Origin of the sequence: Actinoalloteichus sp. GBA129-24 (genome assembly GCF_001941645.1) — a bacterium.
Classification (GTDB): Bacteria; Actinomycetota; Actinomycetes; order Mycobacteriales; family Pseudonocardiaceae; genus Actinoalloteichus_A; species Actinoalloteichus_A fjordicus.
Genome location: NZ_CP016077.1, coordinates 7084709 through 7142379 on the forward strand (window position 1 = coordinate 7084709; position 57671 = coordinate 7142379).

General features: G+C 69.3%; 49 protein-coding genes and 1 tRNA gene (2 of these 50 running past the window's edge). 26 read left to right on the forward strand and 24 right to left on the reverse strand.

Annotated features, from left to right (window positions below; all coding sequences use genetic code 11):
- The 3 genes from UA75_RS30470 to UA75_RS30480 form a co-directional block, all read left to right on the forward strand.
- Positions 1-147, forward strand: the 3' portion of a protein-coding gene (locus UA75_RS30470; RefSeq protein ID WP_075744401.1) for an SDR family oxidoreductase. The gene continues 687 nt to the left of window position 1, outside the view; only the last 147 of its 834 coding nucleotides appear in the window; its start codon lies beyond the left edge, outside the window; it ends in the stop codon at positions 145-147.
- 172 nt (positions 148-319) lie between these two features.
- Positions 320-736 (forward strand): hypothetical protein, encoded by a 417-nt coding sequence (locus tag UA75_RS30475; RefSeq protein ID WP_075743154.1) that lies wholly within the window; start codon positions 320-322, stop codon positions 734-736.
- Between the two features lie 251 nt (positions 737-987).
- Positions 988-1290, forward strand: a complete 303-nt coding sequence (locus tag UA75_RS30480; protein ID WP_075743155.1) for a putative quinol monooxygenase — start codon at positions 988-990, stop codon at positions 1288-1290.
- 289 nt (positions 1291-1579) lie between these two features.
- On the opposite strand, the gene UA75_RS30485 is transcribed toward UA75_RS30480, so the two are convergent.
- The 3 genes from UA75_RS30485 to UA75_RS30490 all read right to left on the reverse strand — a co-directional run bounded on the left by UA75_RS30485 (position 1580) and on the right by UA75_RS30490 (position 3084).
- Positions 1580-2263 carry an HAD family hydrolase gene (locus tag UA75_RS30485; protein ID WP_232237564.1) on the reverse strand — a complete coding sequence of 228 codons (684 nt, stop codon included), beginning with the start codon at positions 2261-2263 and terminating at the stop codon, positions 1580-1582.
- A 12-nt stretch (positions 2264-2275) separates the two neighbouring features.
- On the reverse strand, positions 2276-2626 hold the full coding sequence (locus UA75_RS33600; protein WP_157434523.1) for a hypothetical protein: 351 nt from the start codon (positions 2624-2626) through the stop codon (positions 2276-2278).
- Positions 2627-3013: 387 nt separating this feature from the next.
- Positions 3014-3084: transfer RNA gene (locus UA75_RS30490), tRNA-Gly, on the reverse strand.
- A 66-nt stretch (positions 3085-3150) separates the two neighbouring features.
- On the opposite strand from UA75_RS30490, the gene dcd reads away from it, so the two are divergent.
- The gene (gene dcd, locus UA75_RS30495; protein ID WP_075743156.1) at positions 3151-3732 is read left to right on the forward strand and encodes a dCTP deaminase; all 582 of its coding nucleotides are present in this window, start codon (positions 3151-3153) and stop codon (positions 3730-3732) included.
- A gap of 76 nt (positions 3733-3808) precedes the next feature.
- Here dcd and UA75_RS30500 read toward each other — a convergent pair whose 3' ends face one another.
- Positions 3809-4510 (reverse strand): HAD-IA family hydrolase, encoded by a 702-nt coding sequence (locus UA75_RS30500; RefSeq protein ID WP_083683834.1) that lies wholly within the window; start codon positions 4508-4510, stop codon positions 3809-3811.
- Between the two features lie 246 nt (positions 4511-4756).
- Positions 4757-5743 (reverse strand): cation diffusion facilitator family transporter, encoded by a 987-nt coding sequence (locus tag UA75_RS30505; RefSeq protein WP_075743157.1) that lies wholly within the window; start codon positions 5741-5743, stop codon positions 4757-4759.
- A gap of 143 nt (positions 5744-5886) precedes the next feature.
- Between UA75_RS30505 and UA75_RS30510 the strand changes: the two genes are divergently transcribed.
- Positions 5887-7317: a sugar porter family MFS transporter gene (locus UA75_RS30510; RefSeq protein WP_075743158.1), complete on the forward strand. Its 1431-nt coding sequence runs from the start codon at positions 5887-5889 to the stop codon at positions 7315-7317.
- A gap of 3 nt (positions 7318-7320) precedes the next feature.
- On the opposite strand, the gene UA75_RS30515 is transcribed toward UA75_RS30510, so the two are convergent.
- Positions 7321-8460, reverse strand: a complete 1140-nt coding sequence (locus tag UA75_RS30515) for a polysaccharide pyruvyl transferase family protein (protein WP_075743159.1) — start codon at positions 8458-8460, stop codon at positions 7321-7323.
- A gap of 587 nt (positions 8461-9047) precedes the next feature.
- On the opposite strand from UA75_RS30515, the gene UA75_RS30525 reads away from it, so the two are divergent.
- From UA75_RS30525 to UA75_RS30545, 5 genes are all read left to right on the forward strand, one after another.
- Positions 9048-10892, forward strand: coding sequence for an acyl-CoA dehydrogenase (locus UA75_RS30525; RefSeq protein WP_075743161.1), 1845 nt, complete (start codon positions 9048-9050; stop codon positions 10890-10892).
- 108 nt (positions 10893-11000) lie between these two features.
- Entirely contained in the window at positions 11001-12653 is a 1653-nt protein-coding gene (locus UA75_RS30530; protein WP_075743162.1) for a dynamin family protein, read from the forward strand.
- A gap of 260 nt (positions 12654-12913) precedes the next feature.
- Positions 12914-13396 (forward strand): nucleotide exchange factor GrpE, encoded by a 483-nt coding sequence (grpE, locus tag UA75_RS30535; RefSeq protein ID WP_157434691.1) that lies wholly within the window; start codon positions 12914-12916, stop codon positions 13394-13396.
- Entirely contained in the window at positions 13393-15234 is a 1842-nt protein-coding gene (locus tag UA75_RS30540; RefSeq protein ID WP_075743163.1) for a dynamin family protein, read from the forward strand. The genes grpE and UA75_RS30540 overlap by 4 nt, the downstream gene beginning before the upstream one ends.
- A 361-nt stretch (positions 15235-15595) precedes the next feature.
- A complete protein-coding gene (locus tag UA75_RS30545; protein ID WP_075743164.1) occupies positions 15596-16468 on the forward strand; it encodes a siderophore-interacting protein in 873 nt (290 codons plus the stop codon).
- Between the two features lie 90 nt (positions 16469-16558).
- On the opposite strand, the gene UA75_RS30550 is transcribed toward UA75_RS30545, so the two are convergent.
- Complete coding sequence (locus tag UA75_RS30550; protein ID WP_075743165.1) at positions 16559-16981, reverse strand: VOC family protein; 423 nt, start codon at positions 16979-16981, stop codon at positions 16559-16561.
- 100 nt (positions 16982-17081) lie between these two features.
- On the opposite strand from UA75_RS30550, the gene UA75_RS30555 reads away from it, so the two are divergent.
- From UA75_RS30555 to UA75_RS30570, 4 genes are all read left to right on the forward strand, one after another.
- Positions 17082-17681, forward strand: coding sequence for a TetR/AcrR family transcriptional regulator (locus UA75_RS30555; protein ID WP_075743166.1), 600 nt, complete (start codon positions 17082-17084; stop codon positions 17679-17681).
- A 235-nt stretch (positions 17682-17916) separates the two neighbouring features.
- Positions 17917-18807, forward strand: a complete 891-nt coding sequence (locus UA75_RS30560) for a DUF6802 family protein (protein ID WP_075743167.1) — start codon at positions 17917-17919, stop codon at positions 18805-18807.
- Between the two features lie 311 nt (positions 18808-19118).
- Positions 19119-20939 (forward strand): phosphoenolpyruvate carboxykinase (GTP), encoded by a 1821-nt coding sequence (locus tag UA75_RS30565; RefSeq protein WP_075743168.1) that lies wholly within the window; start codon positions 19119-19121, stop codon positions 20937-20939.
- A gap of 367 nt (positions 20940-21306) precedes the next feature.
- On the forward strand, positions 21307-21498 hold the full coding sequence (locus UA75_RS30570; RefSeq protein WP_157434524.1) for a hypothetical protein: 192 nt from the start codon (positions 21307-21309) through the stop codon (positions 21496-21498).
- A 46-nt stretch (positions 21499-21544) separates the two neighbouring features.
- On the opposite strand, the gene UA75_RS30575 is transcribed toward UA75_RS30570, so the two are convergent.
- On the reverse strand, positions 21545-22462 hold the full coding sequence (locus tag UA75_RS30575) for a septum formation family protein (protein ID WP_075743170.1): 918 nt from the start codon (positions 22460-22462) through the stop codon (positions 21545-21547).
- A 382-nt stretch (positions 22463-22844) separates the two neighbouring features.
- On the opposite strand from UA75_RS30575, the gene UA75_RS30580 reads away from it, so the two are divergent.
- Together UA75_RS30580 and mctP are read left to right on the forward strand one after the other, a co-directional pair.
- Positions 22845-23120, forward strand: a complete 276-nt coding sequence (locus UA75_RS30580; protein ID WP_075743171.1) for a DUF3311 domain-containing protein — start codon at positions 22845-22847, stop codon at positions 23118-23120.
- Positions 23117-24784: a monocarboxylate uptake permease MctP gene (gene mctP, locus UA75_RS30585; protein ID WP_075743172.1), complete on the forward strand. Its 1668-nt coding sequence runs from the start codon at positions 23117-23119 to the stop codon at positions 24782-24784. The genes UA75_RS30580 and mctP overlap by 4 nt, the downstream gene beginning before the upstream one ends.
- Positions 24785-25155: 371 nt before the next feature.
- On the opposite strand, the gene UA75_RS33605 is transcribed toward mctP, so the two are convergent.
- The gene (locus tag UA75_RS33605; protein ID WP_157434525.1) at positions 25156-25317 is read right to left on the reverse strand and encodes a hypothetical protein; all 162 of its coding nucleotides are present in this window, start codon (positions 25315-25317) and stop codon (positions 25156-25158) included.
- A gap of 656 nt (positions 25318-25973) precedes the next feature.
- Between UA75_RS33605 and UA75_RS30590 the strand changes: the two genes are divergently transcribed.
- A complete protein-coding gene (locus UA75_RS30590) occupies positions 25974-26834 on the forward strand; it encodes an SDR family NAD(P)-dependent oxidoreductase (protein ID WP_075743173.1) in 861 nt (286 codons plus the stop codon).
- A gap of 271 nt (positions 26835-27105) precedes the next feature.
- On the opposite strand, the gene UA75_RS30595 is transcribed toward UA75_RS30590, so the two are convergent.
- From UA75_RS30595 to UA75_RS30625, 7 genes are all read right to left on the reverse strand, one after another.
- Positions 27106-28758: an AbgT family transporter gene (locus UA75_RS30595; RefSeq protein WP_232237566.1), complete on the reverse strand. Its 1653-nt coding sequence runs from the start codon at positions 28756-28758 to the stop codon at positions 27106-27108.
- A gap of 229 nt (positions 28759-28987) precedes the next feature.
- Positions 28988-30262: a M20 family metallopeptidase gene (locus tag UA75_RS30600; protein ID WP_075744405.1), complete on the reverse strand. Its 1275-nt coding sequence runs from the start codon at positions 30260-30262 to the stop codon at positions 28988-28990.
- 354 nt (positions 30263-30616) lie between these two features.
- Positions 30617-31435, reverse strand: a complete 819-nt coding sequence (locus tag UA75_RS30605) for an amino acid ABC transporter ATP-binding protein (protein ID WP_075744406.1) — start codon at positions 31433-31435, stop codon at positions 30617-30619.
- 1 nt (position 31436) lies between these two features.
- A complete protein-coding gene (locus tag UA75_RS30610) occupies positions 31437-32261 on the reverse strand; it encodes an amino acid ABC transporter permease (protein WP_075744407.1) in 825 nt (274 codons plus the stop codon).
- Positions 32262-32490: 229 nt separating this feature from the next.
- Positions 32491-33414, reverse strand: coding sequence for an ABC transporter substrate-binding protein (locus tag UA75_RS30615; protein ID WP_232237567.1), 924 nt, complete (start codon positions 33412-33414; stop codon positions 32491-32493).
- A gap of 96 nt (positions 33415-33510) precedes the next feature.
- Positions 33511-34341: an ABC transporter substrate-binding protein gene (locus tag UA75_RS30620; RefSeq protein ID WP_198042882.1), complete on the reverse strand. Its 831-nt coding sequence runs from the start codon at positions 34339-34341 to the stop codon at positions 33511-33513.
- 271 nt (positions 34342-34612) lie between these two features.
- Entirely contained in the window at positions 34613-36016 is a 1404-nt protein-coding gene (locus UA75_RS30625; RefSeq protein ID WP_075744409.1) for a M20/M25/M40 family metallo-hydrolase, read from the reverse strand.
- Positions 36017-36556: 540 nt separating this feature from the next.
- On the opposite strand from UA75_RS30625, the gene pdhA reads away from it, so the two are divergent.
- The 3 genes from pdhA to UA75_RS30640 are packed head-to-tail and all read left to right on the forward strand — an operon-like array spanning position 36557 to position 40289.
- Positions 36557-37798 carry a pyruvate dehydrogenase (acetyl-transferring) E1 component subunit alpha gene (gene pdhA, locus UA75_RS30630; RefSeq protein ID WP_075743176.1) on the forward strand — a complete coding sequence of 414 codons (1242 nt, stop codon included), beginning with the start codon at positions 36557-36559 and terminating at the stop codon, positions 37796-37798.
- A complete protein-coding gene (locus UA75_RS30635; RefSeq protein WP_083683841.1) occupies positions 37798-38886 on the forward strand; it encodes an alpha-ketoacid dehydrogenase subunit beta in 1089 nt (362 codons plus the stop codon). Before pdhA ends, UA75_RS30635 begins: the two co-directional genes overlap by 1 nt.
- Positions 38887-38900: 14 nt before the next feature.
- A complete protein-coding gene (locus UA75_RS30640) occupies positions 38901-40289 on the forward strand; it encodes a dihydrolipoamide acetyltransferase family protein (protein ID WP_075743177.1) in 1389 nt (462 codons plus the stop codon).
- A gap of 61 nt (positions 40290-40350) precedes the next feature.
- Here the strand turns inward: UA75_RS30640 and UA75_RS30645 are convergent, their stop codons facing one another.
- On the reverse strand, positions 40351-40980 hold the full coding sequence (locus UA75_RS30645) for an SIMPL domain-containing protein (protein WP_075744411.1): 630 nt from the start codon (positions 40978-40980) through the stop codon (positions 40351-40353).
- Between the two features lie 444 nt (positions 40981-41424).
- On the opposite strand from UA75_RS30645, the gene UA75_RS34205 reads away from it, so the two are divergent.
- Positions 41425-41580 carry a hypothetical protein gene (locus UA75_RS34205; protein ID WP_169725915.1) on the forward strand — a complete coding sequence of 52 codons (156 nt, stop codon included), beginning with the start codon at positions 41425-41427 and terminating at the stop codon, positions 41578-41580.
- 465 nt (positions 41581-42045) lie between these two features.
- Here the strand turns inward: UA75_RS34205 and UA75_RS30650 are convergent, their stop codons facing one another.
- Together UA75_RS30650 and UA75_RS30655 are read right to left on the reverse strand one after the other, a co-directional pair.
- Positions 42046-42732: an SDR family oxidoreductase gene (locus UA75_RS30650; RefSeq protein WP_075743178.1), complete on the reverse strand. Its 687-nt coding sequence runs from the start codon at positions 42730-42732 to the stop codon at positions 42046-42048.
- Between the two features lie 260 nt (positions 42733-42992).
- Positions 42993-45125, reverse strand: a complete 2133-nt coding sequence (locus UA75_RS30655) for a PhoX family protein (protein ID WP_404799956.1) — start codon at positions 45123-45125, stop codon at positions 42993-42995.
- Between the two features lie 604 nt (positions 45126-45729).
- Between UA75_RS30655 and UA75_RS34840 the strand changes: the two genes are divergently transcribed.
- Together UA75_RS34840 and UA75_RS34845 are read left to right on the forward strand one after the other, a co-directional pair.
- On the forward strand, positions 45730-46062 hold the full coding sequence (locus tag UA75_RS34840) for an erythromycin esterase family protein (RefSeq protein ID WP_075743179.1): 333 nt from the start codon (positions 45730-45732) through the stop codon (positions 46060-46062).
- The gene (locus tag UA75_RS34845; protein WP_075743180.1) at positions 45989-46327 is read left to right on the forward strand and encodes a hypothetical protein; all 339 of its coding nucleotides are present in this window, start codon (positions 45989-45991) and stop codon (positions 46325-46327) included. The genes UA75_RS34840 and UA75_RS34845 overlap by 74 nt, the downstream gene beginning before the upstream one ends.
- A 66-nt stretch (positions 46328-46393) precedes the next feature.
- On the opposite strand, the gene UA75_RS30670 is transcribed toward UA75_RS34845, so the two are convergent.
- From UA75_RS30670 to UA75_RS30680, 3 genes are all read right to left on the reverse strand, one after another.
- Positions 46394-46906, reverse strand: a complete 513-nt coding sequence (locus UA75_RS30670; protein WP_075743181.1) for a YkvA family protein — start codon at positions 46904-46906, stop codon at positions 46394-46396.
- Between the two features lie 156 nt (positions 46907-47062).
- Positions 47063-48154 carry an inositol-3-phosphate synthase gene (locus UA75_RS30675; protein WP_075743182.1) on the reverse strand — a complete coding sequence of 364 codons (1092 nt, stop codon included), beginning with the start codon at positions 48152-48154 and terminating at the stop codon, positions 47063-47065.
- A gap of 85 nt (positions 48155-48239) precedes the next feature.
- Positions 48240-48806, reverse strand: a complete 567-nt coding sequence (locus tag UA75_RS30680) for a PadR family transcriptional regulator (protein ID WP_075743183.1) — start codon at positions 48804-48806, stop codon at positions 48240-48242.
- A 187-nt stretch (positions 48807-48993) separates the two neighbouring features.
- On the opposite strand from UA75_RS30680, the gene UA75_RS30685 reads away from it, so the two are divergent.
- From UA75_RS30685 to UA75_RS30695, 3 genes are all read left to right on the forward strand, one after another.
- On the forward strand, positions 48994-49398 hold the full coding sequence (locus UA75_RS30685) for a DUF5318 domain-containing protein (RefSeq protein ID WP_075743184.1): 405 nt from the start codon (positions 48994-48996) through the stop codon (positions 49396-49398).
- 1321 nt (positions 49399-50719) lie between these two features.
- Positions 50720-53464 (forward strand): transglycosylase domain-containing protein, encoded by a 2745-nt coding sequence (locus tag UA75_RS30690; protein ID WP_157434526.1) that lies wholly within the window; start codon positions 50720-50722, stop codon positions 53462-53464.
- 360 nt (positions 53465-53824) lie between these two features.
- Positions 53825-55414, forward strand: coding sequence for a glycosyltransferase family 87 protein (locus UA75_RS30695; protein WP_075744413.1), 1590 nt, complete (start codon positions 53825-53827; stop codon positions 55412-55414).
- A 484-nt stretch (positions 55415-55898) separates the two neighbouring features.
- Here UA75_RS30695 and UA75_RS30700 read toward each other — a convergent pair whose 3' ends face one another.
- Both UA75_RS30700 and UA75_RS30705 read right to left on the reverse strand, forming a co-directional pair.
- A complete protein-coding gene (locus UA75_RS30700; protein WP_075744414.1) occupies positions 55899-57281 on the reverse strand; it encodes a glycosyltransferase family 87 protein in 1383 nt (460 codons plus the stop codon).
- A 132-nt stretch (positions 57282-57413) separates the two neighbouring features.
- Positions 57414-57671, reverse strand: partial view of a deoxyribonuclease IV gene (locus UA75_RS30705; protein ID WP_075743186.1) — the final stretch only. It continues 513 nt past the right edge of the window; only the last 258 of its 771 coding nucleotides appear in the window; its start codon lies beyond the right edge, outside the window — the gene reads right to left on this strand; the stop codon is at positions 57414-57416.

A 57671-nucleotide genomic window follows, 5' to 3' on the forward strand; every position in this document is an offset into this window, starting at 1 on the left:
GCCGCCGTGGCCTGCCGATTCCCCGGCGGCCGCTGGGGCGAGCCCGACGACCCCGCACGGCTGATCTCATGGCTGGTCACCGACGAGGCGCGCTGGATCACCGGCCAGGTCATCAACTCCGAAGGCGGGTTCCGCCGCTGGACCTGATCGGCGAGCCGCCACCGGCCGCGGATGTGTTCGTCCCGGGCACAGTCCTCCTAGGACACCTCGGATGGGCTGGCAGCGCGCAGATCCGACGGCTGACGCCCGGCCGATGACGCGTCGCGGCCGTCAACCGGATACTGAAGGTGACGGTGACCGGGAGCCGAAGGGGTCGGGCATGAGGCGATGGTGGCAGGCGCTGGCGACGGCCCTGGTGGTGACGGGCGGCGGCATCGCCGTGAACGTGGCGACGGAGTCACTGGACAACGTGCTGGCCTGGGTGGCCGTCGTCGTACTGACGCTCGCCGGTGCCGGCGTGACACTCTGGACGCAACGGGACTCCGGTCGGGACCGGGCAGCCTCGGCCGGGCAGGAAAGCCCCGACGCCGCACCGCAGGCTCCGGCGCCCGTGCAGAACTCGATCTCCGGGGAGGTCGGCGGATCGGTCGTCCAGGGTCGGGACATCGAGGGCGGCATCGTCGTCAACGACACGCCCCGGACGGTGCACCAGCACGCCGAGGCCGCAGGCAACGCGGTGGTTCAACAGGCAGGCGGCGACATCACCCACCACGACCGCAGGCGACCGCGCGGCTGACGTGTCCCGAGCAGGCTGGACCTTGCCGACGAGCAGTCGCGCAGACCCGATGAGCGTGATCACCCGAGACCGACGGCACGGCGGCGGAGCCGTCGCGGCGCCCGATCGCCGACTATGGCGTCGGGTGCTGGCTCGTGCCTGTTGTGGGCGAAACGGTTCTGACGGTATCGATCGGGATCAACGGCTGCGGCAGGTAGCGCGCCACGGTTCATCCAGCACGATCTGTACTCGCTTCAGGCTTGGAGGTGCACATGTTCTCGTTGGTGGTTCGGTTCGACCTGCGTGATGAGCAGGCAGCGGCGGGGTTCGATCAGCTGGTCTCGGAGACGGCTCCGGGGATCAGGGAGTCGGAGCCGGGGACGCTGTCGTACGTGGTGAGCGGGGTGGAAGGTGCCCCGTTGTCGCGGGTGTTCTACGAGCTGTACCGCGACAAGGCGGCGTTCGAAGCCCATGAAGCGGCTCCGCACACGCGGCGATTCCTGGCGGAGCGGGACCTGTACGTCTCGGAGACGCGCGTGGAGTTCCTGACTGATCCGCACGGCAAGGGGATCTGACCGCTGACGCGAACCCGGCCGGACGCCGTCAGGCGGCAGGTGGCGTTCTACCGGGGTCGGCGCCGGGCTGTCCCAGCGGGCACTCGGCAGGCTGATCTCACCGTCGGAGCGCTGGGTGTCCCAGGAGGTGCCGTGCGCACGACATGTCGGTGTTGAAGACCGCCTGAGGCGCTGAACGTACCGTTGATGTCGCCGCGCGGCGCGCCTTGAACCTCCTCCTAGAGCCAGCTTCGGCAAGGACGACGGTAGGTCTGCATACACAGGCCAGCACCTATGGCAGGCACCCATGTCAGCAGGAGGGCGTGAACGTCGTCAGCAGCAGCGCTGGGGCGGCTCGGACCAACCGATCATGCTTGCCGGGTTTGTCGGCATACGCGATGGCAGGGACCTCGAGTGCGTGCGCCGCCTGGACGTCGGTGGTGGAGTCGCCGATCAGGACGCAGTACGCAGCGTCCACGTCGAGCGCTTTCGCAGCTTCGGTAAGGAGATGGGCGTTGGGCTTCATCAGTGTCGGGTCGTACGGGTCACGCCCCTGGATGTGATCGACGTAGGTGCTGAGGTCGTGCGCAGCCAGGTAACCGCGAATTGCCTCTGTCGTGTTATTGCTGACGATGGCGAGCGGCCGATCGGTTGCGTGCCATGTCGCCATGAGCTCGGCGGCACCCGGTGTGGGTGTAGCGGTCTTGGCGGCTTCGATCTCACCCGCCTGTAGCGCGGCCTCGATCTGGCGGCCTAGCGCGGGTGAGAGTTCTGCGGCGTAGCCGAGGATGGTGTGCGGGTCGTTCGCGTCAGCCTCGGGTGGTGGGAGTTCTCCCGCATCGTGGATGAGGGTTCGGAGTTCGGCGGCGATGACGGGTGCGGGGTATCCCGCGAAAACGGAACAAACCGGGCCGTCGAAGTCCAACAAGAGCGCGTCGGCATCAACGAGCAGGCGTCGAAAGAGGTCGAAATCGTCTACTGGCACCTGCTTCACAGGATGTGCTCCTTACGACGGTGGTCCACCTGCTGGTGAACCAGGTGGTGGAGTTGCGGAAGAGGATGGCGTCCTTGTCTGCGAGGTCGTAGCTGGTGGTCGTCTCGCCGCCGAGGGAGAGGACGTGTTCTTGGACGGGTAGAAGCCGAAGAAGGGCGTCTTCGCCGTTGAGCCATAGAGCGTGAACAGGGGTGCGGCACGGTGCACGCGGACTTCGGCGGTGACCTCGGTGTCCAGGCCCAGCCTGCCGAGTTCGGTGACGTTGTCGATGATCGCGTAGGTGTGGCGTTCCATGATCCGGCCCATGCGGGCACGGACCTCGAGGCTGTCGGAGAGGTCGTCGGCGCGGCACGGGATGGCCATCGGTTCCGAGTGTTGATCCTGCTTGCGCGTTCTGCGCGTTGCGGTGGGGGAGGTGACCGCGTTGCGGCGGTGTGACGTCGCTTCAGACGGCTCGTGGATGCGGGTGACGCGGGCGCATACCGAGATCACCAGTCAGCGGGATCGCGGTGGGTCCGCCGAAGTCGCTGGGCCGGCGGGCCACCGACCTGGCCGAGCGGCGGATCTCAGACAACCTCAGTGCGCTCGTCGACGAGCACAGAACCACGACCTCACAAGACGAGCGGGACAGCACGGAATCCGAGGTCGAGGATCAACCGCACGTAGACAGTACGACAGACAAGTCAATCAAGAGACGACGAAGGCCCAGGACCAGAGGACACACCCCCTGACCTGGGCCTTCGTTCAACGAGCGGATGACGGGAATCGAACCCGCGTATTCAGCTTGGGAAGCTGATGTTCTACCATTGAACTACATCCGCAGCAGATCACATGCTACACGCCGCCCGCGCCGGGGTCAGCAGGTGCCCTGCCGTTAGGGTGGTCCCGTGCTCCTCAGTGATCTGGACCTGCGCAAAGAGATCGACGGAGGTCGGCTCTCGCTCGACCCCTTCGAGCCCGACATGGTGCAGCCGTCGAGCATCGACGTCCGACTGGACCGCTTCTTCCGGGTGTTCGACAACACGAAGTACACCCACATCGACCCCTCGCTTCAGCAGGACGAGCTGACCTCCCTGGTCGAGACCGAGGGCGAGGACCCGTTCGTCCTGCACCCCGGCGAGTTCGTGTTGGGCTCCACCTTCGAAACCGTGGGGCTGCCCGCGGATCTCGCGGGCCGGTTGGAGGGCAAGTCGTCGTTGGGCAGGCTGGGCCTGCTCACGCACTCCACCGCAGGCTTCATCGACCCCGGCTTCTCGGGGCACATCACGCTCGAGCTGTCCAACGTGGCCAATCTGCCGATCACCCTGTGGCCGGGGATGAAGATCGGGCAGCTCTGCATCTTCCGGCTCTCCAGCCCTGCCGAGAACCCGTACGGCTCCAGCTCGACCGGCTCCCGGTACCAGGGTCAGCGGGGTCCGACGCCGTCGCGGGCCTACCTGAACTTCCGGCGGACCGACACGAAGCGCTGATCGTGGCGGTCTGTTCGCGGCGTCCGGCCGCGCGGGCATCCGTGGGGCCGGGGCCGCCCCGGCCCACGCGCACCCGTCAGCCCCGCACGCGTACCGCGACCGCTCCGTTCTGCCTGTCCCAGCTCACCTCGTCCAGACTGCGCACCACGAGATCGGCGGCCAGCCCCGTGACGTGTGGGTTGGTCAGCACCCCCAACACCTGCATGCCCGCTGCCTTGGCCGAGGCGACTCCGGCCGCCGCGTCCTCGACCACCAGACAGTCGGCCGGGTTCACGCCGAGGCGTCGGGCGGCGGTGAGGTAGGGCTCCGGATCGGGCTTGCCGACCTGCACGTCATCGGCGGTGACCACGGTCGTGGGCGGCACCAGGCCGCCCGCCGCGAGTCTGGCCAGTGCCAGGGCTCGGACGGCCGACGTGACGATCGCCCCCTGCCCCTCGGCCAGCGAGGCCAGCGCCGTCGCCGCGCCGGGAAGAGCGGTGACCCCGTCGAGATCCGCCAGCTCCAGTTCGTCCAGCCTGCGGACGGCCTCGGCCACCTCGCTCGTGGGCAGCAGTTCGCCGATGATCTCGACGGCCCGACGCCCGTGGCTGTTCACCAGCGCCGACGGCGCGATCCCGTGCTCTTCGCACCAGCCGTGCCAGCAACGGGTCACCGCAGGCGTCGAGTCGATGAGAGTCCCGTCGAGGTCGAACAGGACGGCAGCGACGACGAAGCCGTCCTCGGCCGGTCGGGTCTCTCTCGTGGGTTCCGTCGTGGGTCCGCTCGTTCCCGTCGCCATGACCTACACCGTGCAGACCATCGGAGTGGATGTCCAGCAGGCGGACGGCATGACCTTGCGCACCCTCGGCCCGCCCGGCCCGCGCCGTCGTCGACCGCCGCCGAGTGCCAGCCTCGCCGGGGGCGCCTTCCGCCGAGGCCCAGCACGCCGTGGGATCGGCTGGTCGTCAAGCCACCGTCTCGCGCCCTGCGAATGGTCTCGGCGCTCGAACCGATGGCAGGCGAGTCCTTCCAGCCACCAACCCGGTCAGGTGATGCGGCCGTACCGCGAGAAGACCCTGGCTCGTAGCTCCTCGTCCGATCGGGGCACCGGTTCCAGGAAGATCTCGTCGAGTTCGACGAACTCGGCACGCAGCTCGCCGTCGATCCGGACGCAGGCACGCTCCAGCTCGGCCACCGACAACGCGTCGTCGAAGTCCAGCCGCACGCAGAGCAGGACTCGATCGGCGCCCGTGCTCATGGTGAGCAGGTCCACCACCACGTCGATCTCCGGCACCTCGCGCAGCCGGGCCCGAATCCGGTCGATCAGCTTGCGAGAGGCCTGTTGGCCGATCAGCAGGTCGAGGTTGCTGCGGCCGAGGACGTAGGCGACGACGGCGAGCAGCACGCCGATGGCCAGGGAGGCCGAGGCGTCCCAGACGGCCGAACCGGTGAGCTGGTGCAGGCCGACGCCGAGGAACGCCAGCATCAGCCCGATCAACGCGGCGCTGTCCTCCAACAGCACCGTCTTGGCCGTCGGATCGTCGACGGACCGCAGGTAGTGGAAGAACGGCGTCCGCTCCTCCTCGGCCTCCGAACGGATCTGGCGCACGGCCCGCAGCCACGAGACGCTCTCCAGCACGAAGGCCAGCCCGAGCACCACATAGGCCACCTCGGGGCTCGTCTGCTCCCGGCCGTCCCCGGTGAGCGCGCGGATGCCCTCGGCGATCGCGAGCACGGAACCGGACGCGAAGATGCTGACCGCCGCCATCAGCGACCAGAAATAGCGTTCCTTGCCATACCCGAACGGGTGTCTGCGATCGGCGGGTCTGCGGGACCTGCGGAGGGCGGTCAGGAGCAGGATCTCGGTGATCGTGTCCGCGACCGAGTGGGCCGCCTCCGCGAAGAGCGCGGCCGATCCCGTGACCAGGCCCGCGAAGGCCTTGAGCACCGCGATCCCCGCATTCACGAGCAGAGCGATCACCACGGTCACGCCGCTGCCGCTCTCGGGTCGCGCCGGCTCCGCAGTCGTCATGCTCTCCCCCGCCTCGGCAGCCGTTCACTCACTCTCACGGTAAAACCGATCGGCTGATCTTGCCTTTCGACGCTCATCTGACATCGAGTTCAGACCGTAGTTTCGGCCAGGAGTTCGTCTGATCCATTGGAGGTGACGTCTCGATGGTCGAAACAGGTTCATATACGACATCAAACTCAGCCGGCGCATCCCTACCCCCCTCATCTGATCGGTTGCTGTATGTCGCGCTCATCGCCGGAAGTGCGGCGCTGGGCGGTTTCCTGTTCGGATTCGACACGGCGGTGATCAACAGCGCGATCACCGGAGTTCAGGATCGATTCTCGATCGGCGCGGGCGCGACCGGACTGATCGTGTCCTCGGCGCTGATCGGCTGCGCGGTCGGCGCGTGGTTCGCGGGTTCGCTGGCCGACCGGTTCGGTCGGGTCAGGACCATGCAGTTCGCGGCGCTGCTCTACGGCATCGGCGCGTTGGCGGCGGCGATGTCCTTCTCCGCCGTCGACCTGGTGTTCTGGCGGGTGACCTGCGGTCTGGGCATCGGGCTGGCCTCGGTCACCGGGCCCGCCTACATCGCGGAGATCTCGCCTGCGGCCTATCGCGGCAGGCTCGGTTCGCTGCAACAGCTCGGGATGGTCACCGGGATCGCCAGCGCTGCGCTGCTGAACTACGGGATCGTCGCCGTCGCGGGCGGAAGCGCGAATCCCCTCGGTCCGTTCGGCGCCTGGCAATGGATGCTGGGAATCGCCGTCGTCCCCGCCGCAATCTTCGGAATCCTCGTCTCGCGAATTCCGGAGTCACCACGCCATCTGGTGTCGAAGAATCGATTCACCCAGGCACGAGAGGTACTCGATCGGATAGAACCGGGCGCCGCCGAGGAACGATTGGGTGAGATTCGTCGTTCGCTCGAGCACGAGCCGAAGCCGAGGTTACGACACCTGTTCGGCGGCCGTCGAACCCTGCTGCCGATCGTGTGGGTGGGCATCGGCCTGTCCATGCTGCAGCAGTTCGTCGGCATCAACGTGATCTTCTACTACTCGGCCACGCTATGGCAGTCGGTAGGCATCGGCGAGGACGCGGCGCTGCTGAACAGTGTGGTCAGCGCCGTGGTGAACATCCTCGGCACCTTCCTGGCCATCGCTCTGATCGACCGGGTGGGTCGCAGGCCGATCCTGTTCGCAGGCTCGATCGGGATGTCGACCTCGTTGGGCATCGCCGCCTGGTGCTTCGGCTACTCCGAGGTCATCGACGGCGCCACGGTGCTTCCCGACCCGCAGGGCCAGATCGCGTTCATCGCCGCCAACGCGTTCGTGTTCTTCTTCGCGGCGTCGTGGGGCCCGCTGGTGTGGGTACTGCTCGGCGAGATGTTCCCCAACCGGATCCGCGCCGCAGCGCTGTCGGTCGCCGCTGCCGCCCAGTGGATGTCCAACTGGGTGGTGTCGATGAGCTTCCCGAGTCTCTCGGAGTTCAGCCTGACCTTCGCCTACGGGTTGTACACGACCTTCGCACTGCTGTCGTTCTTCTTCGTGCTCAAGTTCGTGCCGGAGACGAAGGGCAAGACCTTGGAGGAGATGGGATGACGATCAGCGGGCGTACACCTGCCGAGCGATCTGGTCCTTGCGCATCCGGTACTCGCGCAGCGCCTCCGGGCTGTAGCCGCCGTCGGTGGGACGGGCGGGCGTCTCCGTGACGTCCTCCACCATCGTCCAGCCGCTGCCGAGGTCGATCAACGAGCGGTGCTTGGTGGCGTAGTAGTCCGGACTGACGCTCACCGCGACGCCACTGGCACCCACCGCCGAGGCGATCAGGTGCGGGTGGAAGCGGCTGGAGATCCACGTCTGGCCCGGCGCGGCAGGCAGGCCGGTGTCCATCAACTCGGACAACGGGTAGAAGCGGGCATCGGGCAGCTCATGCTCGATCAGGGAGAACACCTCGCGGTCGACGCGCGGAATGCACTCCACCACGCCCAGCTGCGTCGAGTCGACGCCCCAGTCGCGCAGGGTGTCCAGCACGAAGCCCGCCAGACGCGGCACGCCGAGTTCCACCAGGTCGGACTGCATGCACACCATGACCTCGCGGACGTCGTCGTCCTGCCGGTAGAGCTGCGGGCCGAGGCCGAAGAACACGTCGTCACAGGTGTGGGTGACGGAGACGGTCTTGCTGAGCATGTCTGCCGACGGGGCGTCGCGGACGTCGACGACCTCGAATCGCTGGGCGAGTTCGCGCAGCAGGGGCTCGCAGTGGGCGGGCGCGGGGTAGAGGCCGATGCCGGTCATCGCCGCCCGCCCGCCGGAACGACGCACGGCGGCGACGGCGCCCGCGAGCAGTCCGACGTGGCGGGGCCAGATGCGGTTCACGTAGCCGCCGCCGATGATGTGCACGACGTCGGCGCGAGCGAGCAGCTCGACGCCCGCCACCCAGCGAGGGGCGATGCCGGGGAAGTCCACGCAACGCTGCGCGAAGTCGGCGACGCCCCACGGCTCGTCGGTCGGCGCCTCCCAGCACAACCGCCACAGCGTGTCGGTGAAGCGGACCCTCGGGTGCAGGTCGCCGAGCATCACCTGCGCCGGGCCCGGGCTCGGGCAGTCGAGCCACACCTCGGCGTCCGGGGCCGTCTGGGCGAGATGCCGCAGCCAGGTGGCCGCGATGATCTCGTCCCCGTAGTTCGGGAAGCCGGTGGTGCCGACCAGGTAGTAGAGCGGACGCCCGCTGTCGGTGCTCATCGGAATGGATTGTCGCAGTTGATCAACGGCCCGGATAGCGTCGTTCGGGTAACGACTCCGTAGCGAGGCCGTGTCGGTCGCGGCCTCGTTGGCAGGCCTGCGGCGTCCTGACGCAGGCGAGAGCCCGACGAGCGGCCAGGTGGACGACGCCGTGAACGCCGCGATCAGCGGCCCCGCCGGAGAACCGTCCGGCGTGTTCTCGCCAGCGGGCGTCACCGGGCAGGCCGCACGCGGTGCGCCTGTCCGGCCTGCGACGACCGCCGAGGGTGGCGCCTGCCGCGATGCTCGTCGATGACGTCGACCCGCCGCCGACCGAACAGGGCCGGGACCGAGCAGGCGGCGCTGTGTGCCGCAGCGGCCTCGGCCGGTGTGAACACCCGCTTCGTCGAGGTCCGTCACCAAGAGAGCGTCGTGCCGTGACCGGCCGGACAGGCCTGCGAGCCGATGCCCGCAAGCTCCCTCGGGATCGACTCGGCGGTCTCGTCGCCGTTCATCTCTTGCCGATGGTTACCAGCGGGTAATATAGTGTTGTTACCGACTGGTAGGGGATACGTCCGCTGCACACGGCACGACGCGGGGAGCACACGATGGGCCACTACAAGAGCAACCTCCGGGACCTGGAGTTCAACCTCTTCGAGGTCCTGGGCGTGCAGGAGAACCTCGGCACCGGACCCTTCGACCAGGCCGACGAGGAGACCGCCAGAGGCGTCCTCGCCGAGCTGGAGAAGCTCGCGTCCGGCCCGCTGGCGGAGTCCTTCGCCGAGGCCGACCGCGCGGGCACGACCTTCGACCCGGCGACGCACTCGGTCACCCTTCCCGAGCCCTTCAAGCGCGCGTATCAGGCGCTGTGGGACGGCGAGTGGTACCGCCTGAGCCTGCCGGTCGAACTCGGCGGCTACGGCATTCCCCCGACCGTGCAGTGGGCGGCCTCTGAGCTGATCCTCGGCTCCAACCCCGCCACCTACATGTACCTGGCTGGCCCGAACTTCGCGACGGTCATCTGGCGCGAGGGCACCGAGGAGCAGCGGAACTGGGCTCAGGTGATGATCGACAAGGGCTGGGGCGCCACCATGGTCCTCACCGAGCCCGACGCGGGCTCGGACGTGGGCGCGGGCCGCACCAAGGCCGTCCAGCAGGACGACGGCTCCTGGCACCTGGAGGGCGTCAAGCGCTTCATCACCTCCGGCGACCACGACCTGTCCGACAACATCATGCATCTGGTGCTGGCGCGGCCAGAGGGCCCCGGCATCGAGACGCGACCCGGCACCAAGGGCCTCAGCCTGTTCCTGGTGCCGAAGTTCCACTTCGACGGCGAGACCGGCGAACTCGGCGAGCGCAACGGCGCCTTCGTCACCGGCGTCGAGCACAAGATGGGGCTCAACGCCTCCGCCACCTGCGAGTTGACCTTCGGTCAGAACGGCACCCCGGCCAAGGGCTGGCTGCTCGGCGAGGTGCACAACGGCATCGCCCAGATGTTCCAGGTCATCGAGTACGCCCGGATGATGGTCGGCACCAAGGCGATCGGCACGCTCTCCACCGGCTACCTCAACGCGTTGGACTACGCCAAGGAGCGCGTGCAGGGCGCCGACCTGCCGCAGATGACCGACAAGAACGCACCGCGCGTGCCGATCACCCGGCACGCCGACGTCCGCAGGCTGCTCATGCTGCAGAAGGCCTACGCGGAGGGGATGCGCGGCCTCTACCTCTACACGGCGAGCTTCCAGGACCGAATCCTGGCCGGTAAGGCGGCGGGCGAGGACGTCTCGCTTCCCGAGCGGATCAACGACCTTCTGCTGCCGATCGTCAAGGGCGTCGGCTCCGAGCGGGCCTACGAGATGCTGACGCTCTCGCTGCAGACGCTCGGCGGCTCCGGCTATCTCCAGGACTACCCGATCGAGCAGTACATCCGGGACGCCAAGATCGACAGCCTCTACGAGGGCACCACGGCGATCCAGTCGATGGACTTCTTCTTCCGCAAGATCATCCGCGACAATGGCCAGGGCCTGCTGCACATTGCCACCGAGATCCAGTCCTTCCTCGCGACGGAGTCGGGCAACGGCAGGCTGAAAGAGGAGCGCGAGCTGCTCAAGCAGGCGCTGGAGGACTTCCAGGGCATGCTCGGGGCGATGGTCGGCTTCCTCACCTCCGCCCAGGAGGACCAGGCCAACATCCACAAGGTCGGGCAGAACACGGTCCGACTGCTGATGAGCGCGGGCGACCTGCTCATCGGCTGGACGCTGCTGCGGCAGTCGGAGATCGCCATGGCGGCGCTCGACGGCAGCCCCGGCGAGAAGGACCGGCTGTTCTACGAGGGCAAGGTCGGCGCAGCGCGATTCTTCGCCACGACGGTGCTGCCGGAGCTGGCCGCGCGCAGGCGCAGCCTGGAGGCGACGGACAACGCGCTGATGGATCTGCCCGAAGGGGCCTTCTGAGCCGGCCGATGGGCTTCGGCGAACCCTGCGGGTCGAGACGGCACTCTCGGTCATGACACCATCTGGTCACAGTGGGTCGACGGTGCAGGACGGCGCAAGGGGTCAGGGGTGGCGGCAGCAGGTGGACGACAGCCCGTGGCCGGGCCGCTGTCCGCCGCCGTCGCCAGTCTGTGTCATCGGCTCCAGCCCCAGGTGAGTCCGCGCACCGCCGCGGGTTTCCGCGAGGTGCTGCGCAGGCTGGACGCCCCGTTGCAGCTTGCGGTGGCGGGCCGGATCAAATCGGGCAAGTCGACGCTGGTCAACGCTTTGATCGGCCGCCGGGTCGCACCCACCGACGTCGGTGAGTGCACCCGGCTGGTCACCCGGTTCCAGTACGGGACCGTGGACCGGATCGAGGTGGTGTTCGCCGACGGCGGCAAACAGGTGCTGCCCTTCGACACCGACGGGATGATCCCGGCGTCGCTGGGCGTGGACATCGACAAGGTCTCCCACATCGAGGCCTTCCTCACCAACGCCGTGCTGCGTGACCTCACGGTCATCGACACCCCCGGCCTCGGATCGCTGGACGCCGCCTCGGTGAAGCGGACCGAGGAGTTGCTCGGCGCGGGCACGGCTCGACCGGACGGGGACGCGGGCTCAGCGGACGCCGAGCAGGCAGGCGCAGGCCGAGCGGACTCCTGGACGACACCCCGGGACGCCGCTGCCTCGAGCGGATCGGACCCGGCCGCCGACGAGCTTGATCCGGTGTCCCGGAATGCTGTGGCGGGCGCGGAGGCGGTGCTCTACGTGCTCACGCAGTCGGTCCGCGCCGATGACGAGCAGGCCCTCGCGGCCTTCACGGCGGCGACGGCGAGCCGGGAGGCCGGACCGGTGAACGCCATCGCCGTGCTGAACAAGGCCGACACCATCGAGCCGGATTCCGTGGCGGGCTCGGGCGGCGATCTCTGGCGGGCCGCCACGCTGCTCTCCGAACGGCAGGCAGGCAGCCTCAAGCCGAGGGTCGCCGACGTGCTCCCCGTCATCGGGCTGCTCGCGGAGACCTCGGAAGCGGGCGGCTTCACCTCCAGCGACGCCGACGCGCTGCGCAGGCTCGCCGATCTCGACGAGGCGACCCTGGAGACGATGCTGATCTCCGCCGACCTCTTCACCACCTGGGACTGCGAGGTGCCCGCCGCCGACCGGACCCGGCTGCTGGAACGGCTCGACCTCTACGGCATCCGCTGCGGCGTGCGTGCCGTCAGCCGCAAGCCCGACATCACCGCCGGAGCGCTGCGCCGGGAACTACTGGACTCCTCCGGACTGGCCGCCGTGCGCGGCAGGCTGGAAAGTGTGTTCCGGGCCCGCGCCGACGGCATCAAGGCCGCAGCGGCGATGGCGTCGGTGAGCGCGTTGGCCCATGCCTCCGGAGATCCGGGCGAGCGGCAACGGGTGCACGACGCCATCGAGGTGCTGCTCGCGAAGCCCGAGGCACACCAGCTCCGACTGTTGGAGGCGCTGACCCTGGTGGCGGCGGGTGCCGTGTCCATGCCGGAGGACCTCGCGGAGGAGGTGCTGCGGGTGGGCAGCACCAGCTCGGTCGGGGAGCAGCTCGGCATGGTGGGCAGGCCGCCGATGGAATGGGCCGCCTACGCGTTGGAGCGTGCGGGCTGGTGGCGGTCCTTCGCCTCGTTCGGCGCCACGCCTGCGCAGAGCCGGGTCGCCCATGTCGTCCATCGGGCCTACTTCCTGATCTGGCAGCAGCTTCGCGAGGGCACTCGCTGATCGGCTGCGGCGGGCCTGCCCGCCTCGGCCCGGCGAAACCCGGCACCTCGGCATAGTGGGCGGCCGCCTCGTGATACTCCTCGGACCTACCCTGGGACGGTCGCAGGTCGCCGTCAGCAGGGAGTCGGACCGCCGTGAGTGCCGCCAGACCGCTCTCGGTCGAGCACGCCGACACGTCGGTGCCGATCGGGCAGCGGCCGCCGGGGCAGGGGCAGGCGGGGGATTCGAGCGCGTCGGACGGCCGATCATCGGCCGGTGTTCTGCCTGCTGTCGGTCCCGGCGGCACGGCGTCGCCGACCGCCGCGAACCTCGGACCCGCCGCGAAATCACCGGGAACCGGCTCCGGCTCGCATCCGTCGAAGCCCGACGTGGGCTCTCATGCTGATCCTCCGGCCGCACCGGAGTCGTCCGCAGTGTCCGGCACCGATGCCGAACTGCTCGAACAGGCGCTCCGCGAGCGGCGAGAACTGATCCGGCTCTGTCTCTACGCGCTGGATCGTGCGCGCAGCGCAGGCGTCGCGGAGCGGCTGGAGGAGGGATTGGCCTCGGTCGGTGTCCGAGCGCTGCGCCCGGACGGCGAGCAGTTCGACCCCGCCCACCACGAGGCGGGCGGCGTCGTCGCCTCGGATGCACCCGCGCTGGCAGGCACGGTGGCCGAGACGGAGATCGTCGGCTTCGCCGATCGCGGAACGCCGCTACGCCCGCCCGTGGTGATCGTCTACACCCCGCGTGCCGAGCGATGACCGCGGAGAACGCCAAGAAGCTGCCGCTGCCGAAGCTGGTCCGGCAGACCAGGGAACGGCTCGTCGAGCTGCTCAAGGACATCGACTCCGAGTCGGCCGACTGGGTGGAGAAGGTCCGGGCCGGGAAGGTCGCCACGCCGTCGGTGGTCGTCGTCGGGGAGACCAATCGGGGCAAGAGTTCGCTGGTCAACGCATTGCTGAGCAGGCAGGACCTCTCTCCCGTCGACGCCGACGTCGCGACCGCCGCCTATCTGGCCTTCGGCCATGCCGAGCAGTGGTCCGCGCGGGCCTGCTACGGAGTCGGGGTCGAGCCCGTCGACATTTCGATGGAGTCGATCCCGTCCTGGGTCTCGGCGAATCACGAGCTGCCCGCAGGCGCCCTGCCGCCCCGCTACGTCGAGGTCGACGGCCCGATTCCGTTGTTGTCCAACCTCCGGGTGGTCGACACCCCCGGGGTCGGCGGGCTCAGCGAGGTGCACGGTGAACTGGCCGCGGAGGCCGCCGCCAACGCCACCGCCCTACTCTTCGTGGTGGACGCCTCGGCGCCGTTCACCCAAAGCGAGCTGGCCTTTCTCACCACCGTGTCCGATCGGGTCGAGACGGTCCTGTTCGCGCTGACCAAGACCGATCAGTATCGGGGCTGGCGGGAGATCCTGGAGGCGAACCGGGCACTGCTCTCCGAACATGCGCCGAGGTTCGCCGACACCGAGTTCCACCCGGTGTCGGCTCGGATGTTCCAACTCGCCGCGCAGGCGTCGAACGAGGGCGCGAGCGGGATGCTGCGCGAGCGCTCCGGCGTCGGACAGCTCGCCGAGTCGCTGTCGCAGCTGGTCGGCGGGCGGGCGAACATGCTCGGCGAGGCCAACACCATGCGGGCGCTGTCGAGCTCGCTCGACGCGCTGGTGGTCCGGCTGGAGGCCGAGCAGCGGGCGCTGACCGTCGGGGAGGACGAGGCCGAGGTGCTGCGCGCCCGGCGCGACGAGCTCGCAGGCGAGCGACGGGCGAACAACCGAGGCTGGCAGCTGCGGCTGCGCGGCGAGATCAACCGGGCGAGGGTCGAATGCGCCCACGAGGTCGGCAGGCAGGTGCGCGACCTCCAGTCCTGGTTCCGCAAGGCCATCGACATCGCGGGCAAGGAGAAGCTGGTCGAACTGCCGCACCATGTGGACGCCGCATTGCAGATGCTGTCCTCCCGGATCAGCGGCATGCTCAGCGATCGGCTGGCCAAGGTGGCGGACACCTCCCTGTCCGAGCTGTTCTCCGCCGAGGAGCTCGCGGTGCTGCGGAACCAGGTCGCCAGGGCGACTCGGCCGCCGGTCGTCGTCCGGCTCCCGGAGAAACGGCCTGCGACCGCCGAGGACAAACTGCTCGTGTTCATGGGGCTCTCCGGCGGGCTGGGTGCAGGCAAGCTGGCCACCCTGCCGTTGGCGCCGTTGGCCATCGCCGCGCCGCTGCTCGCGGTGCCCGCGATCGTGCTGGGTCTCGGCGCGGGCTGGTGGATCGGCAAGACCAGGAAGCACACCGCGGACAAGCAGCATGTGAAGCAGTGGCTGACCGAGGCGATCGCCGAGTCGCGCTCGACGCTGGATCAGCTCATCTCCGAACAGCTCATCGAGGCGGAACTCCAGCTCTCGCTCGCGCTGGACGACGCGCTGGCGCGGCGGATCTCGGCGATCGAGGAGGAGCTGCGCGACGTGGAGAAGGCGCTGCGGATGGACGTCGCCGAGCGCAAGCGCGAGTTGCAGGCCACCCATCGCAGGCTCGCCGAGGTGACGGCGGGCCGTGATCGCGTGGAGGAGCTGCTGCGCCGCATCCGCGACGTCCGAGCGCGGGCCTGACTCCTCGCCCGGATATCCGACCGCGTTCCTGTCGGCTCCTCGGTGCCGCGAGAGCGGTCGCACTGCCCGCCCGCGCCGCGCTCAAGGCGGCGCGGCTGCGCCGTAACCGATCTTCTGGTCGGCCCGGACGCCGCCACGCCATGCGACCGTGAATCTACTTACATCGTAAAGTATTCTCGCGACGCGGCTGCGCACCGTGGGAGCAGGCCGAGAGCCGGCTTCCGGCAGGCCCTCGACTCCGCCCGTCGAGCGTCTCGATATCGACAGACCCGACGTCGGCGGACGTTCGGACCGCCGCGCGATGGGTCGGGCTGTCGCCGTCGGGCCCGATGGCTCGCGACCGCCGAGCGAGAGGACTTCCATGACAGAACTCCCGGTCCGATTCATCCAGGTCGTCGGCTGCCACCAGCCGACCCCGAGGACGATCCGCATCACCTTCGGCGGGTCGGAGCTCGCGGACTTCGTCTTCGCTCCCGATCAGCAGGTGAAACTGTGCTTCCCCCGGGCGGGCGACTCCGCGCCACGCCTGCCCGCCCCCACTCCGGACGGCGATCCGCTGCCCTGGTACCAGGCCTACCTCGCGCTGCCGGAGCAGGAACGGCCCTGGATGCGCAGCTACACCGTCCGCGCACATCGCGCCGAGCAGGGCGTGATCGACGTCGACTTCGCCCTCCGTCCCGACGCGGGCCCGGCGACCCGGTGGGCACGGACCGCCCGCATCGGCGCGGTGATCGGCATGGTCGGCCCGTCGCCGCTCTTCGCCAGAGCCCGCCCGATCAGCGCGTCGATCGACGTCGACGGCCTACTCCTGCTCGTGGGCGACGAGTCGGCGCTGCCCGGCATCGGCACGATGATCGAGTCGCTGCCCGCGCAGACTCGCGCGCTGGCCTTGATCGAGGTCGCCGACCCCGCCGACGAGCAGCGGCTCGCGACTCGCGGCGAGGTGACCGTGCGGTGGCTGCACCGAGCGGAGACGCGGCCGGGGACCGGCGACCTCCTGCTTCCGGCGCTACGGGCGGCCGAGTTCGCACCCGAGCGGACGGTCGCCTGGCTGGCCGCCGAGGCCGCCACCGTGCGGAGGCTGCGCCGCCATCTGGTCGCCGACCGAGGCCTGTCAGGCCGATGTGTCGAGTTCGCGGGGTATTGGCGACTCGGCCGGACGCAGGATGACGCGCCCACGGCCGGGGATCTCGCCGACGCCCGGCAGCGAGCGGCCGACATGGCGACCGCCTGACCAGGGCGGTCGGGGTCCGATCACGCGATCGGCCGCCATCCGCCGAGTGTTGCCGCACCTCCTCCCTGTCTGGCTTCCGCCCGGCCCGCCTCAGCTCGACGGCTCGCGGTACTGCGCGAGGAAGGACTCCGACGGCGGAATGGGGGTGATGACGTCGATCAGGACGCCGTCGGGACCCTCGATGATGAAGTGGCGCTGGCCGAACTCCTCGCTGCGCAACGGCAGGACCGGCACCAGACCACCCCTGGTCACCAGTCGATCATGTTCGGCATCGACGTCGGTGACCTCGAAGTTGAGCAGCACGCCGCGCACGGGTTCGCGATGGCCCGCCGGAACGCTGCCATGGCGGGGATCGAGCATCGCCAACTCCTGGTGCGGCGATTCGATCCGGCGCAGGCTCACGTACCAGTCCGACTCGAAGGTGGTCTCGAAGCCGAGCCATCGGGTGTAGAAGGCGTGCGACGTCGGAATGTCGTGCGTGCAGACGACGGGATAGAAGCTGGTCAGGGCCACGAGACACGTCCTCTCAGATACATACCTTCGGTAGGTATGCCAGCGAAAACTAGTCACGTACCCTCGGTATGTCAAGGTGTTCCAAGGAAGGGCGGCGGCGATGAGCCCCGGAGGCAGCAAGGCCCGACAGCGGGCGGAGACCCGGAGAACACTGATCTCGATCAGCCGGGACCTGTTCGCCGAGCGGGGTTATCACGCCGTCGGGCTCGCCGAGATCGCCACGACCGCCTGCCTCACCAAGGGCGCGCTCTACCACCACTTCGGCAGCAAGACAGGTCTCTTCCACGCGGTGGTCGACGACGTCGCGCACGAGGTCGCCGCCGAGGTGGCCGCCGCCGCCGATGCCGCAGACACCCCGTGGGAGCAGCTTCTCGCAGGCTGTCAAGCCTTTCTGACCGCAGGCGCCGCGCCCGCCAGAGGACGCATCCTGCTCGTCGACGGGCCCGCCGTCCTCGGCTGGCACGACTGGCGGGCGCTGGACGAGGCGGCCTCCGGGGCCCATCTCGCCGAGGCCCTGACCGGCCTCGTCGAGCAGGGAGTCATCGAGGCGCAGCCCGTCGAACCGCTCACTCGGCTGCTCTCGGGCGCGATGAACGAGGCGGCGCTGTGGCTCGCGCGCTCGGACGACCCCGAGCGCGACCTCGTGGCGGTCGGCCGATCCCTGGACCGGCTGCTGAGCGCCCTGCGCGTCGGCGGCTGAGCCCGTCGGCTCGTCCAGGCGGCCGCCGCCTCCACGAACAACCCGGCGCTGGAACCGAGGTCGCACCCGTGTCTACCCTCGCACGCCGACGGCATCCGCAGCCGCCGTACCTGCGGCGACGAAAACGATCTGCCGACGGCGCGGAACCGACCGGCCTCCCGTCGAGTCCAACCCGAGAACGTCGACACAGTTCGCAGAGCCGAGCGGTTCGCGGAACCAGGATGAGGGGGACGTTGTGTACATCGAGGACGCGGACGGCTCGGCCGACACGACCGCGACGGCCGATACCGATCTGAAGGTCACCGTGGACGGCGAGGAGTACACCGCCGAGGCCAACTACGACATGAACGGCGACGGCATCAACGACTCGGTCGTCATCGAGTCGGACGAGGGGTATGCCGTCTTCTCCGATGTCGACGGCGACGGGGACGCCGATCTGCTCGTCAAGCTCGACGAGAACGGCGATGTCACGTCGGCCGCCGGTTACGACGAGGCGGCCGGTGACTGGGTGGGCACCGACGTCGAGGACGCGATCGGCGGATCGGGGACGGGCGTCCCCACCGACGGCCAGGACGACTACAGCAGGACCGGCGACGACGTCGACGTGACCGCAGACGGTGCGCCGATGATCGTCGAGACGCCGAGCGGGGGCGTCGAAGCAGGTCCGCCCACCGAGGACCTCGACGGCGACGGAGTGCTGGACACCGCAGTGGTCACCGGTGACGACGGCACGATCCTGGTGGTCAGCGACGTGGACGGCGACGGAGAGGCCGACATGATCGGCGAGTTCGGCGCGGACGGCCGGGTGGTCGTCTCCGAGCACGTCGGCGACGGCGAGTGGATCATCACCGAGTCGGGCAGGCTCGACGCCGAGGGCAACTTCGTCCCGGACGAAGGCTTCGACACCGACGGCGGGTCCGGCATCGACCTCGGCGGCGAGCCCGACGGGAGGGGCGGCTCGTTCTCCTCGGCGGCATCCGACGACGCCGCCTGGGCAGACGACGCCTGGGCCGACGACGATGACGACGACACCGGCGCCGCGGATCGGCGCTCCTACGACGTCTCCGCAATCTTCAGCCAACCCGCAGCGGACGCGGGCGCGGACGCCCAGGCGCAGTGGGGCTGACCCGCCACTGAACCGAAAGACCCCGTATCCCGTTTGCCGGGATACGGGGTCTTTCATATTTCTGCATTGTTTCCGACACGCGTGACCCACTGGAGTGCTGAATCGATAACCTGATCGGTCGTGTGAGCGATGTGACAACGTTCTCGTAGAGCAGTGTTGGTCAAGAGCGCTAGCCTCGACGACATCCCTTTTTCCCCACGCCCGTCGATCGCACCGGGCGGACCGAGCCATTCCCGGTGAATGGCGACGACCACCCGCGGCACCGCCGAGGCGACTCCCCTAGGGCCGCCGCCCAGTCAGGAGACGAGACGATGACCGCATTGGCGATCCCCGGCCTCGATCACGCACCGACCACCCACGAGAGGCTGCTCTCGTGGGTGCACGAAGTCGCCGAGCTGACCAGCCCAGACGAGGTGGTCTGGTGTGACGGCACGCAGGAGGAGTGGGATCGCCTGACCGGGCGACTCGTCGACGCCGGAACCTTCGTGCCGCTGCCGAAGCGGCCGAACTCGTTCTGGTGCGCCTCGGACCCGGACGACGTCGCCCGCGTCGAGGAGCGGACCTTCATCTGCTCGCGAGACCCGGCCGACGCGGGCGCGACGAACAACTGGCTGGACCCCGCTGAGATGAAGTCGGTGATGACCGATTTGTACCGCGGCTCGATGCGTGGTCGGACGATGTACGTCATCCCGTTCTGCATGGGTCCGCTGGCCGCCGATAAACCCATGTTCGGCGTGGAGATCACCGACTCGGAATACGTGGTCGTCTCCATGCACATCATGACCAGGGTGGGTCGACGAGTAATCGAGCGAATGGGTTCGGACGCCGATTTCGTGCCCTGTCTGCATTCCGTGGGAGCGCCGCTGGCCGAGGGCGCCGACGACGTGCCGTGGCCGTGCAACGAGACCAAGTACATCACCCACTTCCCCGAGGAGAAGACGATCTGGAGCTTCGGCTCCGGCTACGGCGGCAACGCGCTACTCGGCAAGAAGTGCTACTCGCTGCGGATCGCATCCGCGCTGGCCAGGGAGGAGGGCTGGCTGGCCGAGCACATGCTGATCCTCAAACTCACCTCGCCTGCCGACCGGGTCCACTATGTGGCAGCCGCCTTCCCCTCGGCCTGCGGCAAGACGAACCTCGCCATGCTGGAGCCGACGATTCCCGGTTGGCGGGTGGAGACGCTCGGCGACGACATCGCATGGATGCGGTTCGGCAAGGACGGCAGGCTGTACGCCGTCAATCCGGAGAACGGCTTCTTCGGCGTGGCGCCGGGAACCAACTGGAAGACCAACCCGAACGCGATGCGCACCCTGGAACAGGGCAACTCCATCTTCACCAACGTGGCCCGCACCGCAGACGGCGACGTCTGGTGGGAGGGAATGGAGGGTTCTCCGGAGAACTTGACCTCCTGGAAGAAGCAGGCCTGGACGCCCGCCGACGGCGCGGCAGGCGAGCCCGCCGCGCATCCGAACTCGCGGTACTGCACGCCGATGAACCAGTGTCCGGTGCTGGCGCCCGAGTGGGACGACCCGCAGGGCGTGCCGATCTCGGCGATCCTCTTCGGCGGCAGGCGGGCCACCACCGTCCCGCTGGTCGCCCAGGCACGGGACTGGCAGCACGGCGTGTTCCTCGGCGCCACGCTGTCCAGCGAGAAGACCGCTGCGGCGACCGGCGCCGTCGGACAGGTGCGCCGTGATCCGATGGCGATGCTGCCCTTCATCGGATACAACGCGGGCGACTACTTCCAGCACTGGGTCGACCTCGGCAAGCAGGCCGACGCCGCCGCGCTGCCGTCGATCTTCTACGTGAACTGGTTCCGCCGTGGCGAGGACGGCCGGTTCCTGTGGCCGGGATTCGGCGAGAACTCCCGGGTGCTCAAGTGGATCGTGGAGCGACTCGACGGCGACGCGGCGGCGGCCGAGACCGCCGTGGGGCTGGTCCCCGCCGCCGATGCCCTGGATCTGAGCGGCCTGGACGTGGATCAGGCGGACGTCGAGGCCGCACTGGCGATCGACGCCGACGAGTGGCGGGCCGAGCTGCCGCTCATCGAGGAGTGGTTCGACACCATCGGCCCGGCACTGCCGAGCACGATGCGCGACGAGCTGGCGGCGCTGCGGCAGCGGCTGGGCTGACCGACGTGCCTGCCCGACGGCGGCCGATCGACAGGACGGCCGCCTGCCCCCTGGGGTGATGCGAGGGCATCACCCGGTCTGCCGCGTGAGCGCTCGCAGGCAGGGCACTGCGGGGGACCACCGACCGGCCTTCGACGAAGCAGGTCGGTCGTGGTCCTCCGTGGCGTGCAGTTCGACGCTCACGGCCACCGGAGCATTCGACGGCGGCGGTGTCGGCGATGCCTGGCGCGGCGGAGAGTCACTGGTGTGCCGGGACGCCCGATGATGAAGCCGTTGTCCCCCCGCACGCCTGCCGTCTTTCCCGGAACCGACCCGCACACCCCCGCGTCCTAGTAACGTAGATCACAGTTCCGGGGGAACGGGGGTGATGATGATGTATGCGGGAGTGGCGATGACGGCGCTCGCGATGGGGACGGTGCTGGTCGCGGTCCTCACCGGGAGACTCAATAGCACGCAGGAGAATGCGGAACAGGTCCGCGTGGAAGAACAGAACGCGCTACAGGCGCCTGCGGGTGACGGCTCATTCGATACCGAGAACCACACTCGGGTGACGCAGTGACGAACGGACGAACGAGGGACTGCCGGGGTGGGGCCGATCGGTCCGATCACTCCGGCAGTGGACGGTCTCCGATGCCCAACAGCAGTTCACCCACCGGCTCCTCGGTCGAGACATAACAGACGACCGTGTTCGAGCCGCGTCGCCAGTCGGCCAGTTCGGGAACCCGCCAGCTCAGCGCGATGTCGTCCCGTTCGGCACCACCGAGATACGCCGCCCGCGCCTGCTCACAGTGCGGCGCGGCCAGCTCCTCGATCTCCTCGGCTGAGGGCATCGGATCATTCGGGCGGCCCGGCAGCGGCAGCACACCAGGCAGCGCCTCCGCACGATGCGGCTCGTCGCACGGCACGTAGCGCAGTTCGGTCGCCTCGGTCGGGGAATCGGGCAGACAGGCCTGGAAGTCGTAGAAGGGCTCGCCGACCAGCGCGTCGCGCACCGATCCCGTTCGGCCGGTGGGCACCAGGTCGGTGCCGAGCTCGGCGAGTCCGCAGACCAGCCATCGTTCGTCCCTGGCCCAGCCGTCCTGCGAGGGCCACACCGTCCAGGGATGCAGCCGGGTGGCGTTGATGTCGCCGCTGCCCACGTAGTCGGCCACCGGCTCGGCGCACTCGACCGACGTCAACCGCAGCATCTCGTCGTCCTCGGGGCGCATCCGAGGCAGGTCGCCGGGCAGCTCGGTGATCGCGGCGACCTCCATCGTGTGCGGCTCGGCGCAGTCGACGGACCGGAAGTCGGTCAGCACCATGCAGTCCCCAGACGCGGGAAGACCTTCGGCGGGCACGATCTCGGGCTCGATCGACATCCCGTCGCCATCGGCGATGCCGGTCTCGGCCGAGGGCGGCAGCTCGATTCTGGAGGGCGGCTTCGGGGACTCGTCGTTCGTCGACTCATCACTCGACTGAGTGCAGGCGCTGAGGAGCACGGCGGCGGCAAGCAGCACGCCGATCACCGACGAGCGTCGCGACACGGCCTCCGCCTCTCGATCGGACTGTCGTCACTCGACACGGTACCGAGCATCGTCCATGCCGGACTCACGTACTCGTCGATCGATGCCCGATCGCCGCTTGGGTCACCGCGATGTCCGAGGGGCGGAGCTCATCGAGCAGGTGAACAAGCCACCGGGAGGCGGGCCGTCATGTCGGCCGATCACAGAGCGCTGATCGGCACGCTCCGTGATCACCCATTCGGCGTTCGTGTCCGCGGAGGTCGCACTGACATCCTCGTCACGCCGGTCGAACGATCGCCGAGGCGGCGGCTGTCCTGGGGGCACACCTGCCTTGATCAGCCGCCGCCCGGACCGCCGTCGCAGGCGCGAATCGGCCGATGCCGCCGCCCTACTGGGGAGAGCCATGACAGGACTGCCTCGACGACGAGGTCGGACCAGCCGTTGGAACGCCTGGAGCCTGCTGCTGCTGGTTCCCCTACTGGTCCTGGTCACGCCGTTCTTCAACCGGATGGAGCCGAGCCTGCTCGGTCTGCCGTTCTTCTACTGGTCGCAGTTCTTGTTCATCCCGCTCGGCGTGGCATGCACGGCGATCGTGGTGAACCGGACGCGGCCACGCCTCGCCGTCGGCACGGGCGAGGTCCCTGCGGACGGCGGCACGGACGGGGGCGAATCGCGATGAGCGATCTGCACTGGGTCGAGCTGTCCGTCTTCGGCGTGCTGTTCTTCGCGGTCACTGTGATGGGCTTCCTCGCCGCGAGGTGGAAGTCCGGTCACACCATGGACCATCTCGACGAGTGGGGACTGGGCGGCCGTCGGTTCGGCTCCTGGATCACCTGGTTCCTGATCGGCGGCGACCTCTACACGGCGTACACCTTCGTCGCCGTTCCGGCGCTGCTCTTCAGTGCGGGGGCGCTCGGCTTCTACGCGCTGCCGTACACGATCATCGCGTTCCCGCTGGCGCTGCTTCCCCTGGTGCGCATGTGGAGCGTGTCGAAGGTGCACGGGTTCGTGACACCGGCCGACTTCGTACGCGGTCGGTACGGCTCGCCGCTGCTGGCGCTGCTCATCGCATTGACCGGGCTGCTCGCGACCATGCCCTACATCGCGCTGCAGCTCGTCGGCCTGGAGGCGGTGCTGCGCACAATGGGTCTGAACGGCGGCGGCTTCCTCGGCCATCTCCCGCTGCTGATCGCGTTCGTGATCCTGGCCGTCTACACCTACCAGTCGGGACTGCGGGCGCCCGCGCTGATCGCGTTCGTCAAGGACAGCCTGATCTACATCGTGGTGATCGTCGCGATCATCTATCTACCGATCAAGCTGGGCGGCTGGGACACGATCTTCGACTCCGCAGGCGCCGCGCTGGCCCAGCCGGGACCCACCGGCGACGCGCGTGGCTCCCTGCTGCTCGGGCCGAGCAATCAACTGCAATACGCCACGCTCGCCCTGGGTTCGGCGCTCGCGCTGTTCCTCTATCCGCACGCGCTCACCGGCATCCTGGCGGCCAGGAGCGGAAAGGTCGTGCGGCGCAACATGGTTGCGCTGCCCGCGTACTCGCTGATGCTGGGGCTGTTGCTGCTGCTCGGCTATGCCGCCTTGGCCACGGGTGCCGAACCGGTGACGAACGCCGCGACGGGTCGACCGGACGTGAACACGGTGATCCCGGTGCTGTTCTCCGAGCAGTTCCCCAGCTGGTTCACCGGACTGGCGTTCGCCGCCATCGGCATCGGTGCACTGGTTCCTGCGGCGATCATGTCCATCGCCGCCGCGAATCTGTGGACCCGCAACGTCTACAAGGAGTACCTGCGTCGCGACGCCACCCCGGCGCAGGAGACCCGGCAGGCCAAGATCGCCTCGCTGGTGGTCAAGTTCGGTGCGCTCGGCTTCATCGTGTTCGTCGACCCGCAGTTCTCCATCGACCTCCAGCTCATCGGCGGCGTGATCATCCTGCAGACACTGCCTGCCGTCGCGATCGCCCTCTACACGCGGTGGTTCCACCGCTGGGCGTTGATCGCGGGCTGGGCGACGGGCATGCTCTGGGGATTCCTGATGCTCTACTCCATCCCGAATCCGGTGACCGGGCGCGAGCACTTCGGCGGTTCGGCGCTGCGGCTCGGCGAACTGTCGCTGTTGGGCTGGCATCCGTTCACAGGATCGGACACGCAGATCTTCGTCGGCTTCGTCGCGCTGGCGGCCAACCTCGTGGTGGCGATCCTGGTGACGCTGCTATGCCGCAGGCTGAAGGTGCCGATGGGACCGGATCAGACTGCCGCGAGCGACTATCTGTCGGAACAGGCGAAAGCCTCGGCTCCGATCGCGGCGGCGGGTGGCCCCGCCACGGTATGACGGACTCGACGGCGGTCCCGGTGTGACGGCACGATGCCGGGTGTTCGCACCCTTTCGACGAGGAGGAGACGGCGGCGGGGCGGCCGTCTATGTGAGGCCACCGACCCGCCAGCTTCGACGATGGAGACGATACGACCATAATCCAGACATAACGCGCGATGATGGATCATGTTCACGATCTATCGTCCCGACGAGGACACGGAGCCCGCCGTCGCGTCGGGTCCCGCCCGACACCATGCGGCGCGGCGTCGCCTGCTCGGCGACCCGGCGGTCGACGGGCAGTCCTCGGTACGGACTCCACCGACCGATCTCGGGTCGCAGGCAGAGGTGAGCGCCGGTTCGGAGCCGCAGGCCACACTCCGCCGTTCGGTCTACTGCCCGAGGCCGTGGAGAAACGTCGCGATGGACTCTGCGACCATCCGCAACCACGACAACAGGCACAGCACCAGACCGGAAGCCCAGTCCGGGTCCACGAGCACCGCATACAGCGCAAGGGCGATGAGGAGCAGCGGCACCAGTTTGTTGATCTTCACGACTCATTGTTCACGAGGGGACTGGGCGGATGATCTCGGGTCCGGACGGACCACGACGGCAGCAGGCCGCGACGAGCCTGCCGACGACGGTGGTCTCGCGGGCCCGCCTGCCGTCGAATCGCCGACATGCCGCCGATTCGACGGCCGGGGCCTGCGGAAGCGGCAGGCAAGGTCGACCAGCAGGTCCGACCCGATGGTCTCGCGCACTCGGCGCCGCACCGGAACGTCCCCGGCGGCGCCGATCGCCGCGCACCGGGCACACTCTCCCTGCGGCGTTGCCACAGTGCCGCATGTCAGCAGGCGTCCGACATCGGACCGACGAGCGCCACACCGGTCGCTGCCCTGGCCGGCTCGAGGGTGAGATCGGGGATCGACGCAGGCTCCGCGACGACGCCGACGCACGCGCTACCGGGTCGGACCTCCTCCCCTGCCGAGGACGTCTCGGCCCACGTCGATCAGGATCGACTGCCACCGGCGACCGGCCGCCGACCGGCTGCCCCCGGAGTCGCCGAGGTCCGCCCCCGATCACGCACCAGGCGCCCGGCCTCCGCCGACGACTCCAGCACAACCGCCGGGCACCCTCGCCCGCGAGGTCTGCCGGGCACAGTGACTCCGCCTTTCAGCCGTCAACGGACTACGAAGGAGAAGCGTCGCCGATGCGACCGTTGAGCGAACAGACGATCCTGATCACCGGAGCGACCGTCGGGCTGGGCCGATACCTGGCCGAGCGACTCGCGGCGGCCGGTGCTCGGGTCGTCATGCACGGAAGGGACGCGCAGCGAACCGCGCAGGCCCGAGACGAGGTCGTCACCGCCACCGGCAACGAGAAGATCGAGACGGTGCTGGCCGACCTCTCCAGCCTGAAGGAGGTGGACTCACTGGCGACCGAACTCGATCTGCGCCTGCCCCGGCTGGACGTCCTGGTCAACAACGCGGGCATCGGCGCCGGTTCAGATGCCGAGGCACGTGAGGAGAGCGCCGACGGCATCGAACTGCGCTTCGCGGTGAACTACCTGGCCGGCTACTACCTCGGACACCGACTGACCCCGCTGATCACCCGCGCGGCGCCCGCCAGGATCGTCAACATCGCCTCCGCGGGTCAGTCCGCGATCGACTTCGACGATCCGCTCCTCACCCACGCCTACAGCGGTGCCCGTGCCTACCGGCAGAGCAAGCTCGCGCAGATCATGTTCACCCTCGATCTCGCCGATCAACTCGGCGACCAGGGCGTCACCGTCAACGCGGTCCATCCCGCGACCTTCATGGACACCAAGATGGTCCGGGAATGGGGCATCACCCCGGTCAGCACCATCGAGGAAGGCGGCGAGGCGACGCTCCGGCTGATCACCGAGGATCGATTCGACGAGGTCAGCGGCTGCTACTTCAACACGACGCAGGAGGATCGCGCGGACTCGCAGGCCTACGATCCCGACGCTCGACGCAGGCTGCGCATCCTCTCCGACGAGCTGATCGCCCAAGCCCTCGACGCCGACACGGAGCCAGAGACCGACGCCTGAGAGCCTGTCTTTGATCCCCCTCAGTCGTGAGCGGGGATCAGCGTGGATGAGCTGCAAGGCGGAGGAAAGAGGCATAACGGAGTTATGTCGACTGACGACAACGCCGCAGATCGCCGCGCTGGCCCCGCGCAACTCCGAAAGCGGGGATTAAAGACAGGCTCTGAGCCGACGGCCACCGGGCGGAGCCTGTCCTCGCATCGACCGTGCATCGCCGCCTGCGGTGCACGGCGCCCGAGGACAGGCTCGGTCGCCGAGCCGACGACTCGCCGACTCAGTCGGCCAGATGGATGCCCATCCCCGGTCCCAGCGGCAGGTCGAAGAAGTAGAAGATCGTCAGGATGCCTGCCCAGAACAGCCAGAACGGCACCACGAACGGCAGCATCTTCGCGATCAGCGTGCCCAGTCCCGCGCTCGGCTGGTAGCGCCGGACGAAGGTCAGCAACACGATCATGTACGGGTTCAGCGGCGTGATCACCTGGGTGGCCGAGTCCCCGACCCGGAACGCGGCCTGGGTGAAGCCGGGTTCGAAGCCGATCAACAGGAACATCGGCACGAACACGCTGGCCATCAGCGTCCACAGGCTCGATCCCGAGATGATGAACAGGTTCAGCAGCGAGGCCAGCATGATGAAGCCGAGGATCGCCGGATACCCGGTGAGGCCGATGCTCTCCAGCAGGCTCGCGCCCGACACCGCGAGCCAGGCGCCGATGTTGGTCCAGGCGAACAGGGCGATGAACTGGCCGAGCACGAAGGCCAGCACGATGAACCCGGACAGGTCCTTGAGCGCCCGGCCCATCAGCAGCGGCACGTCGGCGCCCTTGCGGATCACCCCGACGACCATCCCGTAGACCAGGGCGGGCACGAAGAACGCCAGGAAGACCAGGGTGGTGACCGAGCTGAGCAGCGGCGAGGAGGGCAGGTAGCCGCCGTCCTCGTTCCGCAGCGGCGAGCCGGGGACCAGCGCGAGCGTGAGGATCGCGGCGGTCAGGACCAGCAGCGTGACACCGGACCACCGCAGCCCGCGACGCTCCCGGGCGGACACCTCGGCGGTCAGCTCGCCCGTCTCGGACCGCTGGGACTCCCCGAACTCCTCGGCGGCCTCGGCCGCCTCCACGGTGCGCGGCGCCTGCCCGCCGCTCGACATCGCGACGGGCGCGGTCGCCGCGCCGACCTCCTCGCGGGGGAAGTTCGATCGTTCCAGGCCGGGCTCGACCACCTTGGCGATGATGAGGCCCGCGATCAGGCTCAGCACGATCGCGGAGACGAGGTTGAAGAAGTAGTTCGACACCGGGGTGACCTCGGTGCCCGAGAAGGGCAGGGTCGCCGCCACCGAGTTGGTGATGCCGGAGAACAACGCGTCCAGGCTCGTGACCAGCATCGACGTCGAGTAGCCCGCGCCTGCTGCCGCGAAGCCGCCCAGCAGGCCTGCCACCGGATGCCTGCCTGCTGCCTTGAAGACCATCGCCGCGAGCGGCGGGATGATGATGAACGCGCTGTCGGACATGATGCTGCCGGTGACGCCGATGAAGCCCAAGGCGTAGGGCAGCATCCACTTCGGCGCGTTGCCGAAGGCCAGCTTGATCAATGCGGCGAGCAGCCCGGTCCGCTCCGCGAGGCCGACGCCGAGCATGATCGTGACCACCGTCTGCAGCGGCGGGAACTCGATGAAGTTCGAGGCCAGCCCGGTGAACATGAACTCGACGCCCTCGCCGGTGAAGGCGCCGCGAACCGGGGTGGCCTCCTCCTCGCCGGGGATCAGGACCGTGATCCCGAAGCCTGCCATCAGCGTGGACACCACGGCGACGACGAGCGTGAGCAGCACGAAGAGGATGAAGGGCTCCGGCAGCCGGTTGCCCGCCCGTTCGATCCAGTTCAACACCCGGTCGAGCCGGTTTCCCTTTGCCGAGGTCGCGGTGTCGGTCACCGTGGCCACCTCCTGCGATCCGCTGTCGAATGAATCGGATGCCGACCAGCCGGGCGGCTCGTCGGTGTCGATGTCACCCGGCCGATGTCGCGTCAGCGCCGACCGGCGGTCGGGTGTGCGGTCTGGCCTGGCCTGGCAGTCGGCCGTCGATCGAGTGGTCGGTGCGACGACCGGGTTCGCCGCCGTAGGTGGGTTCGTCGCAGTAGGCGGGTTCGTCGAGGCGCGGGGCTCAGTCGAAGTACGCGGGCACGTCGACGGGGCCGCCTGCCGCCTCGAACTCGGCGTGCACGGCCGTGCGCAGTTCGGCATCGCCGAGGTAGTCGGCTGCCGTCAGTGCCAGTCCGAGCGCACCATCGAGCACCGCCTTGTCGCCTGCCGGGCTGCCTGCTGCGGCGGCGAAGTCGGTGGTGTGCAGCGCGCCGGTCGGTTCGGCGACGGCGATCATCGGATGGATGGCGGGCATCCGGAAGCTCAGATTGCCCAGGTCGGTCGAGCCGGTGATGAAGTCCGGCACCACACCGGGAGCCAGCGGCCTGCGCCCGCACGGCTCCTGGTTGACCGCCCACCGACCGGCCAGCGTGGCGTTATGCCGGATCGGCAGGTAGGGCACCTGCGCGTCCCAGCGCAGCTCGACGCCGCAGCCGGTCAGCTCGGCGGCGCCCTCGGCGATCCGTGCCAGGCGGGCGGCCAGGTCGCGCAGGGTCTCGGGCTCGGCGGAGCGCAGATAGAACAGGACGGCGGCCCGGTCGGGCACCACGTTGGGGCGGGCACCGCCGTCGGTGAAGACCCCGTGCACCCGGTCGCCCGGCGGGATGTGCTGCCGCAGTGCGGCCACCCCCTGGTAGGCGGCGACCGCCGCGTCCAGGGCATTGCGGCCCATGAAGGGCTGGGCCGAGGCATGCGCGGCGACCCCGTGGAAGACCATCTCCAGCTGGCGCCTGCCCAGGAAGGGGTGCATGGCGAGGTCGTGCGTGAAGGGATGCAGCATGACCACGGCGTCGACGTCGTCGAACACGCCCTGCCTGGCCAGGATCTCCTTGCCGCCGCCGCCCTCTTCGGCAGGCGTGCCGATCAGCGAGACCCGGCCGCCGAGTACGTCGATCGCCGAGGCGGCGCCGAGGAATCCGCCAACACCCGCGGCGCAGATGACGTTGTGTCCGCAGCCGTGGCCGATGCCGGGCAGCGCGTCGTATTCGGCGAGCACCGCCACGTGCGGCCCGTCGGCGGAGCCGCTGGTGGCCACCAGTGCCGTGTCCAGCCCGCCGACGCCGACCTGGGCCCGGTGGCCGTGTGCGGTGAGCAGCTCGGCGACCGCCCGAACCGACCGGTGCTCGGCGAAGCCCTCCTCGGGGTGGGCATGCAGGTCTCGGCTCAAGGCGACCAGGTCCGTGCCTGCCTGAGCCGAGGCCGCCGTGATCGCCGCGCGGACGTCTTCCGCGACTCCCCCGTGTGCCGAGCCGAGCGGTTCGGCCGACGCGACCGCGCGGGCAGTCGCGTCGGTCATCGACCGCAGGTAGGCGGCGTCGGGCGTCGTCGGCCGGGTCGTGTCAACGTCATCAGTGGTGCTCACGGGCGGCACCCTAACTCGAAAGGAGCAGCCTGCGAAGGGCTCGTCACACGCGACCACGACGTTTAACACGCAAGAAAACCCGCCGCCCACAGAGTGGGAACCGGCGGTCGACGGCCTGAGCGGGGAGATCGGCGCGAAGCGGCCGGAAGATCGTCCCGCCACGGCCGTCCCCGGCGCCAGGCGACGGTGAGCAGCCGCCGCCCGAATTCACTCCGGCGGGTGTGAGGCCGACTCCGTCCACCGGAGCCTGCCTCACGCCCGCCTCAGCCGAGTGCTCGCCTGCGGAACTCAGATCGCCGGATCGCGCGGACCGTGATGCGTCGGGTCCAGCACGCGTGCCAGGAACTCCTGGGTACGGGTCTCCCTCGGCGCGCCGATGACCTGGGCCGGGTCGCCCTGCTCGACGACGACGCCGCCGTCCATGAACAGGACCGTGTCGGCGACCTCGCGGGCGAACTGCATCTCGTGGGTGACCACGAGCATGGTCATCCCCTCCTCGGCCAGCCCGCGCATCACGCCGAGGACGTCCCCGACCAGCTCCGGGTCCAGCGCCGAGGTGGGCTCGTCGAAGAGCATCACGTCCGGATTCATCGACAGGGCCCTGGCGATCGCGGCCCGCTGCTGCTGGCCGCCGGAGAGCTGAGCGGGCATCGCCGAGGCCTTGTCCGCGAGCCCGACCCGGTCGAGGTTGGCCCGGGCGATGCGCTCCGCCTCGGTCTTGTCGCGGCGGAGCACCTTGCGCTGGGCGATGGTGAGGTTGTCCAGCACCGAGAGGTGGGCGAACAGGTTGAACTGCTGGAACACCATGCCGATCCCGGTCCGCGCCGCGTCGATGTCGCAGTCGGGGTCGGTCAGCTCCGTGCCGTTGACGAGGATGCGCCCGCCGCTGGGCTCCTCCAGCAGATTCACGCAGCGCAGCAGCGTCGACTTGCCGGAACCGGACGGCCCGATCACGCAGACCACCTCGCCCCGACGCACGCTCAGATCGACGCCCTTGAGCACCTGGAGATCACCGAAGGACTTGTGCAGGTCGAGGACCTCGATCACCTTCGAGCCGTCAGCCCGGTGATCGGCGACATTCGCGTCGTCGGTCTTGGCCTCGCTCATGTCACTGCCCTCCGCTGCGAGTCGCACCGGGTTTGACCGGTTTCCTGGCCACTCCCTTGCCGAATCGCTTCTCCAGACCTCGGGAGACGAACGACAACGGAATGGTGATGATCAGATAGCACAACCCGACCACCAGCACCGGGGTCATGCTCTGGTTGGTGTTCAGCGCCTCCCGACCGAACTGCGCCAGCTCCTGCTGAGCCAGGGTGCTGCCCAGGAAGAAGGCGAGCGAGGAGTCCTTCGTGAGCAGGATCAGCTCGTTGGTCAGCGGCGGCAGGATGATGCGGAACGCCTGCGGGATGATCACCGTGATCATCGTTCTGGCGGGCGACATGCCCAGCGAGCGGGCCGCCTCGATCTGTCCCTTCGGCACCGCCTGGATGCCCGCGCGGATGGTCTCGGCGATGTAGGCGGCGCCGACGAGGCCGAGGGCCACCATGACCTGGACGTTGCGGTCCAGCCGAGTGTCGAACGCGTAGGGGATGCCCACGCCGACGGCGAGGAAGACCAGCATCGCGGGCAGGCCTCGGAAGAACTCGATGTAGATGCCCGCGATCCACCGATAGGGCCCCACCGACGAGAGCCGCATCAGCGCCAGCACGAGGCCGAGGCCGAGGCCGAGGCCGAAGCCCAGCACCGAGTAGAAGATGGTGTTGCCCAGCGCGACCGTGATCACGGAGGGGAACAGGTTGGCCGCCACCTCCATGTTGAAGAAGGCCCGCTGGATCTGTCCCCAGTCGGCCGCCAACGCCAAAGCGACGAGTGCGGCGATGAGGATCAGGTACTGCACGCCTCGGAACAGCCTGGCCCGCTGTCGCTTGCTGATCCGCCGTCGGGGCTGCCTGCCGGGTGTCTCCCCGACCGCAGGCCGAGGCGGCGCAGCTGGGGGATCGTCCCCGGCGACCCGGCCTGCCGTGTTGTTTCCCGCCATGGTCTCTCGTACTCCTGGAATGTGTTCTACGAAGGTCGACTGCGGCAGGCACGACGTCGGCTGCCGGTGGCGAATGCGAGGGGCCGGCGCGCTCTAGCACGCCGGCCCCGTCAGATCAGATCGGTCAGTTCTCCGAGGTCTCGGTCGACTCCACCTCGGACTCCTCGTCTGTCTCGTCGGCCCCCGCGTCATCACCCTCGGCGTCGTCAGAGTCGGCGTCCTCGGAATCCCCAGGCACCGTACCGAACCACTTCTCGTAGATTGCGTCGTACCGACCGTCCTCCTGGGCCGCAGCCAGGACCTCGTTGATCCGCTCACGGAGGACGTCATTGTCGCTCTGCACGCCGAGTCCGTACTGGTCTCCCGTGGGGAATTCCGTCACCACTACGACGTCATCGTTATTCGCCGCGAAATCATAGAGGATGCCGTTGTCATTAATGGCAGCGTCGACCTCGCCCGTCTGGACGGCGGCGGTCAACAAGCCCGAGTCCTCGTAGGTGACCAGTTCGGCGTCTGCGATGTTCTCCTCTGCGTAATCCTTGCCGGTCGTGCTCGCCTGGACCGCCACTCGAAGGCCGGACAGGTCATCCAAACCCGCAACATCCGAGTCGGCAGGAACCATAAGAGCCTGGTTGGCATCAAAATACGGGTCCGAGAAGTCGATGTTCTCATCTCGTTCCGGCGTGATAGTCATCGCCGCCGCAGCTACATCGCACTTGCCGGTATCCAGGTCGGCACCCGACTGGATCGTGTCGAACGGGGTGTCGATGATCGCCTGCTCGACGCCGAGGTCCTCGGCCACCAGGTCCACGAGGTCGACGTCGAAGCCGACGACCTCGTCACCCTCCCGGAACTGGAACGGCTCGTACGGCAGGTGGGTGCAGGTGGTCAGCGTGCCCTCGGCGATCAGCTCGATGCCGTCGACCGTCGCCGCGCCCGAGTCCGTGCCAGCACCCTCGCTGTCACCACCACAGGCCGCGAGGGTCAACGCGAGGGCGGGGGCCAGCACGACGGCCGGGTGGAAGATCCTTCTACTACGCCGTTCCAATGTCTCGTTCCTTCGATTCCGGTGAGCGGGGGGCGAATGGGCACCGTAGCCGGTGTCCATGGAGATGCCGTCGAGGACGGTTGCTGACCTGCGAGATCACCACTGGTTCGGCGTCACACCGAACCACCTCAGATGAATCTCTTCATACCTGCCGTCGGTGCGAGCCTCTTCGAGCACCCGGTTCACGACGTCGAGGAGCTCGGTGTTGCCCTTGCGGACCGCGAGCCCGTACTGCTCGTCGGTGTCGAACTCGGCGACGACCTCGGTGTCTCGGTAGACCTCGGCGAACTGGTGCAGCGGCCCGTTGTCGGAGACCACGCCGTCGGTCTCGTCGGAGCGCAGACTCTGGGTCAGTGCGCTGAGGTTGGTGTAATAGACGAGCTCGATCGGGTTGCCGTGCTCGGCGTTGTACTCCTCGACGAACGCGGCACCGGTCGTGCCTTCCTGAATGGCGAGGCGCATGCCGTGCATCCCCTCCAGGCCCCGGACGGGGGAGGCGCGCTCGACCAGCAATGCCTGCGCGGCGTTGAAATAGGGATAGGCGAAGTCGACCACCTCGCCGCGCGGCTCGGTGATCGTCATCGCGGCTGCCGCGATGTCGCATTCGCCCCCGTCGAGCGCCGCGCCGTTCTGAATGCCGTCGAAGGGCATGTCGACGATCGCCTGATCGACGGCCAGTTCGTCGGCGATCAGGTCGACGATGTCGACGTCGAAGCCGACGACCTCGCCGTCCTCCTCGTACTGGAAGGGCGGATACGGGAGATGGGTGCAGGTCAACAGCCTGCCCTCGGAGACGAGCTCGACGTCGGGGATGACGCGGTCTTCCTCTGGCGACTCCGCCTCCGGGGTCGATCCACAACCCGCGAGTCCGAGGGACGCGGCCAGTACGCAGGCCGCGACCAGGGCCTGCGGTCGAGTCCGCTGCACCAAAACGTCGCCCTCCGATCACTATCCGTATCGAACGGAAGGCATCATTCCACTACTGGGCGAAATTTAAGGTAACCATTGGATTAAGGGACTCAACCACGAGTAGAGATGTGACGCATGTGGGTGCAATTGATCCGCCAGGTGGACTAGGACGTTCGCGAGTCACAAGATCACGGCGAATTCGGTGAGCCGTCGCCGGGAACCGGCGGGTCGGGCACGCCGGGAGGGCTCACCTGCGGTGACGGGTCAATCACCGCAGGAGAGCGATCCCTCAGCCTCGGCGGGCGTGCGCGTCGAGCACCACGGCCACCGCCGAAGTGACCTTCGCCGCATAGTCCAGCTGTAGCGACTCGTCCGGGACGTGTGCGTTGCTGCCCGGACCGAGTGCTCCGGTCACCACGAACTGAGCGGCGGGATAGGCGGCATGCAGCAGGCCCATGAAGGGGATCGAGCCGCCGATGCCCATCGTCCGCCACGGCGAGGCGAAGACCTCGTCACTCGCGGTCGCCAACGCGGCCCCCAGCCAGGGCGCCACCTCGGGTGCGTTCCAGCCGGGGGCGCACTCACTGCGGTCCAACTCGACGCGCGCCCCGTACGGCACATCCGTGGTCAGCACCGTCCGCAGTGCCGCGAGCGCGGCATCCGGGTCGGCGGTCGGCGGGAGACGGAAGCTCAGCGCCAGGGTCGTCGACGGGCGCAGCACGTTGCCCGCCTCGTCGGGGTCCGGCAGGCCCGCCGCACCGATCACCGACAGGGTCGGCCGCCAGGTGTTGTTCAACGCCTGCTCCACCGGGTCGTCGACGACCGGCCGGATGTCGGCGGGCAGCGGGATGCCGTCGGACACCAGGCCCGGCACCGCCTCGATCGCCGCCCGGACCTCGTCGATCCGATTCGCAGGCACCTCGACCGACAGTTCGGGCAGCAGCAGCTCCCCGGTCTCGGCGTCCTCGATCCGGTCGAGCAGCACCCGCAGGACGCGGAAGGAACTGGGCACGACACCGCTGGCCATGCCGGAGTGCTGTCCGGCGTCGAGCACCGTCACCCGCACCCGGATCTGAGCCATCCCCCGCAGCGAGGTCGTCAGCCACATCCGCTCGTAGTCGCCGGCCCCGGAGTCGAGGCAGACCACCAGGGTGACCTCGCCGAGGTCGTCGCTCAGCTCCGCCAGATAGGCGGGCAGGTCCGGCGAACCGGACTCCTCACCGGTCTCCAACAGCACGACGGCCCTGGCATGGGCGCCGCCGGTGGACCGCAGTGCCTCCACGGCCGTCGTCGCCGCATAGGCCGCGTAGCCGTCGTCGGCCGCACCGCGCCCGTAGAGCCTGCCGTCCCGGACGACCGGCGTCCACGGGCCGAGGCCCTCGGACCAGCCGCCGACGGGCGGCTGCTTGTCGAGATGTCCGTACAGCAGAACGGTCCCCGCGTCCTCGGCTCCCGGCGTCGCCGGGACGTCCACCACCAGTAACGGCGTACGTCCTGGCCCCCGCAGGACTCGGGTGGTCGCGCCGGTCAGTCCCCGGTCGGAGATCCAGGACTCGACATGCGCGATCGCCGCGTCTAAGTGCCCGGAGGAGGCCCAGTCCGGGTCGAAGGCAGGCGAGAGGGCCGGGATCTCGACCAGCCGCTCCAGGCTCGGGAGGACTGCCGAGTCCCACTGTCGTTGCACCGTCGTCATCAGCTCTGCGTGCGTCACGACCGCATCCTGTCATCGGAGGGTCTGGCGACCGAGGGGATGCGGGATGCCGGGATGCGAGCGGGCCACGGCGGCTGAGCCGCCCAGAAGACACGGCGGCCGAGCCGCCCAGAAGACACGGCGACCGAGCCGCCTAGAGACCACAGCGGCCGAGCCGCCCGAAGGCACGACGGCAGCCGAACCGCCGCCGGGCACCTCCCCGCGCGAACCAGCAACAGCCTTGATCCACTACGGACGCGAGACCATCGCCCGCAACCGCGGAAACCATGACCCCCGGTGACGGACGAGCACAGTGTGTCGCCGAACGTGCAGCTAGGGACGGTCTCCACCACAAACCAGGGGCATCTTTAGCGACCATCGATACTCTTGCCCGCCCAGCGACCATGCAAGTATGGCTGGAGCGAACCGTCAGTGCCGACGGTCGATGTCGCAGTCCCAAAGGACGGTGGCGGCGCCCGGCGGTGCGTCCGTGCTCCGCCATCACAAGTGGTGAGCGCGGGCCTCAAGACTGAGGAGACAGGCATGTCGTCGCCCGAATACTGGACCAAGCCTTGGCCGAGTTCCTCGGCCGACATACCGCCGCCATCGGAGAGCGCCCCCGCCGCCGTGGCGGCTCGACCCACGGCGGAGCAGGTGATCGCTGGACTGCGCGCCACCTCGGAAGGTGGCCCCGACCTGGTGCAGCTCCTCACCCCTGAGGGTGAGCGAGTCACGCACCCGCACTTCGACCTCGACATCCCTCCGGAGGGCCTGCGCGACCTCTACCGGGACATGGTCCTGGTCCGACGCGCCGACCGTGAGTGCAACGCACTCCAGCGCCAGGGACAGCTCGGCATCTGGGTGCCGCTCCTCGGCCAGGAGGCCGCACAGATCGGCGCGGGTCGGGCGATGCGCCCCGCCGACATGGCGTTCCCCAGCTACCGCGAACACGGGGTCGCCTGGTGTCGAGGCATCGACCCGACGGAGTTGCTGGGCATCTTCCGTGGCACCGACCACGGCACGTGGGACCCGCTGGAGAAGCGATTCCACCCCTACACGATCGTCATCGGCAACCAGGTCCTCAATGCGACCGGCTACGCGATGGGCCAGCGACTCGACGGCAAGGTGGGCGACGGGCAGCAGGACGACGCCGAGGCGACCATCGTCTTCTTCGGCGACGGAGCCACCAGCCAGGGCGACGTGAACGAGGCCTTCGTCTGGGGCGCGGTCTATGACGCACCGGTCGTGTTCTTCTGCCAGAACAACCAGTGGGCCATCTCCGAGCCGATGGAGCGCCAGAGCCGCATCCCGCTGTATCAGCGTGCGAACGGCTTCGGCTTCCCCGGCATCCGGGTGGACGGCAACGACGTGCTCGCCACCCTCGCGGTCACCCGATGGGCGTTGGAGGAGTGCCGCAGCGGCAACGGCCCCATCCTGATCGAGGCCTTCACGTATCGGATGGACGCCCACACCACCTCGGACGACCCGACCCGGTATCGCCTCTCCGACGAACTGGAGGCGTGGAAGCTCAAGGACCCCATCGAGCGGGTCCGGGTGCACCTGGTGCGCAGCCAGTTCGCCGACGCGGAGTTCTTCGCTCAGGTCGACGCCGAGTCCGATGCCCTCGCCGAGCGACTGCGCGCCTACTGCGTCGACATGCCGACGCCGCCCCCCGAGCGGATCTTCTCCCAGGTCTACGCCGAAGGCAGCCCGCCGCTGGATCGGCAGCGCGACGAGTTCCTCACCTACCTGTCCGACTTCGACCACTCGGGGGGTGCGCACTGATGGCCGAGACGAGATCCCGGACGACGGCACAGGGCCCCGACGCGAACACCAGCAGACCGGCGCGGCCGGATGCAGGCGGCGCTGCGGCGACAGCAGGCGGCTCCGCAGGCGCGACCCAGAAGATCACCATCGCCAAGGCACTCAACCTCGGCCTGCGCGCGGCGATGGAACGTGATCCCAAGGTGCTCCTGCTCGGCGAGGACATCGGCAAGCTCGGCGGCGTCTTCCGCATCACCGACGGACTCCAGAAGGACTTCGGCGAGCAGCGGGTGATGGACACCCCGCTGGCCGAGTCGGGCATCATCGGCACGGCGATCGGCCTGGCCATCCGCGGCTACCGGCCGGTCTGCGAGATCCAGTTCGACGGCTTCATCTTCCCGGGTTTCGACCAGATCGTGAGTCAGCTCGCGAAGCTGCACTTCCGCACCCAGGGCCGGGTCAAGGTGCCCGTGGTGATCCGGGTCCCCTTCGGCGGCGGCATCGGCGCGGTCGAGCACCACTCGGAGTCCCCCGAGTCCTACTTCGCACACACCGCAGGTCTGAAGGTCGTGGCCTGCGGCAATCCGGTGGACGCCTATTGGATGATCCAGCAGGCCATCGCCTCCGACGACCCGATCCTGTTCTTCGAGCCCAAGCGGCGCTACCAGGAGAAGGCCGAACTCGACACGAGCGCGACGCCGGGTCCGCTGCACGCCTCCCGGGTGCTTCAGGAGGGCTCCGACGCCACCGTCGTCTGCTACGGACCGATGGTGCGGACCTGCACCGACGCGGTCCGGGTCGCGGCGGAGGACGGGCATCGGCTGGAGCTGATCGACCTGCGGTCGCTGTCGCCGCTGGACCTCGCACCGGTCTTCGAGTCGGTGCGGCGCACCGGCAGGCTGATCGTGGTCAGCGAGGCTCCCGGCGAGTCGTCGATCGCGGCGGAGATCGCCAGCCAGGTCCAGCAGGAGTGCTTCTACTCGCTGGAGGCGCCGGTCCTTCGCGTCACCGGCTTCGACACTCCCTACCCGCCTGCCAAGCTGGAGGAGGAGTTCCTCCCCGACCTGGACCGGGTGCTGGATGCCGTCGAACGTTCGCTGCGCTGGTAGGGGAGGACGCCGAGATGCCACAACTGAAGCACTTCCCGCTGCCTGACACGGGCGAGGGACTCACCGAAGCGGAGATCATCACCTGGCACGTCGCCGCAGGCGACACGGTGACGGTCAACCAGATCATCGTCGAGATCGAGACGGCGAAGGCCGTGGTGGAGCTGCCCTGCCCGTTCGCGGGGCAGGTCTCACAGCTGCTGGTCGACGTCGGGCAGACCGTCGAGGTCGGCGTGCCGATCATCGCCATCGACATCGATCCGAACGGCCCGGCGGGGGCCGGAGCATCGGCGGACGGGCAGACCGTCAACGGGTCGAAGCCGCCGGAGGAGGCCGAGGGCCGGGTGGCGAACCTGGTCGGGTACGGACCTCGCACCGGGGCGGCGACTCGCAGGCCGCGCAAGCAGTCCGGTTCCTCGACACCGCAGGCGCAGGCACCCGCACCGCAGGCAGCACCCGCACCGCCCGTCGTGCCTGCCCCGTCGGTGGTCCCGGCGCGGGCAGCGGCCCCGGCCGCCGGTGAGCAGGCTCGCACCACCGGTCGGGTGCCTCTCGCCAAGCCGCCGGTGCGCAAACTCGCCAAGGACGCCGGGATCGACCTTCGCACGATCATCGGCAGCGGCGCGGACGGCGTGATCACCCGCGACGACGTGACCAGTGCCGTCGCGGCGGCAGCGGCGCCTGCCGGACCGATCGCCGGGCAGCGACCCCGCGAGGAGCGGGTGCCGATCCGGGGCGTTCGCCGCGCCACCGCGCAGGCGATGGTGCACAGCGCCTTCACCGCACCGCACGTCACCGAGTTCCTCACCATCGACGTCACGCCGATGATGGAGTTGCGAGCCAGGCTGAAGACGCACCCGGCGTTCCAAGGCGTGAAGATCACGCCACTGGCCTTCGCCGCGAAGGCGCTGTGTCTCGCGGTGCGCCGGACGCCGGACGTCAACGCGGCCTGGGACGAACAGGCAGGCGAGATCGTCTACAAGTCCTATGTGCATCTGGGCATCGCCGCGGCCACCCCGCGTGGTCTGGTGGTGCCGAAGGTCCGTGAGGCACAGGACATGTCGCTGCGCGAGCTGGCCGAGGCGCTGGACTCGCTGGCCACGACCGCACGGGAAGGCCGCACCACACCGGCGGACATGGTCGACGGCACCATCACGATCACCAACGTCGGGGTGTTCGGCGTGGACACCGGGACGCCGATCCTCAATCCCGGCGAGTCGGCGATCCTGGCCCTCGGCGCCATCCGGGACATGCCGTGGGTGGTCGACGGTCAGGTCGTGCCCCGCAAGGTGTGTCAGCTGGCGCTGAGCTTCGACCACCGAGTGGTCGACGGTCAGCAGGGTTCGCAGTTCCTCGCCGACATCGGCGCCCTGCTCGCCGAGCCCGGCCTGGCGATGACGTACTGAGCCACGCTCGTCTGCCCGGCGCCCTCGCGCGCCGGGCAGACGCCCGGTGTGCCGGGCGGGCCTACTCCGCCAGCTTCCAATGAGTCACGCAGCGGACGGTGCTGACGATGTCCTGCGGTTCGAGATTGAGTCTGCGGACGTCCGCAGCGCTGCTCCGGCCTGCGGGCGCGATGCCCGCCGCCTCCGCGCCGTAGGCACCGCGCGCGGCCGGGCCGTTCGCCTCCGCGTCGCTGATCCGCAGCAGCGGACCGAGGGTGCGCCCGAGGGCATCGGCGTACCCGACGGCCTTGGACCTCGCATCGGCGACGGCGGCCCGCTGAGCGGACTTCCTCGCCTCGGTGTCATCCCGTAGCGACCAGGTGGGGCCGTCCAGTCGTTCCGGTTCGACGGCGAGCAGCGCCCCGGCGATCTCGGCGAGCACCTCAGGGTCGGTCACCTCCAGGCTGTAGTGCTGCTCGGCCCGGCAGCCGACCTGCCGCTGTCTGTGCCAGTCGGCATGCACGGCGAGCCGCCGAGACTTCACCACCACGCCCTCGCGGTTCAGCAGCGGCTCGACGTCGTCCACCTGCTCCCCCAGCGCTGCCACCGCCTCGGCACGCGTCTGAGCCGCGCTGCTGAACGTCACCCGCAGCACCGCCTGATCGGCCCGTGCCGCTGCCCGGCCTGTCCCCTGTGTCACGACTTCGGTCACGCGGCCCAGCCAACCCCGTGGAATGTCCGGTGGCAAGGACGCCCGATCGCCGAGCGGGCCTGCGGTGCCGTCTCTCGTGGCGCCGCAGCCGGTGCCCGCCTGCCGCCACGAATCAGCCGAGTAGGCAGCCCGGCCGCCTGCCACCGGCGGGATCGCGGGTGCAGCATCCGATGCCCGCGCCCCGATGAATCCGCGGTGGGCTCCGTGTTGCCGATTCGTGACCGACCGTACCGATTCAGTTTGCGCCTCGATGACGGCCACGCGTCGAGGGGATGTCCGACTGCCTATTTCAAGTTCCATCGCTTCAGCGGCAGAAGACGTTAGCCACCGGACAATCATCGGCGTGTGCCGCTCCTCACCGGACAATCGGGTGCAATCTCGCGATCAATGGGGCATACTTGAGTCGTACCGAGAAGTCAAGAAAACGAAGGTGATGGACACCCGATGAATCTCGCCGCCCGCCTGCGCCTCCGCAGGAACAGCAGCACCCGCCCCCGGACCAACAAGGCCCTCCAGGAAGCGATCGACTCGGCATCGAGCCCGGCGCTTCGTGACGAGCTGCTGATCATCGCTCAGCGTCACAACCTGCTGAACCGCTGAGCAGGCAAGCACCGCACAGGCAGTCACGGTGGTGCGCGTCACATTCAGACGGGGTGTAACACGTTTGGATGCATTGGCGATGAACCAAGTGACCCTGCGGTGCTGGCGGACCCCCGACCTGGCAGCACTGCGGGGTTTTCCAATCTCAGAGCCCGAAGCCTCACCCATGTGGATGAGGCTTCTCGCGTCTCTACCGCCGCTCCGTAACCGGCCCTTCCGTCGCTCACCGGAGGCAGCCGAGCCGGGTCTCCCCCGGCGAACGGCGGGCACAGCGCGCGCTGCGTGACCGCAGGCGACGCCGTGGCGACCAACCGCCGCCGGACGCGATGCACGGCCCGGGCGCCGCCGACGTCTCGGTCAGTCTCGGCCCGACCGGTGCAGGCAAGCGGCCGAGCCCATGACGACGGGTTCCGCGGGCACTCCCCGCCCGCTGACGTCCGGCAGACTCGAGGAACGCCCCCGCGACTACGAACGCGGGCGGAGGACGAGCTCGTTGATCTGGCCGTCGGCAGGCAGCCGCACGGCCGTCGCGACCACGTCGGCGACCGTCTGCGGCCGCAGGTACCGCTCCGGCTCGAAGTCACCGCCCTCGGCAGCGCGCACCTCTCGCTGCATGTCCGTGGCCACCCGCCCCGGATGCACCGAGGTCACCCGAATCCCGGACTCCGCCTCCTCCGCCCGCAGCACGTCGGCGAAGGCACGCAGCGCGAACTTGCTCGCCGCGTACGAGCCCCAGCCGGGACCTGCTCGCAGTCCGGCACCGGAGTTGATGAGCACGACGTGACCGCGCGCGGCCCGCAGCGCGGGCAGGAGCAGCCGGGTCAGCTCGGCAACGGCGACCACGTTCACCTCGAGGGTGCGGCGCCAGGACGCGGCAGACGTCTCCGCGACCGAGCCCAGTTCGACGACGCCCGCGCTGTGCACGAGGACGTCCAGCCGCTCGACGTCGGCGGTCGCGGCGGCCACGGCCTGCTCGTCGGTCAGCTCGACGGCCCACGGGCTGGCGGTGGGCAGCTCTTCCACGAGCGGAAGCAGCGTCTGCGGATCACGCCCGCCCAAGAGCAGGTCGTGCGTCGGCGCCAGCGCCCTGGCGACGGCGGCTCCCACCCCGCGAGAGGCGCCGGTGACCAGGGCGAGAGGTCGTGAAGTCATGCGCGCGAGCCTAGCCGCGATGCCCCGTCGTCCAGGTCTCCGCCGCTCGCTCCGGCGAGTGCATGCCGCCGGGGCCCTGCGGCGGGCAGCGGCCGGGCCGCAGGCAGCGCGGCCGGGCCGAGCGGTCCAGCCGAGGGAAGGACGCAGCCCTAACCGGGCCTAGGCGCCGCACGAACGACGCCTCGCAGGCCGAAGGCCCCGACCGGCAGGCGAGGGCGTCCGAGTCGCGCGACGCGCCCCCGCCGTCCGGTCGACACCTCTCACTCGCCGATGCGTCCCACTCCCCGACCGCCCCGGCCGGTGCGCCAGACGCTGACCACCGACGGACGAGGCTGGGAGTCGCCCCGGTCCGGCCAGTTCGACGCGGGATTCTCCACGCTCGCGCCGTCGACCTCGCCGGGATGCTGCACGCACACCGTGACCAGGTCTTCGGTGATGACCGGGCCGCAGGTCTCGCCACCGCGCGGCACGGTGAGGAACAGCTTGAGGTGTCCGCGCTCGCTGCCCTGCACGGGCACCGAGTACAGGCCGTCGTTGATGCCGAGCGCGCCCGTGGAGTCGGTGGAGATCCACAGGTTGCCGTGCCGGTCGAAGGCGACGTTGTCCGGGCTGGTGATCGGGCTGACCTGGCTCTTGTCGAAGCCGCCGAAGTAGGTGTCCGGCGATTCCGGGTCGCCGCAGACCAGCAGGAGGTTCCAGGTGAAGCGGGTCGCCGTCGGGTCGTTGCGGCGCTCGGTCCACTCCAGGACGTGGCCGTGCTTGTTGTTGTTCCTCGGGTTGGCCTCGTCCGCCGTCGCCGCGCCCGTCGCCCCCCGGTTGGTGTTGTTGGTCAGCGCCGCGTAGACGCTGCCGGTCACCGGATTGGGCTCGATGTCCTCCGGCCGGTCCATCTTCGTGGCGCCGACCTTGTCTCCGGCGATCCGGGTGTAGACGTAGACCTCCTCGGCCGTCATCCCCGGCACGAAGGACCGATCGCCCTCGGCGAGCGCGATCCACTCGCCCGCCCCGCCGAACTCGCCGTCGGAGGGCAGCGTGCCGGAGCCGTCGATCTCCTCCGCCGGGCTGTCGCCGGTGAACCGGGCCACGTACAGCGTGCCCTCGTCAAGGAGCCGCATGTTGTGCCTGCGGGCGTGCCTGCTCTCGCCCTTCTTCACCCGGCCCTTCGACACGAACTTGTAGATGTAGTCGAAACGCTCGTCGTCGCCGGAGTAGGCGACCACCCGCCCGTCGCCTGCGACCCGGATGGCGGCGCCCTCGTGCTTGAACCGGCCCAGCGCCGTGTGCTTGACCGGGGTCGAGTCCGGGTCGTGCGGGTCGATCTCCACCACCCAGCCGAACCGATGCGTCTCGTTCAGCTCCTGGGCGACGTCGAAGCGAGAGTCGAATCGCTCCCACCGGCGTTCGCTGGCCCCGCCGGAGATGCCGTACCTGGCGAGCTTCGCCGCCTGGTCGGGATCCGTGATCTGATCCGCGTTGCCGAAGTACTGGTTGAAGTTCTCCTCACCAGAGAGCACCGTGCCCCACGGCGTGACGCTGCCCGCGCAGTTGTTCAGCGTGCCGAGAACCCTGGTCCCGGAGGGGTCCGCCGCCGTCTTGAGCAGATCGCTGCCCGCCACCGGACCACGAACCTCGAACTCGGTGGTGGCGGTGATCCGCCGGTTGTAGCGACTGGCCCGGGTGCTCAGGCCGCCGCGGCGATCGTCCCGCTCGGCGAGCACGACGCTGAGCCCGTGGGCGGCCCAGGCGATCTTGACCTGCTCCTCGGTGGGGTTCGCCTCGTCGTAGCCGCGGAACATGAACGGCTCGGTGCTGTACTCGTGGTTGACCACGAGCAGGTTTCGTCGTCCGCGTCCGTCCAACGGGATCAGCCCGGCGAAGTCGCAGTTGTAGCCGAACTGAAGCGCCTGTGCAGCCGCCGTCTGGTTCTCGAAGTCGAACTCCGGCGCACCGTCGACCACCGGGTCGCCCCAGCGGATGACGACGTTCTGGCGATAGCCCTCGGGCACCACCACCGCGTCCTCGGTGTTCGGCTCGACGGGCGAGTAGTCGGTGCCGGGGATCGGCCTGCCCGGTCTGCCGGGGCCACCGCCGTGTCCTGAGCCGGGTCCTCGTCCCTGCGTCGAGGTCGTCTCGGCGGCGGCCGTTCCGCTCAGCGCGCCGAGGGCGCCACCCGCGATGGTGACGACGGCGGCGGCCCGCAACGCACCCCGTCGGCTCATCACCTGCGTGACGACGTCCCCGAAGTAGGGATTCGAGGAGGTGTTGGGCGCCTCATGTCCGCAGGCGTCGCCGCATCGGTACCGGCAGGTGATCGAGGCGCGACTGCCGTGGCGGTCGGTGGGGAGCAGTGTCAGTGGAATGATGCGTCCGTCTTCGGCGGGTGGAGTCGGCACGCAGACCTCCAGGATCTGGTTGGTGGGAACGCGCTGACCGTAGGAGCGGATTCCTACCCTGAGGTGAACGCGAGCCGAACAACCGCACCGGAGTGTCCGGCGGTCCGGCATCGATCGACGCAGGCAGCCGGCACGGCACGCCGCCGAGGCACCGCAGCTCACGGCCGGTCAGGGGGACGTCACCGGGAAACGTCGTGGGCGGAGCCGCCGACCGGTCGCCGATGCGATGCGGGCGTTACGCCGATCCAGAGAAGATCGCGGCGGGGACACGTCGCCGCCGGGCCGATCACGCGCAGGCTGCGGCGTTCGACGCTGTTAGGTTGGCGATACCGCCGAGGCCCGCCTCGGCAACCATGCGAGGCCCGCCTCGGCAACCATGCGAGGCCCGCCTCGGTAACCATGCGCTGCCCTCGACGAAGACGGGAATCGAGAGACTCCATGGCCGACCGTGCTGCCGACGAACTGTTTCTCGACTGGTCTCGTCGCCACACGACGCCCCTGGCCACCCTGGACCCCGACGCGCCGCTGGATGATCTGGAGCCCTAGCGCGCGATCATCGGCGACGCCCGCGTCGTGTCCGTCGGCGAGAACGCACACTTCGTCGGTGCGAGAGTCGTTCATGGCCGAGTCGGTGCGCTGGCATCTCGACCGGTCCGGCCCCGACGCACGCATCGTGCTCGCCGCCCACAACAACCATGTGCAGAAGACCTCGGTCAGCTTCGACGGTGCACTCACCGGCCTGCCGATGGGTCTGCACCTGCACCGCCTGCTCGGCGAGGACTATCGGGCGATCGCACTCACCCACACCGCCGACCACGCCCCCGGAGATGTATCCCGACGAGGCGGCCGAACTCGGGTTCACGGTGGCAGGCACCCGCCTCGACCCGCCCGTCGAGGGCAGCATCGAAGCGGCGCTCATCGCGGCGGGCCGAGGTGAGGAGCTGAGCCTGACCGACCTCCGGGCCTCGCGTGGCGCCACCGCGAGCGGGCGTGCGCTGACCGGCATCCGCACCCAGTCCGCGATCATCAAGACCCCGCTGATCGAGGCCTTCGACGCCGTCGTGTCCAGTCCCACTGCCACCACCGACGAGGCGTTCCCGCGACTAGCCTCGGTCGGCAGCGGCGCGGTGTCGGCGGCAGGCGCCGACACCGTCGGGCATCCGATGGCCGCAGGCAGATCCGTCGAGGCCTTCGTCAGGTGAAGAAGACCCCGCGCCGGTCAGGAGCAGCCGCGCGACAGCTGCTGGACGGGCGGGTGTGCGGTCGGATCAGGACGACGGCGGTTCGGGCTCGTCCCGGCTGGCCTCGGGTGTCGAGTCCGCCGAGATCGCCGACGCCGCGCCACCGCGACGCTCCCAGTTCAGGAAGCGCCCCGAGTTGGTGGAGACGTCACCGACCAGCCAGAACAGCAGCGCCGCATCATCGGTGAAGCCGATGATCGGCAGGATCTCGGGGATGAGGTCGATGGGCGAGATCAGATAGACGCCCGCCAGCGCCCACAGCGCCAGGTGGCGACGCCGCATGCCCGGATACTCGCGTCCCGCCGACCGGATCAGCCGAGGGACGGCACGCAGTCTGCGCACCGGGCCGCCGACCGGCTCGGTCTCCGGGGAGTCACGACGCGCCCTGGCTCGCCGCATCAGGGCGACGGCCAGCACCACGCCGCCGAGGATGAGAAGGGACAGGCCGAGCGCGTCCGGATCGAGGCCGAAAACCTCGGCGGTCCCGGCGAAGTAGGAGAACAGCCCGGCCAGGACGAGCACTATGCCGAAGAGGATCATGGTCGAACGACCTCCGAGGTCCTCAGCCGGCGACCGGCCCGCCCCGGTCCAGACAGGGCGGGCACGGCAGCCTGCGGTATCAGTGCTACTCCACGTCGGCGGGCACGCCTCATGCCGAGGTGGTGCGGGCGAAGCCGGCGGCCCGCCCACACGAGGTCAACGCTCGACGTCGCCGCGAATGAACTCCTCGACCCGCTCCCGCGCCACCGAGTCCGAGTACTGCTCCGGCGGGGACTTCATGAAGTACGAGGCCGCCGACAGGATCGGACCGCCGATACCTCGGTCCTTCGCGATCTTCGCCGCGCGCACCGCGTCGATGATGATGCCCGCCGAGTTCGGCGAGTCCCAGACCTCGAGCTTGTACTCCAGGCTCAACGGGACGTCGCCGAATGCGCGTCCCTCAAGCCGGACGTAGGCCCACTTGCGGTCGTCGAGCCACTGCACGTAGTCCGACGGTCCGATGTGGACGTTGCGCTTGCCGAGGTCGCGATCGACCTGTGAGGTCACCGCCTGCGTCTTGGAGACCTTCTTCGACTCCAGCCGGTCCCGCTCCAACATGTTCTTGAAGTCCATGTTGCCGCCCACGTTGAGCTGCATGGTGCGGTCCAGCAGCACGCCCCGGTCCTCGAAGAGCCTGGCCATCACGCGGTGGGTGATCGTCGCGCCGACCTGCGACTTGATGTCGTCGCCGATGATCGGCACGCCCGCCTCGCGGAACCGCTCAGCCCACACCGGGTCGGAGGCGATGAACACCGGCAGTGCGTTGACGAAGGCGACACCGGCCTCCAGCGCGGCGGCGGCGTAATGCCGGGCGGCGTCCTCGGAGCCGACGGGCAGGTAGCACACCAGCACGTCCGCCGCGCTCTCCCGCAGCGCCGCGACCACGTCGACCGGGGCCTCGTCGGACTCCTCGATCATCTCGCGGTAGTAGCGGCCCAGGCCGTCCAGCGTCGTGCCGCGCTGCACCGGCACGCCCAGCGGGGGCACGTCACAGATCTTGATGGTGTTGTTCTCGCTGGCGACGATCGCCTCCGAGAGGTCGCGGCCGACCTTCTTGGCGTCCACGTCGAACGCGGCGACGAACTCGATGTCGCGGACGTGGTACTCGCCGAACTCAACGTGCATCAGGCCCGGGACCTGGGTGTCTGGAGCAGCGTCCTGGTAGTACTGGACACCCTGCACCAGCGATGCCGCACAGTTGCCGACGCCGACGATTGCCACCCGCACGCTACGACGATCTACGCCCATTGCCGGGTCCTCCTTCTTCGAATCCTCAGGTACCGGGGAACGACTGCCAGTCGTCGCCGGCTGGACGCGGTGGTCCTTGCTTCCTCTAGTCACGCGGCCTCCCCGACGACGGCGGGTCCTCGCGCTCGGCCTGTTCATGCGCGATCAACTCGTTGAGCCAGCGAACCTCGCGCTCGGAACTCTCCAGACCCATCCGGTGCAGTTCGAGCGTGTAGCGGTCGATCTGCTCGCTCGCCCGACCGAGGGTGGAGCGGAATCCCTCTCGCCGTTCCTCGACATGACGCCGTCGTCCCTCGAGGATTCGCATCCGCGCTTCCGCCGGGGTGCGCGAGAAGAACGCCAGGTGGATGCCGAACGACCCGTCGTCCCACGTCTGCGGGCCCACGTCGACGACTAATTCGGCGAAGCGCTCCTTGCCGTCGGCCGTCAGCTTGTAGACCGTCTTGGCCCGTCGGTTCCAGGTCCGCTGCACCGCGTCCTCCGCGGACTCGTCGGTGATCAGCCCGGCGACCTGCAGCCTGCGCAGCGTCGGGTAGAGCGAGCCGTAGGAGAAGGCCCGGAAGGCGCCCAGCAGGTTGTGCAGTCGTTTACGCAGCTCGTAACCGTGCATCGGCGCCTCGTGCAGCAGACCGAGCACCGCCAGTTCGAGCACGTCGCACCTCCTAGCACCAGTCATGGCCTCCGACGACCCACCGCTCCACCGCAGCACTGCGATGGATTACCCCACTATATCGGTCCGATACATCTCACTCATCCCGGGCGCGGTGAGTGACCGACGACGAGGCGGCGCTCCCCGAACGGCCCATCGCCGGTCGGTCTCCGACACGTACCCTGTCAACGTGCGGACCCAACGACAGGTGGTCGACTACGCGTTGCAGCGCAAGGCGTTGCTCGCCGGTGTCCACTCCGGTCGGGTCGGGGTGATGGAGGTCTGCGACGCGAGCCCGTACCTGCTGCGGGCGGCGAAATTTCATGGTCAGCCGAGCGATGTGACCTGCCCGGTGTGCCGCAAGGAGCCGTTGACCCAGGTGTCCTGGATCTACGGTGACGAGCTGAAGCACGCGGCGGGATCAGCCAGGACCGATGACGAACTCGCCAGGATGGCAACCCTCTTCGAGGAGTTCACCGTCTACGTGGTGGAGGTCTGCCGCACCTGTAGTTGGAACCACCTGGTGCAGTCATACGTCTTGGGAACGCGCGGCATGGATGACGGACACCCACGGCGGAGGACGGCCTCCGAGTGAGTCCGTCGCCAGTGCGTGCGCGGGCGCGGGAGCGCCAGAGCACAGACGATCACCGGACTGCGTGCCCACCGGGCACGTCGGTGTGGGAGGCCCACTCGTGAACGACGCACACAACGGCAGGCCGCCTGCCGGCCACACCCCGAGGCCGCAGGTGGAGGGCCAGATGTCGCATGTCCCAGGCGAGGCGAGCGGTGCTCGTCCTCGACCGACGGGTGAACCATCGCCATGGCCGGAAGGGCCGCCAGGCCCACCGGGCGCCCCACGGCACGGACCGCCGCCGGGCGGCTCGGCGCCGCGTGGTGCGGCCAGGCCGGATCAGCCGCCGCCGGGCGGCTCCTTCACCCCCCCGCCGAACGGCGCGGGACCACCTCGCCACGACGCCAACAATCCGGGCGATTCAGGCAATCCGGCCAACCGAGGCGTGCCGCGTGACGGATCACACAGTCCCGCAGGCTCGCCCGAGACCGCCCGGCCCGGCGCGACGCGGGTCCAGGAACGTCCCGCCACGCCGCCGTCGGGATTCCCCGGTGCGCCAGAGAACGGCGGCCGACCGCCCGCGAGCAGGCCCGGCCCGAACGGCGCCGACGGTTCAACACCGGACGGCCGTCGCGGCCCGGCAGGCCCGCCGCAGGCCAACGGCGCAGGCGCCCCGGCGGGCCCGAACGGGCATCCCGGACCGGGGCCGAACGGTCATCCGGGCCCGAACGGACACCCCGGACCGAACGGGACCGGCCCGAACGGCGCGCCGCGCAACGGCCAGGCTCCCCCTGGACATGCCCCCGACGGCAGGCCCGCAAACGGGCACGCGGCCAACGGACAGCCCGCGAACGGGCACGCGCGGAACGGACGGCCGGCCAACGGGCACGCGCCCAACGGACAGCAGCGGGGCGGCCCGAATGGAACCGGCGCCCCGAACGGACCCGCCGGGCCGAACGGACCGGCAGGACCGCACGGCGCTGCGGCTCCGACCGGCGCGGTCTCCCCGCTGAGCGACCGCCTCGGCGCAGGCGACGCACCTGCCCCCGGTGGCCCGGGAGCAGGCGGACAGCCGGGCAGGCAGGCAGCGCCCGGCCAGCGTCCGGACGGCGCGAACGGAGTCCCCCCCGGAGCCAGCGGCCCGGGAGGCCACCAGCCGAACGGCGCCGCCCAGAACGGCACCGGGCCGGGTGGCCACCCTGGTCCGGGCCGGCCGCCGAACGGCGCCCCGCCCGGACCGAGCGCGGGCGGTCGTCCCGGCGAACCGGGCGCGGCTCGTCCCGACGGCAGGCCCGGCACGAACGGCACCCCGGCCGACGGCAGGCCAGGCCCCGGCCCGGCGGGCATGCAGTCCCCGCCGCCGCAGAACGGTGATCGTCGCCCGCCTCGGCAGGGCGGGCCGTCAGCACTCGGCGCGGCAGCGGCGGGCGCGGCCCTCGGCGCGGCGGGCGGCGCTGCCGCCGCTGCGGGCATGAACGCAGGCGCCCCGCCCGGCATGGGCACTCCGCCCGGCGGCGTTCCCGGTGCGGGAGCACCCGGCGGACCCGGCCCGGCCAACGGAGCCCCGCCCGCGCACACCCAGGCACTAAGACAGGGCGCAGGCACCGGACCCCGCCGACCCGGCGAGCCGTCGACGCAGATGATGCAGCCCGGCGACGAGCAGCCGACGACGCAGATGGAACCCGCGCTGCTGACGCATCGGGAGCCCGCGCAACTCGAGGACGGCTACGACGAGGACGACTACTACGACGACGAGGACGATGCGGAGGAGTCCCCGGAGGCGGTGAAGAAGGCGAAGCGCAAGAAGATCTGGCGACGCGTCCGGCGGACCTGTTACGTGATGGCAGGCCTCGGCATCCTCACGCCGGTGGTGGCCTTCGCCGTCGGCTACCAGATGTGGGACGTCCAGTCACCAGAGGCGATCCTCGCCGACCTCGACAAGACCGTCACGGTGACCTACGCCGACGGCAGCGAGATGCTGCGGATCGTCCCGAACGGCGAAGGCGAGGGCGACCGGCGCTTCCTGGACTACGAGGACATCCCCGAGGACTTCTACAACGGCGTCACGGCCACTGAGGACCCCACGTTCAGAGACAACATGGGATTCTCGCCGGTCGGCATCGTCCGAGCAGCCGTCACCGGCACCGGCGGCGGTTCCACCATCACCCAGCAGTACGTCAAGCTCTCCACCGGCAACGACGACGGGACCTACGCCCGGAAGTTCCAAGAAGTGGTGATGGCATTCAAGCTCACCCAGCAGCAGGATAAGGACTACATCTTCGAGTCCTATGCGAACCTCACCTCCTTCGGCCGCAACACCTACGGGCTGGAAGCGGGCGCGCAGACCTGGTTCGGCAAGTCGGCCTCGGAGCTGGAGCTCAACGAATCGCTGTTCCTGGCGGGCATCCTCAACGCACCGACACTCTTCGACCCGGACAACAACCGGGACGGCATGGAGAACCGCTTCGCCTATGTCGTGAACAAGATGGTGGAGCGGGACCACCTGTCCCAGGCCGAGGCCGACGCCGTCGAGTTCCCCGACTACCTGCCAAGGGGCGCTGGCGGCGGGACCGGGCGCAGCATCACCGACGTGCACGTCCAGACGCAGATCGAGAACGAGCTCACCGCCCGAGGCATCGAGATGGACCAGGTCCGCCGAGAGGGCATGGTCATCCGGACCACCATCGACAAGACAGCCCAGGAGCAGTCCGAGGCCGTGATGGCGGAACACTTCGCCGGTCAGCCGGACGAGCTGCGCGGCGCGCTGGTCGCCGTGGATCCCGCCAACGGAGCGGTGCGGGCCTACAACGGCGGCGAGTGGAGCGCGGGCATCGACTTCGCGGCGGCCAAGCAGCCGCCGGGCTCCTCGTTCAAGCCGTTCGTGGTCGCCGCCGGGCTGAAGCGTGGTCAGGGCCTCGGTGAGTTCTACGACGGCCGGGAATCGATCGACATCGAGGGCACCACGTTCAGCAACACGGCCCAGTGTCCCACCGGGGCCAACGAACACTGTTCGGTGCGCAACGCGATGCTGGTGTCCGCCAACACCCCGTTCATCGACATGGCGCATCAGTTCGGGCCCGGCTCGGTGGCGGAGGCCGCCTGGGAGGCGGGCATCCCCGAAGAGATCAACGGCGAGCCCACGCTGGTGAACACCGAAGGCTTCACCGCTGCGGGCATCGCACTGGGCCAGTACGAGGTCCGCACCATCGACATGGCCGCCGCCTACGCCACCTTCGCCAGCGGCGGAGTCCGGCACGATCCGTACTTCGTCGAGTTCGTCGGCCATGAGGGCGACGGGCCCGACGATGAGGTCCTGATCAACCGCGCCGAGGAAGGGCACGAGGGCGTCCAGGCCTTCGGTCCGCAGAGCAAGGCCGTCGCGGACAACATCACCGAGGTGCTCAAGCCGGTGGCCGCGAACAGCGGACACGACCTGCCCGGCCGGGAGGTGGCGGCCAAGACCGGCACCCACCAGTTCGCCCAGAGCGCAGGCAACCAGGCGGGGTGGATGGTCGGCTACACACCGCAGATCTCGGTGGCGGTCTGGGTCGGCTCCGAGGTGCCCGCACCACTGACGGTCAATGCGACCGCGACGAATCCTTCCACCGAGCAGCTCTGGGGACGAAATGTCCCGGCCTTCTCCTGGAAGGCGTTCATGGAGGCCTACCTCGGTGACAAGGAGGCCGCGAGCTTCCCGACCGACATCACCCAGATCGGCATCTTCCCCGAGCAGCCGCGGCCCGCGCCTCCGCCTCCGCCCCCGTCGCCGGACTGGGACGACGATCGCGACAGAGACCGCGACGAGGAGGACGGCCGGGACGAGGACGAGGAAGGCGACGAGGGGGACGAGAACGGCGAGGGAGGGGAAGGTGACGACGAATCGACCCCGAACCCTCCCACGGATACGACTGAGCCCACTCCGACCGGGCCAGACGACTCCTGCTTGTGGCCGGGGCAGTGTGAGGGCGAAGGCGACGGTCGGCCCGGCGATGGTCGGCCCGGCGATCGAGGTACCACGGGATTCGGTTTCAGCCGGGACGACAGCAGGCCAGAGGTGGCTCCTACCGGAGATGTGCCGTTGCCCAACTGACCACGTGAACTACCGATCAGTCGAATGATCGCCAGCCGACGGGGCGTCCTCCACCGAGGGCGCCCCGTTCGTCGTCTCGGCACACCTCGACACCAGACCTCGGGCTCACGGGCGATCTCCTCGGCCCCGGCATGAGCACGTACGATCCGCGGCGTGCCCAGTGAGCGGGAGACACGATCCGCAGCGTCGGCCGACGACGCACCGGACTCCGCCGGGCCCGCCGCCGCTGACGGGGCAGGCCTGCCGACTTCGCCCGGCGCAGGCTCCGATGCGGTGTCGACGGCCGACGACGGCGCGGGAGGCGGGTCGACCGATCGACCGGCTGCCGACCGAAGCCCGCTGGCGCAGGACGCCGATCGGATCGGTCCCGGCCATCGGGTCGACACCGAGACGCTGCGGCCCGAGCAGCGCATCGCCCCCACCCGGACGGAGGGCCTCGCCCGCACCGCCAGTCGGCTGTTCGGCGGCCCGCTGGGCAGACACGCCGTGGTGGGGCGGCACTGGTTCTGGAGCCCGCTGCGGGTCGGCCTGCTCCTGGCGGTCCTCGCGCTCGCGCTCGGCTGGGGCCTCAAGGCGCCCTGCATCCAGCAGTACGTCGACGATCAGGGCGTGGCACAGCTCGACTGGAGCGGCAACCGACAGTACGTCGCGATGTGCTACTCGGACATCGTGCCGCTCTACTCGGCCGAGCACCTCGACATCGGCGCCTTCCCGTACCGCGACTCCTGGGTCGAGAACGAGGGCACCGACCAGGAGCAGGTCCGGTACATGGAGTACCCGGTGATCACCGGGATGTTCCAGTGGCTCAACGCCGAGCTGGCCAGGGCGTGGCTCGGCGTCGCCGAGACCGGGCTGGTGCCCACCGCGCTGCCGGTCGCGGTCTACTTCACCATCACCTCGCTGTGGCTGGCCGCAGGCTGGCTCGTCACGGTCTGGGCGGTCACGCTGCTGGCCCGCCGCAGGCCGTGGGACGCCGCGCTGGTCGCGATCTCGCCGCTGGTCCTGGTCCACGCGTTCACGAACTTCGACACGATCGCCACCGCCTTCGCCACGGCGGGCATGCTGGCCTGGGCCCGTCGACGGCCGGTGCTCGCGGGCGTGCTGATCGGCCTCGGCGCCGCCGCGAAGCTGTACCCGCTGTTCCTGCTCGGTCCGCTGCTGATCCTGTGTCTCCGGGCGGGTCGGCTCGTGCCCTGGCTGCGGGCCGCGGGCGCCGCCGTCGCGACGTGGACGGCCGTCAATCTGCCGATCGCGGTGCTGTACCCGGATGGCTGGCGCGAGTTCTACCGGCTGAACAGCGAACGCATCGCCGATCCGGACTCGATCTACAACGTGATCAGCCGGTTCACGGGCTGGGCTGGCTTCGACGGGCCGTTGGAGCCCGGTCAGACGCCGGTGGTGTTGAACACGGTGACGGCCGTGCTGTTCCTGCTCGGCTGCCTCGGCATCGCCTTCGTCGGGCTCACCGCCGCCCGCAGGCCGCGAGTGGCTCAGCTTGCCTTCCTGGTCGTGGCCGTGTTCCTGTTGACCAACAAGGTGTGGAGTCCGCAGTACTCGTTGTGGCTGGTGCCGCTCGCCGTGCTGGCGCTGCCGCGCTGGCGTCCGCTGCTCGCCTGGATGGCGTTGGACGCCCTGGTCTGGGTGCCGAGGATGTTCTTCTACCTCGGCGAGGACAACAAGGGCCTGCCCGTCGAGTGGTTCCTCGGCACCGTGGTGCTTCGGGACCTCGCGGTGATCATGCTGTGCGTGCTGGTGCTGCGCGACGTCTATCGGCCGGAGGGAGACCGCGTCAGATCCTCCGGCGAGGACGACCCCGCAGGCGGTGTGCTCGACGGGGCACCTGACGTGGTGCGCTGGAACCTGACTCGACGCGCCGAACCGATGATCACCGAGCCCTCCAGCACCGCGGGCTCGGCCTCGACGGACTCCCCGCCGAGCGGGGTGCGCTGATCAGGCAGGTCGAGGACGTCGGGCGTCACGAGGGAGTCCATCCTGGCCAGGATCTCGTCGGGCACGTCGAAGTCGAAGAACTCGTCGCGGCGGACCGCGCGGACGAACCGCAGCCAGACGTCCGTGGTGACCAGTATCGACGGGCCGCGCACCTTCTTCCTGTCCTGCACCCCGATGACGCCGTCTCCGAAGAGCACTCGAATGCCACGTCGACTCTGATCACGCATCACGTCACCGCCCCCGGTGGGCCCTCGGCCGCACGCTCACCCTCACAAACCTGAATCATGTTCGAACTAGAGCGTGGGCCCACCCTGCGAGTCCGGCAGCACGAAAGCGGATGGTCGGGAGAAATTCACCCAATCGCCGGTGTCGAGGGCGAGAACCCCTTACGGAAACGGGTCGGATAGTCAACACTGAGCATCGGCGGCGGCGGGTTGGTACGCCCCCCGACCAATTCGCCGCCGCCCTCGACTCGTGCCGGACGCTAACCCGCCATCGACGGCGTCGCACCTCGGCGAGGTCGCCGCACTCTGGGCGGCACCTCGTGATCGACGGTGGAACGCGCGGCCAGGAAGACGAAGAACAACGCCACCAACAGCGCCGCCCGCCCCCAGACGCCGATCATCAGCGCCTGCGGAGCGAAGCCGTCGTAGACCGTCGACGGCAGTCCCTGATTGGTGATGTAGAGCCAGCGGAAGATCCCGATCCCGATTGCGAGATCGGCGACGAAGTACGCGGCGATCCACTCCCAGCGAATCCGCAGCAGCACGAAGAACGGCAGCAGCCAGAGGGCGTACTGGGGCGAGTGCACCTTGTGCAGCAGGAGGAACCCGCAGAGCATCGCCGCCGAGACCTGGATCCACGGGAACGTGCCGTCCCGCTGCATCCGCCGCCAGCCAAGCCAGCAGGCCAGGATGAACGACAGGAGCACTGCGGCAGGGGAGATGACGTCCATCGCGCCCTGGAAGCCCGCGTTGTCGGAGTTCGACCACGGCCGGAAGCCCCAGTACCAGATCGAGTTCGTCGTCACGTCGACGAACCGGTTGCCCTGGAACTCGAAGGAGGCCAGCCAGCCCTCGTAGCCGAGCACGGCGAACGGCAGATTCACCGCGACCACCGTCACCACGGCGGCCAGGCCCACCTTCACCGCGCCGACGACGTCCCACCGAGACCCGCGCGCGGCCACGTCGGCAGGCAGCTCACGCCCCCGGTACCCGCCGGAGAACACGTACAGCGCCAACGGCAGCACGAAGATGCCCGGATAGACCTTGAACGCGAACCCCAGGCCGAGCAGTACCGAGGCGGCCACCGCTCGGTCGATCAACGGCCGATCGGGCCCGGCCCGGCCCCAACCCCGCTGCAAGACGTAGACGGCGGCGACCGCGCAGGCGACGACCGGCAGATCCCAGTTGTGGAAGGCATAGAGCACGATGGGCGGCCCTAAGGCCCAGACGAGTGCCCTCCAACGGGCGAGCTGCCCGAGCAGCCACGCCGTGACCAGGCCGAACGGCGCCATCACCAGGGCGGAGCCCAGCAGGAACTGCGCGTCGTTGGACGCGAACAATGCGCCTGCCCAGATCAACAGCCCGCTCAGGACCGGGTACTCCACGACCCCGCCGACCAGCTGCCCGTCCTCGGTGATGCCGCCGCTGAGATAGGGGAAGACGTGCTGGTCGATGTCCCGGCCGAGCCAGAGGTGCTGGATGTCGGAATAGCAGACGTCGCCGTCGATCCGTTCCTTGTAATCAGGCTGGCTGCGACCGAACTGATCGAACTCCGGGCCGGTGCAGCGCGCCTTGTTCGCGTACCCGAGGAAGAGGGTCACCCCGCTGAGGAGCACCAGGAACGCGAGCGCGTACCTCGTCAGCGCGCGCACCCGGCCTGCGCCGCCGGATCGTGGCGGAGACCCTGCGCCACCAGACTGTGGCGGAGCCTCCGACGAGTGGCCTTCCTGATCCCATGCCTGCACGGTGTCCCGATCATCGCTCGGCACGGTGGATCAGACTCCCAGTTCGCGGCGTAGATGGCTGATGTCGGCCGCCTGGCCCGTCGCTGGGGTCTCGACCACCACGGGCGCCCTGGCCTCCGCGCAGACCGCGACGAGCTGGGCGGCGTCGATGGTGCCGTCGGCGATGTTGGCATGTCGATCACGGGAGGAGCCGAAGGCGTCCCGCGAGCTGTTCAGATGCACCAGGTCGATGCGGCCGGTGATCGCCCGCGCGCGCTCGACGAGACCCACGAGGTCCTCGCCGGAGGC

What these genes read in the sequence shown, in the direction of transcription:
- UA75_RS34205 (WP_169725915.1), top strand. Translation starts at nt 41,425, where the DNA reads ATGAATCTCGCCGCCCGCCTGCGCCTCCGCAGGAACAGCAGCACCCGC.
- UA75_RS30670 (WP_075743181.1), bottom strand. Translation starts at nt 46,906, where the DNA reads ATGATCCTCTTCGGCATAGTGCTCGTCCTGGCCGGGCTGTTCTCCTAC.
- UA75_RS30690 (WP_157434526.1), top strand. Translation starts at nt 50,720, where the DNA reads ATGCAGTCCCCGCCGCCGCAGAACGGTGATCGTCGCCCGCCTCGGCAG.
- UA75_RS30590 (WP_075743173.1), top strand. Translation starts at nt 25,974, where the DNA reads ATGCGACCGTTGAGCGAACAGACGATCCTGATCACCGGAGCGACCGTC.
- UA75_RS30505 (WP_075743157.1), bottom strand. Translation starts at nt 5,743, where the DNA reads ATGACGACTGCGGAGCCGGCGCGACCCGAGAGCGGCAGCGGCGTGACC.
- UA75_RS30480 (WP_075743155.1), top strand. Translation starts at nt 988, where the DNA reads ATGTTCTCGTTGGTGGTTCGGTTCGACCTGCGTGATGAGCAGGCAGCG.
- UA75_RS30635 (WP_083683841.1), top strand. Translation starts at nt 37,798, where the DNA reads ATGGCCGAGACGAGATCCCGGACGACGGCACAGGGCCCCGACGCGAAC.
- mctP (WP_075743172.1), top strand. Translation starts at nt 23,117, where the DNA reads ATGAGCGATCTGCACTGGGTCGAGCTGTCCGTCTTCGGCGTGCTGTTC.
- UA75_RS30650 (WP_075743178.1), bottom strand. Translation starts at nt 42,732, where the DNA reads ATGACTTCACGACCTCTCGCCCTGGTCACCGGCGCCTCTCGCGGGGTG.
- UA75_RS30640 (WP_075743177.1), top strand. Translation starts at nt 38,901, where the DNA reads ATGCCACAACTGAAGCACTTCCCGCTGCCTGACACGGGCGAGGGACTC.
- UA75_RS30675 (WP_075743182.1), bottom strand. Translation starts at nt 48,154, where the DNA reads ATGGGCGTAGATCGTCGTAGCGTGCGGGTGGCAATCGTCGGCGTCGGC.
- UA75_RS30510 (WP_075743158.1), top strand. Translation starts at nt 5,887, where the DNA reads ATGGTCGAAACAGGTTCATATACGACATCAAACTCAGCCGGCGCATCC.
- UA75_RS33600 (WP_157434523.1), bottom strand. Translation starts at nt 2,626, where the DNA reads ATGGCCATCCCGTGCCGCGCCGACGACCTCTCCGACAGCCTCGAGGTC.
- UA75_RS30625 (WP_075744409.1), bottom strand. Translation starts at nt 36,016, where the DNA reads ATGACGACGGTGCAACGACAGTGGGACTCGGCAGTCCTCCCGAGCCTG.
- UA75_RS30540 (WP_075743163.1), top strand. Translation starts at nt 13,393, where the DNA reads ATGACCGCGGAGAACGCCAAGAAGCTGCCGCTGCCGAAGCTGGTCCGG.
- UA75_RS30555 (WP_075743166.1), top strand. Translation starts at nt 17,082, where the DNA reads ATGAGCCCCGGAGGCAGCAAGGCCCGACAGCGGGCGGAGACCCGGAGA.
- UA75_RS30570 (WP_157434524.1), top strand. Translation starts at nt 21,307, where the DNA reads ATGATGATGTATGCGGGAGTGGCGATGACGGCGCTCGCGATGGGGACG.
- UA75_RS30525 (WP_075743161.1), top strand. Translation starts at nt 9,048, where the DNA reads ATGGGCCACTACAAGAGCAACCTCCGGGACCTGGAGTTCAACCTCTTC.
- UA75_RS30475 (WP_075743154.1), top strand. Translation starts at nt 320, where the DNA reads ATGAGGCGATGGTGGCAGGCGCTGGCGACGGCCCTGGTGGTGACGGGC.
- UA75_RS30500 (WP_083683834.1), bottom strand. Translation starts at nt 4,510, where the DNA reads ATGGCGACGGGAACGAGCGGACCCACGACGGAACCCACGAGAGAGACC.
- UA75_RS30605 (WP_075744406.1), bottom strand. Translation starts at nt 31,435, where the DNA reads ATGAGCGAGGCCAAGACCGACGACGCGAATGTCGCCGATCACCGGGCT.
- UA75_RS30565 (WP_075743168.1), top strand. Translation starts at nt 19,119, where the DNA reads ATGACCGCATTGGCGATCCCCGGCCTCGATCACGCACCGACCACCCAC.
- UA75_RS30515 (WP_075743159.1), bottom strand. Translation starts at nt 8,460, where the DNA reads ATGAGCACCGACAGCGGGCGTCCGCTCTACTACCTGGTCGGCACCACC.
- UA75_RS30580 (WP_075743171.1), top strand. Translation starts at nt 22,845, where the DNA reads ATGACAGGACTGCCTCGACGACGAGGTCGGACCAGCCGTTGGAACGCC.
- pdhA (WP_075743176.1), top strand. Translation starts at nt 36,557, where the DNA reads ATGTCGTCGCCCGAATACTGGACCAAGCCTTGGCCGAGTTCCTCGGCC.
- UA75_RS30545 (WP_075743164.1), top strand. Translation starts at nt 15,596, where the DNA reads ATGACAGAACTCCCGGTCCGATTCATCCAGGTCGTCGGCTGCCACCAG.
- UA75_RS30600 (WP_075744405.1), bottom strand. Translation starts at nt 30,262, where the DNA reads ATGACCGACGCGACTGCCCGCGCGGTCGCGTCGGCCGAACCGCTCGGC.